The following is a 54406-nucleotide window of genomic DNA, read 5'->3' as shown; positions in this document are numbered from 1 at the left end:
GGGTACCGGGGCATTTCCCGAAGGACTCCTTCGCCCTGGCGCGTTTCGATGGCGAGGCGCTCTACGAGCACCCTGATCCCCGCCGGGGCGAGCACAAGGACTGGGGAACCTACATCTTCGATTACGGCCGCCGCGAGGTCCGCAACTTCCTGGTCGCCAATGCCCTGTACTGGATGGAGGAGTTCCACGTCGACGGGCTCCGGGTCGATGCCGTCGCGTCGATGCTCTACCTCGACTACTCGCGCGAGCCGGACGAGTGGGCACCGAACGTCCACGGCGGCCGCGAGAACCTGGAGGCGATCTCGTTCCTGCAGGAAGTGAACGCCACAGCCTACAAGCGCTATCCCGGCATCGTGATGATCGCGGAGGAATCCACCAGCTTCCCCGGCGTGACGGCGCCCACGGACCACGGCGGCCTCGGTTTCGGGTTCAAGTGGAACATGGGGTGGATGAACGACACCCTGCAGTACATCAAGCGTGACCCGATGTACCGGTCGCACCACGAGGGCGAGCTGTCGTTCTCCTTCGTGTACGCCTTCAGCGAGAACTTCGTCCTCCCGATCAGTCATGACGAGGTCGTGCACGGAAAGGGGAGCCTCTTCACGCGGATGCCGGGTGATCACTGGCAGAAGCTCGCCAACCTCCGGGTGTTCCTGGCGTACATGTGGGCCCACCCGGGTAAGCAGCTGCTGTTCATGGGGCAGGAGTTCGGGCAGATGTCCGAGTGGTCGGAAGGCCGCTCCCTGGACTGGTGGCTGCTCGATCAGCCCTCTCACTCTGCGCTGCAGCGCTTCGTCGGCAGCTTGAACCGCGTCTACAGGGATCAGTCCGCGCTGTGGTCGCGCGACAGCGACGGTGCGGCCTTCCAGCGCCTCGGCGCGCCCGGCTGGAACCCGAACGTCATCTCGTTCGCGCGCCGCGACTGGCACGGCAACTCCGTGGTGTCGATCTCGAACTTCTCCGGGGTCCCCGTCCACGGATTCGAACTGGACCTGCCGGAGTCGGGGGTGTGGGAGGAGATCCTCAACAGCGACGCCGAGGAGTTCGGCGGCTCGGGTGTGGGGAACTTCGGCATCGTCCACGCCGGAGACGGCGGACGGGCGCGCCTGACCTTGCCCCCACTCGGAGCAGTCTGGCTGCGTCACCGGCGCGAGGCACACGTCCCGACCCTCGCGGAGTGACCACGAAGGGGCGCCGCGGAGCTTCTCCGCGGCGCCCCTTCGGCGTGGATCGCGATCGCGGATCCGCGTCAGAACAGCAATGAGGCCAGTCGTCCGCGGGACCGGATCACGCGCGGATCCGCATCGCCGATCAGGCCGAAGTACTCCAGCAGTCTCTCGCGCACAGGTCCGCGCTCGGCATCCGGAAGAAGCGCCAGCAGGTCGAGAAGACGGTCGAAGGCATCGTCGACATGTCCGCCGGCGACGTCGAGGTCGGCTACCCGCAGCGCCGACGGGACGTCGGTGGGTTCCGCGGCGGCCGCGGCGCGCGCGGCGGCGAGGTCCGCTCCCTGGACGCGGTCGAGGAGACGCACCTGGGCGAGTCCCGCCTGCGCGTCGGTGTCGCGCGGATTCTCCGCCAACGCCTTCTGATACGCGGCGATGGCCCGAGCGTAGTCGCCCGTCTCGATGGCGGCGAACGCCTCCGCGTGCAAGGGCGGAAGAGGGGGCTCGGTCGTCTCGGCATCCGTCGGCTCCCCGTCGCCGCGGGGTACGACGCCGGTGACACCGTGCTGGGACGCCAGCTGAAGGAGCTGCGCGAGGACCTCGCGGACCTGCTGCTCGGCGACCGCGCCGGTGAACAGCGGCACCGGCTGACCGCCGACGAGCCCGACGACCATCGGGATCGACTGTGCACGGAAGGCCTGCGCCAGCTGCGGATTGGCATCGACGTCCACCTTCACGAGCACGACCCTGCCGTCGAGCTCGGTGACGACCTTCTCGATGACGGGGCTCAGCTGCTTGCACGGCCCGCACCATTCCGCCCACAGGTCGACGACGACCGGAACTGTGCGCGAGAGTTCGAGGACCTGTGCGAAGCTCTCGTCCGTCGCGTCGAAGACGAGCGACGGAGTCGGTGCGGACGGAGTGGAGGCGCCGGCCGGCGCCGGGGGCCGCGCCGCAGCGTGCCGCAGCGACGAGAGATCGACGGCACCGCGGAGGGCGGTGGGGGAAAGATCGGTCACGGGATCACCTTCGCTTCGAGGATGTCGGACGCGTAGCCGAGCAGTCGGATCCGTTCGCTGGATCCCTGGCCCGGGACGTAGAAGAAGATCTGGTCGCTGAACGTCGTCTCGAAGCCGGTCGCGGACTGGTCGACGCCGGCCAGGGTCTGCACGGTCGCGTTGTTGTCGAGCTTGATCACCGCGTCCTCGTTCGTGGGCCGGACCTCGTCGCTCTCACGCACGCTCACGGCGACGATGGCGCCGCTCTCCAGTGTCGCCAGCGCATATGGCGTGAACTCGCCCTCCGTCGAGGTGAACGTCAGGCTCCCCGTGGACGCGGCGGTCTGATTGAACTCATCCAGACGGCGGGCGCGGTCCGAGGCGATGCTGGCACGCAGCTGGTCGCCCTCCTCTTCGAACATCTCGAAGAACTCGCTCTCCTGACCGTTGTTGATGACGTCCGCGTAAGCGGCGGCCACGTCTTCGGGAGGCATGACGAGGAAGGGCGAGTCGGGCTGCACCTGCGGAGCCCCGACGTAGGTCGGTGCCAGGTCGGGCATCAACGTGGATGCCTCCAGGCTGCCGGCGTACGAGAGCACGAAGTCCGACCACGGATCCGTCTGCGTCAGGACCATGATGCTGGACGTGTTGGAGGATTCGTCGTCGGCCACGGCGAGGAAGGAGCGCGGCCAGCCGTCGAACGCCTGGGGCAGGATGATCTCGAGTTCGCCCGAGACGATGGGCGCCGGCGCCGGGTAGTCGGCGATGGCGCCGCGAAGGGCGTAGTTGGTCTCACGGGCGGCGAGCATGGCGCCGTCCAGGCGAGTGGCTGCGAGGTCGAGATCGAGCGCCTCGTCGGCCTCCTGCACGGTCTCCGCCACCCGTGCCACGATCGTCTCCGCCTGGTCCCGGGTCACGGCGGGCTGCTGCTGGCCCTCCGGCGCGATGACGGTCTGCGTCGGCGTCGGCGTCGGCGACGCGCCGAGCTGCGGCCACGCGTCGGCGGAACAGCCTGCGAGGAGGAGCGCCGACACGCCGAGGGCGGGAACGGCGAGCATCGAGCGACGGCCGCGGGACAGGGCGCGCCGGACGCCGCCGGCACTGACGACGCCCTTCCTCGAGGCGCTGACCGAGAGATCGATGGGCTCGGTGACCGGTACGGGCAGCCCTTTTCTGCGCGGTCCCTTGGAACGACGGACGTGTCGGATCGCCAGGAAGTACAGCCAGACCCCGATCGCCATCACCACGGCACCACCGACGATGAGCGGGCCGGCCCAGGGCGTCCTGTTCGTGATCGGCCAGGTCACCGAGATCCCTGAGGGAGCAGCGGAATCGCCATCGGTCGCGAGGAGGACCGACAGGTCCTCGGGGATCTGCAGGGGCAGCACCACGTCGTCGGACTGCTCGTACTCCGCCAACCACAGATCCGATCCCCGGGGATCTCGGGATGACGGAGCGGCGGGGGCTTCGGTCTCGCCGGCTCCTTCGTCAGTGGTCCCGGCGGTGCCCTCCGGTTCCGTCGCCTCGGACCCTGTGGTCTGCTCGACCACGGCGGGCTCGACCTCCGTCGTCACCAGCATGCCCTCATCGCCCACCGTGACGGCCGTATACGTCGTGTCGGACAACCACGCCTGCATGTCGGTCGTCCGGCCGTAGCCGGCGAAGACCTCGCCCTGACCGCTCGCCCGCAGTGTCTGCGCACCGGGGTACATGTTCATCACGGCCCCGTCGATGAGCACGTAGGGCGCGACGTCGTCGATCTCCGCGCCTGCGCTCTGCGTCGTCGGGCCCTGAAAGACCGTGCGCTGAGCGATCCCGGCACCGATCATCAGCGCCGCGAGGACGAAGGCCGCAACGGCCCAGACGAAACGCACGAAGAAATCCTTCCCGAGCCGGCCCACGGGTCATCGGGCGGCGGACTCGACGTTTCAGACTAGCGAAAACGACCTGAAAGCGCCCCGGGAGCACCCAATGACGGTCTGCGCGGCACGGCGTGCGTATCCTGACCACACGCGTCTGCGCGACGCCGTTCGACCACTGGAGTCTCCATGAAGGTTCACAACCCGTTCCGCGTCGCGTTCGTCGCGACTCTCGGCGTCGGACTGGGGCTGCTGTTCATCGGGAGCATCCAGACGCTGTCGACGATCCTGCTCTACGTCGGCACCGCGCTCTTCCTCTCCCTCGGGCTCGACCCGCTCGTGGGGTGGCTGGAGCGCCGGGGGCTGCCCCGGTGGGCAGCGGTCCTCGTGACCATCCTGGGCGTCCTCGCCGCTTTCGCCGGGGTCATCCTCATCGTCGTCCCGGTGATCGTCGGTCAGATCGCGCAGCTGATCGCGCAGGTGCAGTCGGTGGTCGAACGCGCCGACTGGGATCCGATCAGCGACGTGCGCGAATGGATGGCGGCGACATTCCCGGCGCTCGACGTCGATCGCGTGCTGGCCTACGTGCAGGAGTGGGTCGACTCCCTCGACCTCGGGGCGATCGGCAGCGAGATCGGCGGGGGCATCTTCGTCGTCGGCGGTGCCGTCATCGCCGGCCTCGCGGGCGCGTTCATCGTTCTGATCCTCACCATCTACTTCACCGCCTCCACCCCGAGCCTCAAGCGCGCCGTGTACCAGCTGGTCCCGGCATCCAAGCGCGCACGGGTGATCGATCTCGGCGAGCAGATCACGGACTCCGTCGGCTACTTCGTCATCGGTCAGGGAAGCCTCGGTGTCATCAACGGTGTGCTGAGCATGATCTTCCTCAGCATCATCCAGGCGCCCTTCCCCGCTGTGCTCGCGGTCATCGCCTTCTTCTTCTCGCTCATCCCGCTCGTCGGGACCCTCACCGGCTCCACGATCATCGTGCTGATCTGTCTCGGTCTCGGCTCACCGACGACGGCGATCGTGGCCGGGATCTACTACCTCGTCTACATGCAGCTCGAGGCGTACGTCATCGCACCCCGCATCATGGGGCGCGCGGTGTCGGTGCCCGGCGCGGTCGTGGTGATCGCCGCCCTCGCCGGGGGCTCGCTCCTGGGTTTGCTGGGCGCGCTCGTCGCGATCCCGATCGCGGCCAGCATCCTCATCATCTACCGGCAGGTGGTCATCCCTCGGCAGAACGAGCGCTGAGTCACAGGTCGTCGGTGCCGCCCTGCCACTCGGTCGCGAGAGGAAGCGCTGAGGGATTGACCGCGGCGACGATCTCCGTGAGCACCCGGCGGGTCTGGTTCTCCCCCACCCACAGATGCTTCCCTCCCTCCACCGCGATGAGCGTGGCGGCGGGCACCGAGGCGAACCGCTCCCGCGCCTCCGCGGGACGCAGGTAGTCGTCGAACTCGGGGACGAGGATGACCAGTGGGCGGGGGTCCACCGCCCACGCCGCGACGTCGTCGGCGGTGGCCCGGTGCAGGGGCGGTGACAGGAGGATCGCGCCCTCGGCCGGATGGTCTCGCCCGTACTTCAGCACCAGTTCCGTGCCGAACGACCACCCGACGAGCCAGGGGGCGGGCAGGCCGCGCGCGGCGACGAAATCCATGGCCGCGGCGACGTCGAACGCCTCGTTCCGGCCACCGTCGAACGATCCCTCGCTGGTGCCGCGGGGCGAGGCCGTTCCTCGGGTGTTGAAGCGGAGCACGGCGATGTCGGCGAGCTCGGGGAGGCGGCCCGCGGCCTTGCGGAAGATGTGGGAGTCCATGAACCCGCCCGCGGTGGGCAGGGGGTGACAGGTCACGAGCGTCGCGACCGGGTCGCGGTGGAGCGGCGTCGCCAGCTCTCCGACCAGGGTCAGTCCGTCGATCGTGTGCAGTTCGACGTCTTCGCGATGCGCCGGGAGCAGCATCGGTCCGCGGATCTCCATCTAGCTGATCCTCCAACAGTGGGTGTGCCAGTGACGGCGGCCCGCGAGATCAGCGGAGTCGCCCAGGATCCCGGATGCACGCCAGACGACGACGTGGGCGGTGCCGGGGGCGATGTCGTTCGGACATCCGGGACAGACATACGGTTTGAGAGCCTGCGCGGAGGCGATGGGCTGGACCGTCCACTCCACGCCGCGCTTCGTCTCCGTGCGCTTGAACCCCGCCAGGAGGCGGGCGAACGACTCGTCGTCGCCGGCAGGCTCGGGACGGCGACGGTGGGAACGGGGCATGGGGTCAGTACCACCCGACACTCTGCGAGTGGCCCCACGCTCCGCAGGGTGCACCGTAGCGGGCCCCGATGTAGCCGAGACCCCACGTGATCTGGGTCGCCGGATTCGTCTCCCAGTCGGCGCCCGCCGAGGCCATCTTGTCGCCGGGGAGCGACTGCGGGATGCCGTACGCCCCGCTGGAGGCGTTGTACGCGTTCACGCGCCAGCCCGACTCACGGTTCCACAGCGCCACGAGGCAGGCGAACTCGTCGTCGCTCCACCCGCGCGCGAGCACCATGTCGTAGGCGATCGCCTGCGCGGACCCCGGGTCGGGCGTCACGAACGGCGGCTGCCACGCGGTCGACTCCGCCGCCGGCGGAGAGGCGGGCTCGATCGGAGGTTCGGGTTCGGGCTCAGGAGTGGGTGTCGGCGTGACGTACACGGTGTAGTTGCCGCGGTCGAGGGTGCGTGGCTCCCCCGCGGGTGCGGGGCCGTCCGCAGGCGAGACCTGCGCATCCGCCAGAGAGCTCGCGTACAGAGTCACGGTCGATGTCTCCGCGACGGCGGGTGATTCGGCGGTCGCGATCCCCGCGGGGCCGATGTACGCCGCCGCGAACCCGGTGACGGCGACCACACCGAGAGCGGCGAGCAGATCGCGTCGTCGGGAACGTCGCACCGGTGTGTGGGGATTCCGACGCGTCCACGCCGGGGCCGCGGCATCCGCACGAGCCGCCTCGCGGAGCGCGCGGCGCGTGGTCAACTCGTCGGAGGGTGTCACAATGCGCCGAGTCTACCGATCCGTCCTGCTCACTGTCATCCCGGCGGGACGCGTCAGGAGACGGCGAGCATGACTTCGACCACCGCGTCCAGAACGGCGTCGACCTGCCCTTCGTCGTAGCCGCCGCGTTGCATCCGGAAGGCGACCGACCGAACCTGCTCGACGCTCACCGGAGACCCGTCCTCGAGATAGCGGGCGATCTTGTCCGCGACCAGATCGACCTCGTCGACGCGGTAGCCGTAGCGGAGCAGCCCGACGCGTCGGAAGCGATGACCGTCGGGACGGGCGAGCCGGTCGAGGACGACCTGCGCCGTCTCGCGGGTACGCCCGACCCACCCCTCGACCCCGTCGGAAGACAACGCGGCCTCCCGTTCCCGCAGCGCGAACGCGTCCTCGATCCGGCCGAGAGCGGCGTCGACCGCGGCGATCACGTAGCCCTCGCGGACCAGCGGGAAGGCGACCGCGCGCACGTCCGCGGCCGTCAGGCCCGCATCCGACTCCTCGAACGCCGCGCGTGCGCGTGCGAGGAACTCCTCCACGGCCGACTTGTCGTACCCCCGGTCACGACCACGCGTCTCGGGGAACATCGGAGACGAGGGGTTGCTCATGCGATCACCAACGGGGAGAAGAGGTAGTAGAGGGCCAGTGCCGCCATCGCCGACGGCAGGATCGAATCGAGCCGGTCGAGGACGCCGCCGTGCCCCGGAAGCCACGAGCTCATGTCCTTGATGCCGAGATCCCGCTTGATCATCGATTCGCCGAGATCCCCCGCCGTCGCCGTGCCGAGGATCACGAGACCGACCACCGCTCCCGCCCACCACGGCAGCGCCAACAGGAAGATCGCGAGCAGCACACCGGCGATCACCGCCGCCACCGCGGCTCCGGCGAAGCCCTCCCAGGTCTTCTTCGGACTGATCTTCGGCGCCATCGGATGCCGCCCCCACGCCAGACCGCTCGCGTACGCGCCCGTATCCGACGCGACCGCGATGATGACGAAAGCGAGGATCCACCATTGGCCGCCGTCCTGCCGGAGCAGGACCACGCACAGGCTCGCGAAGAAGGGGACGTAGAGCTGCACGAACGCGGAGACGAGGGCGTCCGACAGGATGGCCGCGCTCGGACGCCCATCGTCGGCGACCATCTGACGCAGGAGCCTCCACACGACCACGAACGCCACCGCGGCGAACACCGTGACCCAGTGCAGCCACGCGTCGACGACCGCGGGCAACAGCACCAGAACCGTGCCCGCCGCGAGCTGAGGACCGAGGTCTACCCGGCGCCCCGAGGCCGAGAGTGCGCGGGAGAACTCGAACACGCCCAGGAGCGCGGCCCCCAGGGCGAAGATGAGGAAGAACCACTTGACGAACAGGAGCGTGGACAGGACCACCGCACCGATGGCGAGCGCGATGATGATCGCGAGGATCAGGTTCCTGCCGGTGCGCTGCTTGATCCGCTCGTTGGCCTCCTCGAACTCGGCGCGCGCGTGGGCGACGTGCGTGTCGAATTCACTGCGCGCCGCACGCACATGGGCCTGGAAGGCCGCGGAGGGTTCCGCAGCCGCCTCGCGCGCGCGCGCGGCCTGGCGGCGGGACAGCGGCGGAGCGGGTTTCCCCGGCCCCTCCGTCGGGCCACCCGAGCTGTCGGACATGACGGCGGATCAGACTTCCAGCAGCTCTGCTTCTTTGCGCTTGAGCGCCTCGTCGATCGCGTCGACGTGGGCCCGCGTCAGCGCGTCGAGCTCCTTCTCCGCGCGGACGAGCTCGTCCTCGCCGACCTCGGACTTGAGGGCGTCGAGATCATCCTTCGCCTTGCGGCGGATGCCGCGCACGTGGACCTTCGCGTCCTCACCCTTGGTCCGGACGAGCTTGACGTACTCCTTGCGGCGCTCCTGCGTCAGCTCCGGCATGGTCACGCGGATGATGTTGCCGTCGTTCCCGGGATTGGCGCCCAGGTTCGGCGCGTCGCGGATGGCCTGCTCGATCGCCTTCAACGCAGACTTGTCGTAGGGCGTGACGACGATGGTGCGAGCCTCCGGCGTGTTCAGCGACGCCAGCTGCGCGAGGGGCGTGGGAGAGCCGTAGTAGTCCACCATCAGCTTCTGGAACAGCTGCGGGTTCGCTCGGCCCGTCCGCACGGTGGAGAAGTCCTCCTTCGCCGCCTCGACGGCGCGGTCCATGCGCTCTCCGGTTTCAGCCAGGACGTCCGCGATCACAGTGTCTCCTTCGCGTTGGGATTGGTTCAGTCTACTCAGCGCGGTGCGTCACGCCGTGACGAGCGTGCCGATGGAATCGCCCAGGAGTGCCCGGGTCACGTTGCCGGCGGGCTCCATCCCGAACACCCGCATGTCCATCTTGTTGTCCATGCAGAGGCTGAAAGCGGTCGAGTCGACGACCTTGAGGCCGCGCTGGAGCGCGTCGATGTACGTGATGCGGTCGATTCGCGTCGCCGAGGCATCCTTCTTGGGGTCCGCCGTGTAGACGCCGTCGACCCCGTTCTTCGCCACGAGCACCTCGGTGGCTCCGATCTCCAGGGCCCGCTGAGCGGCCACGGTGTCGGTGGAGAAGTAGGGCAGTCCGGCGCCGGCGCCGAAGATGACCACTCGGCCCTTCTCCATGTGCCGCTCGGCGCGCCGCGGGATGTAGGGCTCGGCGACCTGCGTCATCGAGATCGCGGACTGGACGCGGGTGGCAGCGCCGGCCTGCTCCAAGAAGTCCTGAAGCGCCAGCGCATTCATCACAGTGCCCAACATGCCCATGTAGTCGGCGCGCCCGCGGTCCATTCCGCGTTGGCTGAGCTCCGCCCCGCGGAAGAAGTTGCCTCCACCGACGACGATCGCCACCTCGACGCGGTCCACCGCCTCGGCGATCTCCCGCGCGATCTGGCCGACCACATCGGGGTTGACTCCTAGCTGACCTCCCCCGAACGCCTCGCCGGAAAGTTTCAGCAGGACGCGGCGGCGTCCGGTGGACTCAGTGATCACGGTCTTCCTCTCGTCTGACGACAACCTACGGCATGGCAAGGGCCCGCATCGACGAGCGATGCGGGCCCCCGGATGACTTACGCGCCGACCTTGAACCGGGCGAAGCCGGTGAGCGTCAGACCCGCGTCCTTGGCGACCTGCGCGACGGACAGCTTGTTGTCCTTCGCGTAATCCTGGTCGAGGAGCGACACCTGCTTGAAGAACGCGTTCACACGGCCTTCGACGATCTTCGGAAGCGCGGCCTCCGGCTTGCCCTCGTTGCGGGAGATCTCGGTGACGATCTCGCGCTCCTTCTCGACGTCGGCCTCGGGGACCTCGTCGCGCGAGAGGTAGCTCGGGTTGGCGAACGAGATGTGCTGGGCGAGGCTGCGCGCGGTCTCCGCGTCCTCACCCGAGTACGCCAGGACCACGCCGACCTGCGGGGGCAGGTCCTTGCTGGTCTTGTGGAGGTAGATCTCGAAGTTGTCGCCGGCGAGGGTCACCACCCGGCGCAGTTCGACCTTCTCGCCGATGATCGCGGCCTCGTCGGAGATCAGCTGAGCGACCGTGCCGGACCCGGCGGGCGCCGCGAGAGCCGCTTCGGCCGACTCCGCGTGCGCAGCGGCCGCGGCAGCGAGCACCTGGTCCGCCAGGGCGAGGAAGCGGTCGTTCTTCGCGACGAAGTCGGTCTCGGTGTTGAGCTCGATGATCGTGACCTGGCCATCGACCTCCTTTGCCGCGACGAGACCCTCGGACGTGGAGCGGTCGGCGCGCTTGGCGTTGCCCTTCGCGCCCTTGAGGCGGAGGATCTCGACGGCCTTCTCGAGGTCGCCGTCGGCCTCCTCGAGGGCCTTCTTGGTGTCGACCATGCCGGTGCCGAGCTGCTCGCGCAGCGTCTTGATGTCGGCGATCGTGAAGTTTGCCATGGGTGGCGGCTCCTTGTTTCGTGACGGTGTCATATGCCGCGGCGGGAGCGTCGTGAAGACGCACCCGCCGCGGCGAAGGGATGAAAGACCTTACTTGGCGGCTTCGGCTGCGTCCGCCGCGCCCTCGGCGTCCGCCGCCGACTCGGTCGCGGCCTCGCCCTCGGCGGCCTGCTCGTCGGCGACGACCTCGTCTGCGGCCTTCTCGGCCTCCGCCTCATCGGCGACGGCCTCGGTCGGAGCCGATGACTGCTCAGGGGTGCCCTGCTCGAGGAGCTCGCGCTCCCACTCGGCCAGCGGCTCAGCGGCCTGCTCCGCCTCGCCGGCGGGCTGGTGGCGCTGGATGAGTCCCTCGGCTGCCGCGTCGGCGATGATGCGGGTGAGCAGGCTCACCGAGCGGATCGCGTCGTCGTTGCCGGGGATCGGGTACTGGAACTCGTCGGGGTCGGCGTTGGTGTCGAGGATGCCGATGACGGGGATCCCGAGCTTGGTCGCCTCGTTCACGGCGAGGTGCTCGCGCTTGGCGTCGACGACCCAGATCGCCGAGGGCGTCTTGGACATGTTGCGGATGCCGCCGAGCGACTTGTGCAGCTTGTCGAGCTCGCGCTTCTTCAGCAGCAGCTCCTTCTTGGTGAAGCCGCTCTCCGCCGGGTTCTCGTAGTCGAGCTCCTCGAGCTCCTTCATACGGGCGAGACGCTTGGAGACGGTCTGGAAGTTGGTCAGCAGACCACCGAGCCATCGCTGGTTCACGTAGGGCTGGCCCACGCGCGTGGCCTGCTCGGCCAGGATCTCCTGCGCCTGCTTCTTGGTGCCGACGAACAGGATCGTCCCGCCGTGCGCGACGGTCTCCTTGACGAACTCGTAGGCCTTGTCGATGTAGCTCAGCGACTGCTGGAGGTCGATGATGTGGATGCCGCTGCGCTCGGTGAGGATGAAGCGCTTGACTTTCGGGTTCCACCGGCGGGTCTGGTGTCCGAAGTGAACGCCGCTGTCGAGCAGCTGGCGGATGGTGACGACGGCCATGGCCGTACTCCTTCTCTGGGCGATGACGCCCCTTGCGGTTGATTCGCACCGAGCCGGTGGCCGGTGTCCCTGGTGCCCGGCGCGCTCCCACCCAGGAAAGGGACCGTGGGGAGCAACGCCGCGTACGGACAGCCGTACGTTCGGGCACGCGTAGTCATCCCGACGAGCGGGATGCGACTGACAGTGTATCAGTCGGCCCTCCTCCCCCGCGGCCTATGGGGTCGAGCTGTCCACCGGTATCGATCGGCGGCCCCGCGCAGCGGCACCGGGGGCCCAGGCTAGTCGCATGACCGCGCGCGCCCTCCGACTCGTCCTCGTCGCCGCATCCGTCCTCGCCTTGCTCCTGTCCGCAGCCGGCGCGACGCACGACGCGGTGGATACGGCTCCTTCGGGCGTCGTCCGGGCGACATCGTGGGTGTGGCCCGTTGCGCCCTCCTCGCTCGTCCGCCCCTTCGATCCCCCGGCCGATCCGTACGGGCCCGGACACCGAGGCGTCGACCTCCAGTCCTCACCGGGGGCGTCCATTCGCGCTGTCGCGGCCGGAATGGTCGTCTTCGCCGGCTGGGTCGTCGATCGGCCGGTCATCTCCATCGACCACGGGGGCGGGGTCGTGAGCTCCGTCGAGCCCGTCGTCGCCCTCGTGGCCGTCGGCGAGACGGTCGCCCCGGGCTCCGCGATCGGCGTCATCGCGCCGGAGGGACACGGTGCCGCCGGCCGGATCCACTTCGGCGTCCGGGTTCACGGCGTGTACGTCGATCCCCTGTCCCTCCTGCCGGCACCGGCGCGAGCGGTGCTCCTTCCCTGCTGCTGACGGGACGGTCAGGCGCGAGGGTGGGCCTGACGGTAGCTCGTGCGGAGCCGCTCCGTGGACACATGGGTGTAGATCTGCGTCGTACCGAGGCTCGCGTGGCCCAGGATCTCCTGAACAGCGCGGAGGTCCGCGCCGCCGTCGAGCAGGTGCGTGGCCGCGGAATGGCGGAGCGCATGCGGACCGGCCGTCCGACCGATCGCTTCACCGAGAAGTCGTGACACCACGTCGTACGCGGAGCGTGTGTTCAGCCTGCCCCCCCGGGCCCCGAGGAAGAGGGCGCGCGCCGCCGGACTCGTGCTGCGCGCAGCCAACGCCGGCCGCCCCCGGACGAGATAGGCGTCCAGGGCCTCCGCGGCGGCGTTACCGTACGGAACCACGCGATCCTTGTCACCCTTGCCCGTCACCCGGACGGTCTGCTCGGTAGCGTCGACCGCGTCGAGATCCAGACCGCACACCTCGGCTACCCGGAGGGCGGACGCGTAGATCAGCTCGACGAGGGCGTGGTCGCGGAGGGCGATCGGATCGCCGTCGTCGGCGCGGGCGCGGAGCCCTTCCAGCGCTCGGGCCACGGTGTCTGCGGCGGCGACCCGAGGGAGCGTGCGGCCCCGACGGGGCGCGGTGAGGCGAAGGCTGGGATCGGCATCCAGCAGCTGCGTCTCGGCCGCCCAGTCGAAAAACCCCCGCACGGCCGCGATACGACGGGCGATGGTCGCGCGGGAGGCGCCTGCCTGAGTGGTCGACCAGAGCCACTCCCGCAATCGGTCGCGGGTGATCTCGTCGATCGGCACGTCTGCGAGGGACCGCCGCAGGTCGCCGAGGTCCGCGCCATAGGCCCGCAGGGTCGCGGGCGAGAGGCGTCGCACGGCGGCGAGGTGCACGAGGTAGTCCTCGATGGCGCCCTGCAGGTGCATGGCTCCACTATCCCCCACCGCGGTATGACTCCGTGTACGGCGCTCCGCGCGAGATCCCACGCTCAGCCGCCCCGCATCCACCCCTCAGCGCTCCGTCGGGCCCGGCCTTCCAGCTCCAGCACTCCCAGACGCCCGGAGACATCGCTTTCGCTGAGGCCGGTGCGGCGCGCGAGATCGGCGAGGCTCCGCGGTGATCGCGAGCTCAGCGCGTCGCGGACACGTCGCGCATCGGCCTCGGCCGGCGCCTCCGCCGCGCTGCCCCGCCCTGCGCGGGCATCGCCCGCACACGCGCCGATCATGTCGGCGAGATCGTCGACGGCGGTGATGCACTCGGCGTCGTACTCCCGGAGAAGGCGGTGACAGCCCGCCGAGGCGGCGCTGGTGACGGGGCCCGGCACCGCGCCGAGGGGGCGCCCGAGCGCTGCGGCATGGCCGGCGGTGTTCAATGATCCGCTCCGCCAGCCCGCTTCCACGACGACGGTCGCATCGGACAGGGCGGCGATGAGTCGGTTCCTCTGCAGGAAGCGCCATCGGGTGGGGGCCGTTCCGCAGGGCACCTCGCTGACGACGGCTCCCGTGGACGCGATGTCGGCGAGCATGCCTGTATGACCGGCGGGGTACGCCCGGTCGGCACCGCCCGCGAGGAGCGCGATCGTCAGCCCTCCCGCTCGCAGCACCGCCCGGTGAGCTGCGCCGTCGATGCCGTACGCGCCCCCGGACACCACGGTGACGTCGCGGGAGACCATGCCGGCAGCGAGCTCCACGGCGATGTGTTCTCCGTACGCGGTCGCCGCCCGCGCTCCCACGATCGCGACCGATGGGCGCACGGCGACGAGATGCTCGGGATCCCCCCGCACCCACACGCACAGCGGCGCATGCACACCGAGGTCATCCAGCGCCTCCGGCCACTCGCGGTCTCCGGGCAGGATCAGGCGGGTGGCGCTCGCCCGCGCGGTCCGCAGCGCGGCGGCGACGGCGCCGGGATCGATCCGCGGGCGCCACCGCTCCTGAGCGCGCGCCATCGTGCGCGCATCCGCGACACCCGTCAGCAGGCCGTCCCCCGTGATCATCCGCAACGCCTCCAGACGACCGAACGCTGCGACCAGGGCCCCCGCCACGCCGTCCCCCGGTTCGGCGATCACGCTCCACGCGGCCGCCGCATACCGGTCCACGGTCTCCTCGTCCTCGAGATCGTCCGCCCACGGCCCCAGGGCGCTGCGCGCCTCACGCACGCCCCACGTCGACGGGGTCATGCGGCCGTCCCCCGCTTCAGGAACAGGGCGCGGCCGATGTGGTCCGCGGACAGCCGCGCGTGTCCCTCCAGATCGGCCAGCGACCAGGCGACCCGCAGCACGCGATCGTACCCCCGGAGCGTCAGCGATCCGCGATGGAGCGCAGCGTCCAGAGGCCGACGCACGGCGGCATCGGGAGCGAAGGGACCGTCGCGCAGCCACGAACCGGGCACCCGGGCGTTCAGGTTCCAGCGCGTGCCGTCGAGCCGGCTCCGCATGCGCCGCCGCGCCTCCGCCACGCGCCCTCTCGCCTCGCTCGTCGTCATCGACGGGGGCAGCGCATCGCGCTGCGCCACGGCGACGCGCTGGACGGTCAGCTCGATGTCGATGCGGTCGAGCAGCGGACCCGACAGTCGACCGAGGTAACGTCGGATCGCCGCGGGTGGACACGTGCACGAACCCCCGCGGATTCCGTAGTCGCCGCACGGGCACGGGTTCGTCGCGAGGATGAGCTGGAAACGCGTGGGGAAGTCCGCGCGCCAGCCCGCGCGGTCGATGCTGATGACACCGTTCTCGAGCGGCTGGCGAAGAGCGTCCAAAGTCCCGGCGGCGAATTCCGCCGCCTCATCGAGGAAGAGGACGCCCTCGGATGCGAGAGCGATCGCTCCCGGCCTCATCGTGCGTGAACCCCCGCCGACCAGGGACGCCACGCTCGCGGAGTGATGAGGTGCGACGAACGGCGGCGTCCGATCGAGATCGACCACGCGATTCCCGCTCAATGATGCAAGACTCGCAACGGCCAGCGCAGCGTCGTCGTCCAGAGCGGGAAGGATGCCGGGCAGCCGGCGTGCCAGCATCGTCTTCCCCGCGCCGGGCGGTCCGCACATGAGGAGGTGGTGTCCGCCCGCAGCCGCCGTGACCAAGGCCTCGACAGCCTGGGGCTGCCCCAGGACGTCGGCGAGCTCCCCGGCATCCGCAGCCGCGCGCACACACGCGTCGCCCGCCACGGGCTCCTCGTCCGGCACCACCACGTCGGCTCCGTGCCATGCGGCGACCTGCGCCAGGTTGACCGCACCGAGGACCTCGGCCCCGGGCACGAGTTCGGCCTCCTCGAGGTTCGCGGCGGGCACCACGATCCGGGTCCGCCCGGATCGCACCGCAGCGATCACACTCGGCAGCACTCCCGGCACCGGTCGCAGCCGCCCGTCCAGACCGAGTTCCCCGAGATGTACCGTCTTCGCGAGGGACGCCGCGCTCATTCCCCCCTCCGTCGCGAGTGCGGCCACGGCGATCGCGACATCGAAACCGGCCCCCTGCTTCGGCAGGCCGGCAGGCGACAGATTCACCGTGATCCTCCGCCGCGGAAGGGGAAGATCGCTGTTGACACAGGCGTTGTGGACCCGTCGTGCCGCCTCGCTCAGGGACCGGTCGGGCAGTCCGATGATCTTGAATTCGGGGGTCTGCTCGCTCAGGTCCGCTTCGACCTCGACGCACTCCCCGCGAGCTCCCACGATCGCGATCGCCCACGTACGCGCGACGCCCATCAGATGTCCAGATCCCGGAGATGCTCGATCTCGGCCCGTTCGGGGTCGCGTCCGATCAACCCGACGGCGTCGATGCGGAGACGCCGCCCCGCCCCCACGTCAGGGTGCGCGCCGAGCCACGCCATACCGAGGCGCCAGAGCCGGGCACGCTTCCTGGCGTCGATCGCCTCGAAAGGGTGCCCGAAGCCCCGTCCGCTCCGTGTCTTGACCTCGACGACGATGACGGCGTCGTCTCCCAACACGACGAGGTCGATCTCGCCGCCGCGCGCCCGCCAGTTGCGGTCCGCGATCGCGTACCCGAGGCCCTCGAGGTAGTGGCCGGCGCGGACTTCCCCCGCCCGCCCGATGTCGTCTTTTCTCGCCATACCGGAATGGTGCGCCATGGACGGCGACGACGACGCTGCGAGGCAGCCCCCGGTGGACTCCCCGCAGCGAGAACCACGGATCGTCCTCCTGGGGAGGAGGGTCAGGAATCCAGCGACAACTCCTCGGGGAGCTGGAAGTCCCGACGCGACAGCTCCTCGACATTCACATCCTTGAACGTCAGCACGCGGACCGCCTTGACGAAGCGATCGGCGCGATAGATGTCCCATACCCAGACGTCGGTCATGGAGATCTCGAAGTAGAAGTCGTGCTCAGTGTCACGGCGGACGACGTTCACGTCGTTGGCGAGATAGAAGCGGCGCTCCGTCTCCACCACGTACTGGAACTGCACCACCACGTCCCGGTATTCGCGGTAGAGGGCGAGCTCGAGTTCGCGGTCGTAGTCTTCGAAGACATCGTCATCCATGGTGCTCCCATCCTAGGCGCGCACCTGCGGCGTGCGCGCGACCCGGACACGGTCAGAACAGCGTCGGGACCTCGCCGAGGCTCCATGTCCGGCGGTGGTGGACGCTGGCACCGTGGGCACGCAGCGCCGATCGGTGCGCGGCGCTCGCGTAGCCCTTGTTCTCGTCCCACGCGTAGACGGGCGCGTCGGGGTGCATCGCCACCATCAGGGTGTCCCGGGCGACCTTGGCGATGACGGACGCCGCAGCGGCCGAGGCGCAATCCCGGTCCGCTTTGACCTGCGTCCGTACCCGGGCCGCGCTCCCGGGGGTCAGTGAGACGTAGTCGTAGTTGCCGTCGAGGAGCACGATCGCCTCGTCGACCGCTGCGCCGTGCGTTCGCAGTTCCGCCAGGGCACGGGCCGTGGCGAGCGACATGGCCCGCATGATGCCCACCTCGTCGATCTCCGCGGCGCTCGCCCACCCGACCGCACTCGCCCGGACCCACTCGCCGGCGCGGCGCGCCACGAGCGCGCGGTGGGCGGGACGGACGAGCTTCGAATCGCGCAGACCGGTGGGGACACGTCGGCGCGCATCCTTGGCGTCGATCGCGACGGCGCCGACGGCGACCGGACCGGCGAGGGCGCCCCGCCCGACCTCATCACAGGCGATCAGCAGCGGGAACTCCTTGAGCAGACGTCGCTCGAGCGAGAGGCGGGGCTCGATCACGCTCACCTCTGCGCGGCGCCCTGCGACTCGACGGGCCCGGGGACGCCGGCGAAGACGTCGTGATGGAAGTCGAGCAGGCCGAACCGGTCGAGCGGCCAGGTGGCGAGGAACGCCCTGCCGACGAGATTGTCGACGGGAACGAACCCCTGGCCCGGCTGCTCGGTGTTGTAGCGGGAATCCTTCGACCGGTTCCGATTGTCGCCGAGCACCCACAGGCTGCCAGCCGGAACCGTGACGTCGAAATCGATCGCCGACGCCGGCTCGCTCGCGGCCAGCTTCGTGTACGCCGTCTCGTCCACCGGAACGCCGTTCACCTCGATCTGACCGAGCGCGTTACAGCACACGACCCGGTCCCCCGGCAGGCCGATGATGCGCTTGACGAGGTGGTCGTCGCTGTCGGACGCACTCAGGCCCACCAGCGACAGGATCCAGTCGACCGCTTCGACGAAAGGAGCACGCGCGGGGGTGTTCACCGGCGGCAACCACCCACCGGGGTCGCGGAACACGACGATGTCACCACGGTCGTACTCGTCGAATCGGGGGGTGATCTGGTCGACGAGGATGCGATCGCTGACCTGGAGGGTGTCCTCCATCGATCCCGAAGGGATGTAGAACGACCGGACGATGAAGGTCTTCACGAGGAAGGACACGAGGATCGCGATGAGGACGATGACCACGACGTCGCGAAGGAAACTCCACACTCCCCGCCGACGCGAGCGCGGGGAGGACGTCGTCGCGTGTTCGGCGGATACCCCGTCGGCGACGGTCTTGTCGGTGGTCATTCGGATCCTTCACCCGGCAGGCCGGCGGTCGGTTGCCGCATCCAGGGTCGCACATCGATCACCCGTCGACGACGGACGGATCGGGTTTCGCGGTGTGTTCACGGTGGGGAACGTCGAATGCCCCGGTGCGGACACCGGGGCATTCGATGAAGGCGACACTCAGCGGTCGCGCTTCTCCTTGATCTTGGCCTTCTTGCCGCGCAGTGCGCGAAGGTAGTAGAGCTTGGCGCGACGCACGTCGCCGCGGGTCACGACCTCGATGTGGTCGATCACCGGGGAGTGGACCGGGAAGGTGCGCTCCACGCCGACCTGGAAGCTGATCTTCCGCACGGTGAAGGTCTCGCGCACGCCATCACCGGACCGGCCGATGACGATGCCCTGGAAGACCTGGATACGGGAGCGGTTGCCCTCCGTGATGTTCACGTGCACCTTGACGGTGTCGCCGGGTGCGAAGACGGGGATGTCCGAACGCAGCGAAGCCGCGTCGACGGAGTCGAGGATCTGCATGATCGTCTCTCTCTGCGGCCGCCACAGGTCGACCGCGGATGAAGGGGAAAGGGATGTCGTGTGCCCGGGGCCGATGATCGGATCAACGGCGGGCTCCCCTGAGGCAGAACCGTTCAGGGCACAAAAGAGTATTCTGCCACGGATCCGACGCGGTTCAAAAGCGGTCCGCCGATGGGGGCCGCTCCTCCTCGGACACGACGATCACGTCGGGCGCGCCGCGGGGTGTCTTCTTCGCCGCCGCGGGAAGGAACACGACCCCGGTCCGCGTCGTCGACAGCCTCACGGACGGTCGCGCCTCGCGCCACAACTGCCACAGCGAGAGCCAGAAGACCGCGACACCCGTCACCACCGCGAAGACGAAGACGATCCCCCACCATTCAGGGCGGAAGAACCCGAGCGAGGCGATCAGCACCTGCCAGACCCCGACCCCCAGGACGTCCCACCAGGAGACCGCGCGGTGAGCGCGCACCGTTCCGCGGGCGCGGATCAGCGCCGTGAGGATCAGCTGCCACACGAGCACCCCGGGGATCGCGATCAGCAGCACCCACAGCAGGGCCCACCCACCCGCGCGGAAGACGCCCCAGCCGACCAGGAGCCACAGGGGCAGGATCAGCGCCGCGGGCAGGAGCCACGCGAAGAACGCACGCCGCAACACCATCCTTCGATGGTACGCCCGCGTGCGCGTGGGGTGTCCGGAGCGGCGGGACGCGTGGCGTCCTCACAGCGAGCGTCTTCCCCCTCGGGCAGAATGGACCGGACGAGAGGGAGCTCCACACATGATCGAACTGCGCACTCCGGCCGAGATCGAGGCCATGCGCCCCGCGGGACGCTTCGTTGCGGAGACCCTCGCGACCCTCCGCGACGAGACGGGGGTCGGGACAAATCTCCTGAGCATCGATCGCCGCGCACACGATCTGATCCGGCGCGCCGGCGCCGAGTCCTGCTACATCGACTACCACCCGTCCTTCGGGGCGAGCCCGTTCGGCAAGGTCATCTGCACCTCCGTGAACGACGCGGTCCTGCACGGACTCCCGCACGACTACGTCCTCGCCGACGGTGACCTGGTGACGCTCGACTTCGCCGTGTCGATCGACGGCTGGGTCGCCGACTCAGCGGTGTCCTTCGTCGTCGGCACCCCGCGGGACGAGGATCTCGCGCTGATCGACACCACCGAACGGGCCCTCCAAGCGGCCATCGCCGCCGCCGCCGTGGGCAACCGGGTCGGTGACATCTCCCATGCCGTCGCGTCGGTCGCCCGCGGCGACGGCTACAGCATCAACACCGATTTCGGAGGGCACGGCGTGGGCCGGGAGATGCACGGCGACCCGCATGTCCCGAACGACGGAAAGCCCGGGCGGGGGTACCCGCTGCGCCCCGGACTCGTCGTCGCGCTCGAGCCGTGGTTCCTGCAGACCACGGACAAGCTCGTCACGGACCCAGACGGCTGGACCCTGCGCAGCGCGGATGGGTCGCGGGGGGCGCACGCGGAGCACACCGTCGCGATCACGGCCGACGGGCCGATCATCCTGACCGACCGGAGCTGGCTCGGGGTCGATTGAGGAACGGACGCGGCGTCAGGGCAGAAGGTCGGGCCGGATCGTCCGCGTGCGCTCGATCGACTGTTCCGTGCGCCACCGGCTGATCGCGCCGTGGTGGCCGCTGAGCAGCACCGGCGGAACATCGAGACCGCGCCACTGCGCCGGCTTGGTGTAGGCGGGAGCCTCCAGCAACCCGTCCTCGTGGGACTCCTGAACGAGACTGTCCGGGTTCCCGACCATGCCGGGGATCAGACGCGACACCGCCTCGATCATCGCCATCGTCGCCACTTCCCCGCCGTTCAAGACATAGTCGCCGATGCTGATGGAGCGCACCCGATGGTCGCGCGCGAAGTGCTCGCCGACCCGCTGGTCGATCCCCTCGTATCGTCCGCACGCGAAGACCAGGTGCGATTCGGCGGCGAGGTCGCGGGCCAGGCCCTGCGTGAACAGCTCACCGGCAGGCGAAGGGATGATGAGCACGGACGCGGGCGCCAGCAGGCTGTCCAGTGCCTCGCCCCAGGGCTCCGGCTTCATGACCATCCCGGCACCGCCGCCGTACGGGGTGTCGTCGACGGTGCGGTGCCGGTCGTGCGTGTGATCCCTCAGATCGTGGACGCGGATGTCGAGCAGTCCGCGCTCTCGCGCCTTGCCCACGAGCGAGACGTCCAGCACATCGAAGAAGGCCGGAAAGATGGTGACGACATCCAGACGCATGGGGAATCTCAGTCGCGCGGCTCGGGAACGCCTTCGTCCCCCTCGGCGCCCTCATCCGCGAGCTCCTCGAACAGGCCCGCCGGAGGGGTGACGACCACCCGACCGGCGTCGATGTCCACCTCGGGGACGATCTGCGACACGAACGGGACGAGCACCTCGTCGTCCGTGCCGTTCGGGGTCACCACGAGCAGGTCGTGCGCGGGGAGATGATCCACTCGCGCGACTCGCCCGATCACGTCCCCGTCGCGCACGACGGCCAGACCGACCAGCTGATGGTCGTACCACGCGTCGTCATCGCCGGAGGGCGCGTCGATCGGCTGGTCGATCCACAGGATCGCGCGCACGAGCGCTTCAGCCGCGTCGCGGTCGTCGACGCCCTGGAAGAACGCCACGGGGTGGGAGTTCATCCACCGGAACTCCCGCACGGTGAGGGGCTTCCCGTGCCAGGGCGATGATTCCGGCACCTGGAGGGTGAAGGTCGACCCGGGCGCGAAACGACCCTCGGGATCGTCGGTGTACAGCTCCAGCTTGAGGGCGCCTTTGAGTCCGTGAGCCTTGACCAGGCGTCCGACCCTCAGCTGCGTCTTCTCGTCCGCCACGGTCAGTCGTCCGCGACGTCGACGCGCACGCGTCGGCCGTCCGCGAGAGCGCCGACGACCGTCCGCAGTGCCTTGGCGGTGCGGCCGCCGCGTCCGATCACGCGTCCCCGGTCGTCGGGGTGCACGTGGACCTCCAGCACGTCGCCCCGCGGCGAGGAGCTGGAATCGATGCGCACATCATCCGGGTGATCGACGATCCCCTTGACGACGTGCTCGAGCGCGGCGGCCAGCAACGTCCTTACTCCGCTTCGGTCGAGGCGTCGGCCTCGGCGGCGTCGGCGGCGGGTGCGTCCGCCTTCTTCTCCGCCTTCGGCTTGACGACGGACTTCTTGGACGCGTCGACGGAGAACTCCGGCTTGGGCTCGCGCGTCTTCACGGTGGAGACGGCGTCCTTGTCGCCCTTGAAGCGACCCCAGTCGCCGGTGAGCTTCAGGATGGCGGCGACCTGCTCGGTCGGCTGCGCGCCGACACCGAGCCAGTACTGCGCGCGGTCGGAGTCGACCTCGATGAACGAGGGCTCCTCGGTCGGGTGGTACTTGCCGATCTCCTCGATGACACGACCATCGCGCTTGGTGCGCGAGTCGGCGACGACGATGCGGTAGTAGGGCGCGCGGATCTTTCCGAGACGCTTGAGACGGATCTTGACAGCCACGATTCTCCTGAGTGTGGTGGAAGGAAGACGAACCGATCGCCCGAACGCGTGGGGTGCACGCTGGGCGGAAGCTCTGGGGTGGGCCGCGCACCGGATAGAGGGTCGAGTGGGCGGTCCGACCCTTTATTCTGCCAGATGCGAGCGGATGCCGCGAACCGGGCGGTCGTGCCGACCGGAGGGCGGCCGCGTGACAGACTGAGCGCGTGTCGATCACCTTCGCCCCCTCGGCGCGTTCCTCGGTGGGTCTCGAGTGGGAGCTCATGCTCGCGGACGGCGACACCGGCGACCTCGTCCCCCGCGCCCCCGGCATACTGCAGGCTCTCGCGGAGCCCACGCGCGACGAGCGCTTCACCATCACCGGTGAGCTGCTCACCAACACGATCGAGGTGACCAGCGGGGTCGGATCGACGGTCGCGGAGGCCGTCGACGACATCGCCGAGGCGATCGCGGCGGTCCGCGTGGTGACCGACCCGGACGGCACCGAGCTGCTGTGCGCCGGCAGCCATCCGTTCGCGCAGTGGTACGACCAGCAGGTCACCGACAAGACGCGGTACCACAAGCTCATCCGTCGCACGCAGTGGTGGGGACGGAACATGATGATCTGGGGGGTGCACGTCCACGTCGGCGTGGAGGATCCCGCCAAGGTCCTGCCGATCATCGCCTCGCTCACGCGGTATCTCCCGCACCTGCAGGCACTGTCGGCGTCCAGTCCGTTCTGGGCGGGTGAGCGCACCGGCTACGCCTCCAATCGCGCTCTGGTGTTCCAGCAGCTGCCCACCGCCGGCCTTCCCTGGCCGATGACGGAATGGGCGGAGTTCGAGAAGTACCTGGCGGACATGATCCGCACCGGGGTCATGGAGGATGTCAGCGAAGTGCGCTGGGACATCCGGCCGGCGCCGCGCTGGGGGACCATCGAGGTGCGCGCGTGCGACGGGATGTCCACGCTTCCCGAGCTCGCCGCGATCGGCGCGCTCGTGCAGTGCCTCGTCGAATGGCTGTCGCAGGCGCTCGATCGCGGCGAGGAGCTTCCGATGCTCCCCCCCTGGTTCGCGCGGGAGAACAAGTGGCGCGCCGCGCGCTACGGGTTGGACGCGCCGATCATCGTCGACGCGGAGGGCACGCAACGGCCTGTCAGAGAGCACGTGGCGGAGACGTTGGCGGATCTGAGCGAGGTGGCCGCACACCTCGGCTGCTCCCGTGAACTGCGCGGGGTCACCACGATCCTCGATGCCGGCGCGAGTTACGAACGGCAGGTGCGCGTGGCGGAGACGGACGGCGGGGACCTCCGGCGCGTGGTCCAGCACCTGATCGCCGAGTTCCGCGCGGGTCCCACGCTGCGGGACCACCTCGCCCGGCAGCCAGCCGACTGAGGACGGGCTCAGCCCTTCCCGAGCATCCGCTGGAGCTCTGCGAGGTCCTCGGCGCTGGGCTGAGCCGAGGCTCCCAGACCGAAGCCGGACCCGGTCGGGGCAGCCGTGGCGGCGATCCCGGCGTTCTCGGCGGCCCGTTTGGCGGGGTTCCCCGAGCGCGACCCCTTCGCCTTCGGCTGCTTCCCCCGCTTGCTCGACGCCCCCGGCCGCCCGGAGCCGGGCACCGGCCCCATGCCCGGGATCGAAGGGACACCGCCGCGCGCGACGGTCTTCATCATCTTCGCGGCCTGATCGAAGCGCTGGACGAGCTGATTGACATCGGTGACGGTCATGCCCGAGCCCCGCGCGATGCGCAGACGGCGCGATCCGTTGAGCACCTTGGGGTTGCGACGCTCCCCCGGGGTCATCGACCGGATGATCGCTTCCGTGCGGTCGATCTCGCGTTCGTCGAAATCGTCCAGCTGCTGCTTCATCGAGCCCATGCCGGGGAGCATCCCCAGCATCTTCTTCATCGACCCCATCTTCTTGAGCTGCTGCATCTGCTCGAGGAAGTCCTCGAGCGTGAACTGCTCGGTCGCGAGCTTCTCGGCGACCTTCATCGCTTCGGCTTCGTCGAAAGCCTGCTGCGCCTGCTCGATGAGCGTGAGGATGTCGCCGAGGTCGAGGATCCGGCTCGCCATCCGGTCCGGGTGGAAGGCCTCGACGTCCTCGAGTCCTTCCCCTGTGGACGCGAAGATGATCGGGCGCCCCGTCACGCTCGCGACGGACAGTGCCGCACCGCCGCGGGCGTCGCCGTCGAGCTTGGACAGGACGACACCGGTGAAGTCGACGCCCTCCTGGAAGGCCTTCGCCGTGTTCACGGCATCCTGACCGATCATCGCGTCGATGACGAAGAGGACCTCGTCCGGGTCCGTCGCCCGCCGGATGTCGGATGCCTGCTTCATCAGGTCGGCGTCGACGCCCAGGCGTCCCGCCGTGTCGATGATGACGACATCGTGCTGTTGACGGCGCGCCACCTCGACGCCGTCCCGGGCGACCCGCACCGGGTCGCCCACGCCGTTGCCGGGCTCGGGCGCGTACACGGCCGCGCCCGCACGTTCCGCGACGACCTGGAGCTGGTTCACGGCGTTCGGGCGCTGGAGGTCGCAGGCGACGAGGAGCGGTGTGTGGCCCTCCTTCTCGAGCATCTTGGCGAGCTTCCCGGCGAAGGTCGTCTTGCCCGAACCCTGGAGACCGGCGAGCATGATGACGGTCGGCGCGGTCTTCGCCATCTGCAGGCGTCGCTGCTCACCGCCCAAGATGCCGACGAGTTCGTCGTTGACGATCTGGACCACCTGCTGCGCGGGGTTGAGCGCCCGATTGACCTCGTCGCCGAGTGCGCGTTCGCGGACCCTGGCCGTGAACTCCTTGACGACCGGCAGGGCGACGTCGGCGTCGAGGAGGGCCCGGCGGATCTCACGCACCGTGCCGTCGACATCGGCCGCCGTGAGCTTGCCCTTCGTGCGCAGATTGCGCAGGGTCTCGGTGAGCCGGTCGGAGAGTGTGCCGAAAGTCGCCATGATCCCCCGATTCTACGCCGCCGGCCCGGCAGCTCCGATGCGCGCCCGTCCCGCCTGCGCGAGCGCGCGCGCCAGGAGCGGTTCCAGGCGGATCCGTCCGGCGCCGGCCCTGGTCCACGCGGTGATGGACGCGATCACCGCACCGGCGTCCGCCGCGCCCGCGACATCGGCGACCAGGGGATCGTGACCTGCGCGGCGGAGCGCCGCGGACACCGACCGGGCGATGCGGGCGGCGCGCACCGCGCCACCGTGGACGAGCTCCTCCTCCGCACGCATCGCCTCGGCGTGGGCCAGGGCGAGGGCGAGAGTCCCGGGCGCGAATCCGCGACCCAGCGCCTGCAGCGCGTCGTCGATGCCGGGCAGGGTCGTCGACGCACCGATCCGATCCTCGAGGTCGTCGATCCGCGCGTCGAGGTCGGCCCACAGGATCGCGCTCTTGGAGGTGAAGTAGTTGAAGAAGCTCGACCTGCTCACCCCCGCACGCGCGGCGATGTCGGCGACCGAGGTGTCGGCGTAGCCGCGCTCGAGGAAGAGCTCGCACGCGGCCTCCGCGATCACCTCCCGCGACGAGGCGCGTGGCCTTCCCCCGAGCGGTCCTGTCATGCCCGAAGCCTAGCGACGCGCATCCGACGTCGAGGACGCGTATTGTTGGACCGCATCCAACAACCGTCGAGGAGCAGCATGCTGTTGATCGAGAGGGTCGGGCTCTCCCCCGATCTCGTGCCCTATCAGGAAGGCTGGGACCTGCAGCGTCGCCTGCACGCGGCGGTCGTCGACGGGACCCGTCCCGACACCCTCCTGCTCCTCGAGCACGAAGCGGTGTACACGGCGGGTCGACGCACGCTCGCCGAGGAGCGTCCCCTCGACGGCACGCCGGTCATCGACGTGGACCGCGGCGGCAAGATCACCTGGCACGGCCCGGGACAGCTTGTGGGCTATCCGATCGTGCGTCTTCCGGAGCCTGTGGATGTGGTCGCCCACGTCCGCAGGCTCGAGCGTCTTCTGATCGCCGCTCTCGATGAACTCGGTGTCGACGGCCGGCAGGTCGAGGGTCGCAGCGGCGTCTGGGTCCGTCGCCCCATGGGCGAGGACAAGGTCGCCGCGATCGGTGTCCGTGTGGAACGCGGCGTCACCATGCACGGCTTCGCGGTCAACTGCGACAACTCGCTCGCTCCGTTCCGCTCGATCATCCCCTGCGGGATCGCGGATGCCGGCGTCACGACTGTCAGCGAGGTCGCGGGGCGCATCGTGACCACCGCGGAGGTCGCTTCGGTCGTCGATCGGGTGTTCGCGGCATCCTTCGCGGAGGTGTTCGCGTGAGCGCGTGCGGCGCGGGTGCGAACGGCGGCTCGTCCGCTGCTCCCGGCGGGCGGAAGCTCCTCCGACTCGAAGTGCGCAACGCCGAGACCCCCATCGAGCGGAAGCCTGAGTGGATCAAGACCCGCGCCAAGATGGGACCCGAGTATCAGGCCCTGCACTCGCTGGTGAAGACCGAGGGTCTGCACACCGTCTGCCAGGAGGCGGGATGCCCCAACATCTACGAGTGCTGGGAGGACCGCGAAGCGACGTTCCTCATCGGCGGCGCGCAGTGCACGCGGCGGTGCGACTTCTGCCAGATCGACACGGGCAAGCCCGCGGACTACGACACCGATGAGCCGCGACGTGTCGCCGAGAGCGTGTCGCGGATGCGACTGCGGTATGCCACCGTCACCGGTGTCGCTCGGGACGACCTCCCCGACGGAGGCGCCTGGCTGCACGCCGAGACGGTGCGCATGATCCACGAGCACAACCCCGGGACCGGCGTCGAGATCCTCGCGACGGACTTCAACGGCGATCCCGCCCTCCTCGGCGAGGTCTTCGAGTCGAGGCCGGAAGTGTTCGCCCACAACGTCGAGACGGTCCCGCGCATCTTCAAGCGCATCCGGCCCGCGTTCCGGTACGAGCGATCCCTCGACGTCCTGACGCAGGCGCGGAACGCCGGGCTGATCACCAAGTCCAACCTGATCCTGGGCATGGGCGAGGAGCCGGAGGAGGTCGTGCAGGCACTGCAGGACCTGCACGACGCGGGCACGGACATCATCACCATCACCCAGTACCTGCGGCCGTCTCCGCGCCACCTCCCGGTGGCGCGATGGGTGAAGCCCGACGAGTTCGTCGCCTTCAAGGAGGCTGCGGAGCGGATCGGCTTCCTCGGGGTACTGGCGGGGCCGCTCGTGCGCTCGTCGTACCGCGCGGGTCGACTGTGGGCGCAATCCATGACGTCGAAGGGTCGCCCGATCCCGGCGCACCTCGCCCACATCGCCGGAGATGCGGCGGCCGACTTCGCCCAGGCCGTCTGAGCGGCCGGCGGATCGAGCCGCCGGCCCCCGGGTTCCGTGACGAGGAGCGCTACTCGGCGCTGGTGACGGAGATCACGGCCCCGTCGGTGCCGATGTTGACCAGCAGCACATCGTCGGTGGCGTCGGGATCGAGCGCGTACTCGAGCACGGCGAAGGGGTCGGTACCGCCGTGCTCGTCCGCGAGGATGGTCATGCTCATCAGCTGCAGGGAGCGGATCACGTCGATCTGCACGTCGCCGGACACGTCCACCAGGAGGGCATCGAGCTCGTCGTCGAGGGCCTCCTGCTGCTGCAGGATGTATTCGGTCACCTCGCTCGTGCGGTCGCTGAGCTCATTGACCATCGCGTTCCGCGCCGACATGTCGAGGTCCTCGAGAGCGGAGATGAGAGCGGCGGCGACATCCAGGGCATCGACGGAGACGTCGTCCTGATCGGGCGCGGTGAGGTCCACCGTCACCGACTGGTCGCCGAGCTCCACGTGCTCCGACCAGAAGATCGAACCGTCGGGCCCGGACTCGAGCAGGCCGAAGTAGTCGTGTTCGATCGCCATGTTCCCATGAAACCAGCGCGGGCCCCGCGGGGGAAGATCGGGCGGGCGTGTCGCCGGGCTCAGTCCACCAGCGCGGCGGCGAAGACGTGGGGGGTGAAGCCCGTGAGGTCTCCGATCCCCTCTCCCTGGCCGAGAAGCTTGACCGGTATGCCCGTCTTCTCCTGGACCGCGAGCACGAACCCGCCCTTCGCGGATCCGTCGAGCTTGGTGAGCACGAGACCCGTGACTCCCGCGTGCTCGAGGAACGCCTGCGCCTGCAGGACGCCGTTCTGACCGGTCGTGGCGTCCAGGACCAGCAGTACCTCGCTGATCGGCGCACGCTTCTCGATGACGCGACGGATCTTGGTGAGTTCGTCCATCAGCCCACCCTTGGTATGCAGGCGGCCGGCGGTGTCGACCAGGACGATCTCCGTGCCGGTGCGCTGGGCGTACTCGATCGTCTGGAACGCCACGGATGCCGGATCCTGGCCCTCTCGTTCGGGCCGGACGATCATCGCTCCGCCGCGCTCCGCCCATGTCGCGAGCTGGTCCACGGCGGCCGCACGGAATGTGTCCGCCGCGCCGACGACGACGGACCGCCCGTAGCGCTGCAGGAACTTCGCGAACTTGCCGATCGTCGTGGTCTTCCCCACGCCGTTGACCCCTACGACGAGGACCACCGCGGGTCGCTCGGTGAGCTTCAGCGTGGTGTCGAAGCGCGCGAAATGCTCCTCGAGCGTCTCCTTGAGCATGCGCTGGAGGTCGCGTGGATCCGTGGTGCGGTAGCGATCGACCTTGTCGCGCAGCTCGTCGAGGATCCGCTCGGTGATGTCCGGGCCGAAATCGGCCGTGAGCAGCGCCGTTTCGAGGTCGTCCCATGTCGTCTCGTCGATCGTCGGCTTGACGAACATGCCGCGGAGGGCCCGTCCGAGGGACCAGGAGCTTTCAGCCATGGCCCCAGCCTACGGTTTCGCGGAGCGACGTTCAGGCCGACGCCGACTCGCGCACGCGCTGCCCCACCACCGCCGAGACGCCGTCTTGTCGCATCGAGACTCCGTACAGGGCGTCGGCGATCTCCATCGTCCGCTTCTGATGCGTGATCACGATCAGCTGACTCGACGACCGGAGCTGCTCGAACACCCCGAGCAGGCGCCCGAGGTTCGCGTCGTCGAGCGCGGCCTCCACCTCGTCCAGGATGTAGAACGGACTCGGACGTGCCTTGAAGATGGCGGTGAGCAATGCCACAGCGGCCAGCGAGCGTTCACCACCGGAGAGCAGAGAGAGACGCTCGATCTTCTTCCCGACCGGCCGCACGGAGACCTCGATGCCCGTGGTCAAGGGCGAATCGGGGTCCGTGAGGGCGATGGATCCCGTACCTCCGGGGAAGAGGATGGGGAACACCTCGCCGAAGGCGACGCGGGTGTCCTCGAAGGCGGCGAGGAAGATCACCTGCATCCGCTCGTCGAGCTCCTCGATGATGGTGAGGAGGTCCTTGCGCGTCTGGGTCAGATCGGCGAGCTGTTCGGTGAGGAAGGCGTGTCGCTGCTCGAGAGCTGCGAACTCCTCGAGTGCGAGCGGGTTGACGCGGCCGAGCTGAGCGAGCTTCCGCTCCGCCGCCTGGAGCCGCTTCTGCTCCGCCGTCCGATCGAACGGCACAGCCGCGCCGTCGGCATCCTCGGTGTCCTCCGCCGCCGCGGCGGGCCCGTATTCCTCCAGAAGAATATTCTCTTCGAGCCCCAGCTCGGAGGCGGCTCGCTCCCGGAGGGCCGTGGCGTGGAGGCGATTCTCGTGAATGCGGAGCTCCAGTGCGTGGACGTTCTCCGTCAGCCGCGACAGCCGCTCGCGGATATCGCTCTCGTTCTGCCTCAGGGTGGAGAGCTCTGCGGTGACGGCTGCGCGTTCCGCCTGAGCCGCGACGAGTGCAGCCCGCGCCTCGGCCAGCGACCGGTCGATCGCGTCGATGACGGGGGGCAGCCTCTCTGCCACCGCAGATGCCGTCGCCCTCTGCTCGCGCCGGATCACCGCGCGGCGTGCCGACTCCTCGGCGGCCGCGCGCTCCCGCTCGCGCTGCCGCTCGAGACCCGACACCCGAACCTCGGCCGCGCGGATGCGCTCCCGAAGAGTCTCCACCTCGAGCCTGGCGCGCATCTCGATGTCCCGTGCGCTTTCCAGGGCTCCGAGCACGTCGTCCCGAGCCGAGGCGTCCAGGATCGGCCGGGGCGCCTCCTGGGCGACCGTGTACTGGTCCCGCGCCACACGGGCGGCATCCTCCGCTTCGACCACCGCGGCCGAGGCCTGCGCGAGGCCGGCGGCCAGCCGGTCGCATTCCGCAACGGCGGCTTCGTGTCGGACGGTGGCGCGATTGGACTTCTCGGCCCGCGCGGCCGCCGCGGCATCCTGCTCCCGCAGCGCCGTGAGCGCCGCGGCTGCGCGCGACTTGGCCCCGCGAAGAGCGTCCTGGGCGTCTCGGAGGCCTTCGCGGAGGGAGTCGGCGACCACGACGATCTCATCGCGGCGAACCGCGGCGGCATCGCGCTCCGCCATCAGCTCCAGGCGAGAACGAGACCCGCCGGATCCGGACCGGAGAGAGAACGCGGTGAGCACCTCGCCCCCGCGCGTGACGATGCGTCCGGATGCGCGCGGCAGCGCCGGCGCGGCCGCCCGTGCGTCGTCCAGATCCTCCGCCAGGAACACCGACGCCAACAGCGCCCGGACTCCGGCCGGTCCCTCGACGACGTCGACGGCGTGGCGCAGCCCTTCCGGCGCCGCCGGACGTTCCGCCGTGTCCGTGTCGGCGAAGACGATGTCGACGCGACCGAGATCCTCGTCTCGAGCCGCCTCGGCCAGCGCGAACGCGTGGTCGGAGTCCGCGACCACCCCCTCCGCGTACGAACCGAGCGCGGCGGCGATCGCCGCCTCCCAGCCGGTCTCCACCTGCACCGCGTCACTGACGAGGCCGTGCACGCCGGCACGATCTCCCGCCAGGAGACCGGCCGCGGCGCTCTTGCCCTCGAGCGCGCGCCCGAGTGCAGTGACCTGGGCGATCAGGGCGTCCCGCTCCCGCTCGGCGGTATGGAGGCGCTCACGCAGTTCGGCGACATCGGATTCAGCCGCTGTCGCGTCGCGTTGCGCGCGCTCGTACACCGCCTGCGCCTCGGCCGCGTCGGCCTCCGGGTCGGGCGCGGTGCCGAGGTCGTCCAGAGCCTTCTCCGCCTCCGCGCGGCGGGCGTGCGCGGCATCGAGCGCGTTCTGCTGCCGCTCGACCGCGGTGCGCACCGCGGCGAGGGTCGACTCCGCGGCCTCCGCGGTTCCGCGTAGCGCCGTCAGGCGCATGTCGTGGGAGGAGACGAGAGCGCTCTGCGCGGCGATGTCGGCGTCGAGGGCGTCGAGCTCGGCGCGGGCGCGTGTCACATCCCGCCCCGCAGCGGTAGCGGCATCCTGCGCTCCCTGCAGACCGTCCGTGACCTCGGCGATCTCTGCCCGTGCGGCGTCGATCATCTGGGGCGATACGGTCGCGATCTCGACGCGCTCGTCGTCCTCCGCGGAGCCGAGGAGCGCGAGTCTCTGCCCCACGAGCGCATACAGGCCGCGCGTGCGCTCCTGAACGCGCTCGAGTCCCGAGGTCACCCCTCGCGCCTCGTCGACGGCTTCCGAGCGCTGGTCCGACTCCAGCCGCTCGATCCGCGCGCGGATGTCGTCGAGGCGTGACTGCAGCCCTGCCCGCTCGGCATGCGTCTCCTGCTCGCCGCGTGCCGCATCCGCGAGTACTGCGCGCACGCGGAGCAGATCGTCCGCCATGAGCCGCGCCTTCGCGTCCCTGACTTCCGCCGCGATCCCCGCGGCCTCCCGGGCTACCTCGGCCTGCCGCCCCAGCGGCTTCAGCTGCCGCCGGAGCTCCCCGGCGAGATCGTTCACGCGCGTGAGGTTCGCCTCCATGGCCTCGAGCTTGCGGAGCGTCTTCTCCTTCCGTCGCCGATGCTTGAGGATGCCGGCGGCCTCCTCGATGAATCCGCGTCGGTCCTCGGGGGTTGCCTGGAGCACGCTGTCGAGGCGCCCCTGTCCCACGATCACGTGCATCTCGCGTCCGAGCCCGGAATCGCTCAAGAGTTCCTGCACGTCGAGCAGGCGGCAGCTCTGACCGTTGATCGCGTACTCGCTGCTGCCGTTGCGGAACAGCGTTCGGCTGATCGTGACCTCGGAATACTCGATGGGCAGCGCGCCGTCGCCGTTGTCGATGGTGAGCTGCACCTCCGCGCGACCGAGCGGCCCTCGCGTGGACGTCCCGGCGAAGATGACGTCCTCCATCTTCCCGCCACGGAGGGTCTTCGCTCCCTGCTCGCCCATCACCCAGGCCAGGGCGTCGACGACGTTCGACTTGCCCGAGCCGTTCGGACCGACGATGCAGGTGACACCGGGCTCCAGCGCGAACGTGGTCGGCTGCGCGAAGGACTTGAAGCCCTTGAGCGTGAGGCTCTTCAGGTGCATGGGAGGACCCTCGGGTCGCGGCGCCGGATCACACGCCCACGGTAGTCGATGGTGTCGTCGGACCGTCGGCGGCGGGCCGCGGGGCGTGGAGCGCACGCGCGACACGCCCGGGGGTGTTGCGAAGCTGGGTGTTCCTGCGCTAACGTTCCAGATCGCACCGGCACACGAAAGGAGGTCGTCATGATGATCCTCACCCGCATCGGCTTCGTCGCCTCGACGACCCCTCGTCGTCGCCCGACCGCGTCCGCCTGATCTCGGCGACGCCTCGCCCCCGGCAGACCCCGGTCTGCACCGCGCCCGCGCTGTCCTCGCGCCTCCCGTCCCGGCACCTCTCTGCGCGCCCGGCAACCCACATCCTCCTCCTCAACGGAAAGCTCCGTCATGTACCTCACGCTCGACGAGCGCCGCGACCACGCGCGCCCGCACTCCCCCGACGAACTCCGCTCGCATCGCGAGCACCGAGCTCTGCGCCTGCTCCTTCTCGCGCCCCGCCTCTGATCCGTGCCACACCCGATCGAAGGAAAGACCATGAACACCGCCCATCCCGCCGGCCTCGAGCTGCGGGAGCTCTCCGTCCCCGACGACCTCACCGCTCCCGAGGCCCTCGACTTCCGGACGATGGTCGAGGTCCGCAACCGCGTCTACCGCGAGATCAACGGACACGACGACGAATCGATGACTCCGGAGGAGCTCCTGCCGCACTACGCGCCGAGCCCGTTCGAGATCCGTCGCGTGTGGTCGGCCGTCTGGAACGGGACCGTCGTCGGCCGCGTCGGGCTCGATCTGCCGCTCGAAGACGGATCCGCCTCCGCCCTCTGGCTCATCGAACTCCTCCGGGCAGCCTGGGGACGCGGAATCGGCTCGGCAGCCCTGGCGATGATCGAAGGGGAAGCGCGCGCGCACGGCCGACATGTCCTGCAGTCGTGGGCCGCGCATCCCGCGTCACCGGGAGAGCAGCTGGACGCGCCCACCGGATTCGGCCGCGTACCGCTGGATCACGCCGCGCGGTTCTACCTTGCTCACGGCTACCGCCTCGAGCAGGTCGAACGCAACAGCGCACTCGCCCTCGACGGGGATCTCCCACGCGTGCGGGAGCTGCTCGCGGACGCGGAGCGTGCATCCACGGCGTATCGCGTCGTCCAGTGGACCCTCCCCACACCCCCGGCGTTCGTCGAGGAGTACGCCTGGATGAAATCGAGGATGTCGACGGATGCTCCTTCCGCCGATCTGGAGATGGACGAGGAGCACTGGGATGCCGCCCGCATCTCCGAGCACGACGCGCGTTACCTGAGCGGCGGACAGCACATGCTGGTGACCGCAGCTCAACACCGGGAGTCGGGACGGCTGTGCGCGTTCAACGAACTGGTCATCGGCCGGGACCGGACCGGAGCGACCCACCAGGAGGACACTCTCGTCCTCCGTGAGCACCGCGGGCACCGTCTCGGACTCCTCGTTAAGTGCGCCGGGCTGCTCGCCTGGCGTGAGCACGCCCCGTCGTCACCGCGCGTCCTGACCTACAACGCCGAGGAGAATCGTCCGATGCTCGACATCAACGAGGCGATGGGTTTCGTTCCCCTCGCCTACGGAGGTGCGTGGAAGAAGGTGCTCCCCCCACGCGACTGAGCCCCGGTGTCAGCGGCCTCGCGGGAGCCGTTGACACCGGGGGCAGTAGTGGCTCGAGCGATTCATGAACGACACCCGCAGGATGGGGCGCGCGCACCGATGACAGGGGGCGCCGGTCCGCCCGTAGGCGTGCAGCGAGTGGGCGAAGTAACCGGCCTGGCCGTTGACGTTGACGTACTGCGCGTCGAAGCTCGTGCCGCCCTCGGCCAGCGCCCTGTGCAGGACGGTGCGGATCTCGTCGAGGAGCCGTGTCACGCGTCGCGCGGACAGGGTGTCGGCCGGTGTCTCCGGGTGGATGCGCGCCGCCCACAGCGCCTCGTCGGCGTAGATGTTGCCGATACCGCTGAGGACGGTCTGATCGAGCAGTACACGTTTGATGCCCGATGCCTTGCGTCCCAGCAGCCGCCGAAGGCGGGTCTCGTCGAGGGCGGGATCGAGGGGATCACGGGCGATGTGCGCGACCTGCGCGGGGACGAGCGCATCACCGGAGCCGAAGCCCCCGGGCGCGGCATCCGCCGTCGGGAGAAGGGGATCCAGCGCGAGAGATCCGAAGGTGCGCTGGTCCGCGAAGACGACGGCCAGGGCGCCGTGCACGGGATGCTCGATGTCTATGCGGATCCGCTCGTGTCGCTCCGCGGGGGCGTCCGATGCGCGAAGAAGCATCTGGCCGCTCATGCCGAGATGGGCCACGAGTGCGCGGGATGCATCGGAGCCGATCGCGGCTTCGACCGGCATCCAGAGGAACTTCCCGCGTCGGCAGACCGCGCCCACCCGCGCGCCGGTCAGCGCGCGTTCGAAATCGTCGGGCGTGGTCGGATGCCGAGTGAGTGCGCGCGGATCGTGGACCGTGACGGCGGATACCCTCGCGCCCACCACAGCGGGCGCGAGTCCCGAGCGCACCACCTCCACCTCCGGAAGCTCAGGCACGACCCGACAGCTCCCTCCACGCGGTCAGGGCCGCGGCCATCTCGGCGTGCTTTTTGCTGCGACCGATTCCCTCCGAGCGGATGCCGGCGACCTCGACCACCGCGGTGAAGGTGCGATCGTGGTCCGGCCCCTGGGCGGTGACGCTGTACATCGGCGCCGCCGCGGCCAGGCGCGCTGCCGCCTCCTGGAGTGCGGTCTTCGGATCGACGGCCGCGCCGTAGCGCTCCGGGTCGGCGAGGAGGGGCTCGAGCAGGCGGAGGACGAGCGCGGTGGCCGCCTCCGGCCCGGCGGAGAGATAGGTCGCGCCGATGAGCGCCTCCGTGGTGTCCGCGAGGATCGAGTCCTTGTCGCGTCCGCCGGTCTGATTCTCACCCCGCCCGAGCTTCACGTGAGCGCCCAGATCGATGCCGCGCGCCACCTCCGCTAGGGCGAGCGTGGACACGACCGCAGCACGTCTCTTCGCCAGCGACCCCTCGTCCAGCTCGGGATGCCGGGTGTAGAGGAAGACGGTGACCGCCTGGCCGAGGACGGAGTCCCCCAGGAACTCGAGCCGTTCGTTGTGGGGCCCCTGCCCGTTCTCATACGCCCACGAGCGGTGGGTCAGAGCCAGCGACAGAAGCTCGGGGTCGATATCGACCCCGAGCTTGTCGGTGAGACTGTTCATCGCCGCGTCGGAGATAGCCTCCGCGCGGACGCGATCAGACGTCGGCGACCTTCCGGCCCTTGTACTCGAGGAACAGCTCCGTGCCCTGCGAGTCGGTGACGACCTTCGCCTGGTGCGGGCGGCTGTAGACGACCTTGCCGTTCTCGATGGTCTTCACCAGCGTGGGGGCCTCGGCCTTCCACTGCGCGCGGCGCGAGCGGGTGTTGGAACGGGAGACTTTCCGCTTCGGGGGGTTACCTGCCATGGCTGACTCTCTTCTGTCGGGGGCGCCGCGACCTCACGGTCGGGCGTCGGTGTCGTGGTCTGGGGTGTAGTCCTGGAGCGCGGCCCAGCGCGAATCGATGGGCTCACCCTGCGGTGCGCCGGTGCTCACGGTCAACCTCTCGCCCGTGGCCGGATCAAGACCGGGGCAGTCCGGCTGACACACCGGCTGAAACGGAAGCGACAGGACGATCGCATCCCTGACCGGAGTTTCAAGATCCACGTGGTCGTCTTGAACCTCGAAGTCAGTTTCTTCCGACCCAGAATACGCGAAAAGCTCCTGGATCTCGACTTCGACGGGCTCGGCGATGTCGATGAGGCACCGACCGCACACCCCGGTGTACCGCGTGTCGAGCTCAGCCGTCACCAGGATGCCCTCGTGGACGGACTCCAGACGGACGTGCGCATCCAGTTCCTCGCCTTCGGCGACGGAGACCAGACCCTCACCCCACTTCTCCGGAATGGGGAGGGTGAGGTCGTGCTCGCGCATCTCGCCGGATCGGTACATGATGTCGCGCACCGGGACCACGAGCGGACCGTTCACATGCTTCTTAGCCACGGTCGTCCATGCTAGCGGCGTCGGTCTGTGCATCGGCCGCACGCGCGTCCGCGCCCCGGTCGAGGAAGCGCGCGACCGCACCGGGGACGAAAGGCGACACGTCGCCGCCCAACGCCGCGACCTGCCGGACGAGAGAGCTCGACACGAGCGCATGTGCCGGATCCGGGAGGAGGAAGACCGTCTCGACATGAGCCAGGTGCCGATTGACGATCGCCATCGGCGTCTCGTACGCGACGTCCACCTGCGAACGGATGCCCTTCACCAGGACGCCGGCGCCGACATCCGTGGCGTAGTCCACCAGAAGACCGACGCTCCATGAGGCCACCACGACGTCTCCGCCGATCTGCTCGTCGGCGATGGCCTGCTCGAGAAGCGCCAGCCGCTGGGCGATGGGCAGCATCGCCTCCTTCTCCGGATTGTGCACCACCAGCACGTGCAGCTGTTCGTACAGCGCCGCCGCACGGCGGATCACGTCCAGATGACCGAGGGTGGGCGGGTCGAAGGACCCGGGAACGACGGCGATCCGGCTGTTCATGCGGCTCAGCCTACCGGCGGCCGCCGTCAGGAACGTCCGAGCGCCGCGCGCTGCTCCGCGCTCATGCGCCGGTCCACCGCCTCGGCGAGTCCCGGGTGCCGGACGAGTGCGGGATCCTCGTTCAGCAGCTCCTCCGCGGCCTGCCGGGCGACGAGGATGAGCTCCGCGTCCGTGACGACCCGCAGGAGACGCAGGGAGGATCGGGCGCCGGACTGGAGGTCGCCCAGGACGTCGCCCTCTCCCCGGAGCTCGAGGTCGACCTCGGCGAGATGGAACCCGTCCAGTGTCGAAGCGACGGCCTCGACGCGGGAGCGGGATGACGAGCCGACCGTCGCCTCGGTCACGAGAAGACAGAGTCCGGGCACGCCGCCTCGGCCGACCCGACCGCGCAGCTGATGCAGCTGCGACACCCCGAAGCGATCGGCCTCCAGGATGACCATCGTCGAGGCGTTGGGGACGTCCACGCCGACCTCTATGACGGTCGTGGCCACCAGGACGTCGATGTCGCCGCGCGCGAACGCCTGCATGACGGCGTCCTTCTCGTCCGCCGGCATCTTGCCGTGCAGCGGCTCGACTCGCAGTGTCGCGTACGACGGATGCCGCGACAGGAGGTCGATGACCTGCGCGACCCCCCAGCGCGTCTTGGCCGGTGGAGCCTCCGCGCCGGTCGCCGCGTCCCCAACGATGGCCGATGGATCCGCGGGGGCATCGGGTTCGTCCTCGTCGGTGACCTCGTCGGCGCCCGACAGCGCGTCCGCATCGATCGCGGCGCAGACGACGAACGCCTGTCGACCGGCCGCGACCTCCTCCACGACGCGATCCCAGACCCGGGCGAACCAGCTGGGATGCTCGGCGAGGGGGGCGACATGAGTGCTGATGCCGGCGCGGCCGGCGGGCATCGTCCGGATGGTGGACACGTCGAGGTCGCCGAAGACGGTCATCGCCACCGTCCGCGGAATCGGCGTGGCGGTGAGCACCAGGGTGTGCGGAGCCTGCCCCTTCGCGCGGAGCGCTTCGCGCTGCGCGACACCGAAACGGTGCTGCTCGTCGACGACGACGAGGGCGAGGTCGGCGAACGTCGTGGAGGCGCTCAGGAGCGCGTGCGTGCCGACGACGATGCGGGCCTGGCCGGACGCCACGCGCAACGCCGCCTTCCGACGCTCCGTCGTCGTCATCTGGCCGGTCAGCAGGGTCGGCATGAGCTCGGGCGCCAGCGTCGGACCGAGCATGCGGGTGATGGAGCGCAGATGCTGCCCGGCGAGCACCTCCGTCGGGGCGATGAGCGCCGCCTGCCCGCCGGACTCGGCCACCTGGAGCATGGCGCGCAGCGCGACAAGGGTCTTCCCCGACCCGACCTCGCCCTGCACGAGCCGATTCATGGGGTGCGCGCGGCGCAGGTCGCCGTCGATCTCGGCTCCGACCTCGATCTGGTCGGCGGTGAGGTCGAAAGGCAGCGCCGCGTCGAACGCCTCGCGCAGTGCTCCTGGCTCGCGCGGCGTCGCTCCCCACGATCGGACGAAAGCCCGCTGCTGCAACAGGGCGGACTGCAGCACGAACGCCTCGTGCATGCGGAGGGTCTGGCGGGCGGCGTCGATCTCGTCGAAATTCTGCGGACGATGGATGCGCTCCAGCGCGGTACGCGCGTCGAGCAGGAGGAGGCGTTCCCGGAACTCCGCCGGCAGGGGCTCGGACACCGGACCCAGCCGGTCGAGAACCAGCTCGACGACCGTGGCGATCTTCCAGCTGGAGACGGCGGCGGTCGCGGGGTAGATCGCGATCGGCAGGTTCGCATTGGCCTGCGCCGTCTGGATCGCCAATGCGGCATCGTCGAACAGCTGGTAGTCGGGGTGCGCCAGCTGAAGGGTGTCGCGGTACTGTCCGACCTTCCCGGCGAAGATCCCTCGTCGCCCGGGCACGAGGTCCTTCGCTCGCCAGGCCTGATTGAAGAACGTGAGGGTGATCTCGCCGACGCCGTCGCTGATCACGACCTCGAGGATCTGTCCGCTGCGCTGGCGCATGCGCCGCTCCCGCACCTGTCGGACCTCGGCCACGATCGTGACGGACTCCCCCACCGGCAGGGCCATGATGGGCGTCAGCTCACCTCGACGGGCGTAGCGCCGCGGATAGTGCTGGAGGAGGTCGGCGACCGTCTTCATGCCGAAGGCACGATCGAGCGTCTTCGCCGTCTTCTCGCCCACCGCTGCGCTCAGTCGCGAATCCAGGGTGAGCGGCGTCATGCCTCGAGTCTAGATTCCGGGTCGGACACCGCCCCGCGAGTCAGGAGGGGAAGATGTCGGCGACGATCTCGGAGAGGAAGGCCCGCGCGTTCCGGTTCACGGACGACAGGTAGATCCACACGTCCTCACGGGCGACGATGACCTCTTCGGTCTCCGTCGTGCCGCCGGCCGCCTGGCAGAACTGCGCGCCGAAGTCCTCCGCCGGCCGGCACTTCCACCCGTCCGCCGTCAAGGCCTCCAACCCTGCCGTCACCGCCGCGTCATCCGCGGTCCTGATCAGGAGCAGGACGCCGCTGGCCTCCCCGACGATCCAGTCGCAGCCGAGCGCGAGCGAAGAACCCTCCGGGGCGGGGCGGACGAAGTCGGCACCGTCGCTCTGGAGCGTCATGTCGCCGACCGTCTCCGCGCGGGTCGGCTCGCTCGCGAGCAACCCGCACTCGGTCGGGAGGACCGCCGAGGATGCCGGAGGATCGGGCTCCGCGGTCGGCTCGGGGTCGGAGGGCGGGGTGGCGGACGGGGAAGCCGCCGCCGTCGGGGTGGTCTCACCGCCCTCGGCGGCGCATCCTCCGAGGAGGACGGCGCCTGCGCACATCGTCGCGAGCAGGGTCAGACGTAGACGACCGTTCATATCGAACCTCCGCGTTCGTTCGCTCCGCCCCCGGGGCGATCATAGCGATCGCTATCGTGGACGGGTGACCCGCATCATCTCCGGACGCGCCGGCTCCGTCCGCCTGGATGTGCCGGCGTCCGGCACGCGACCGACGAGTGATCGTGTGCGCGAGTCGATCTTCTCCGCACTCGAGGCCGCGGATCTCGTCTCGGGGGCGCGGGTGCTCGATCTGTACGCCGGCTCCGGGGCGCTGGGGCTCGAAGCGATCAGCCGCGACGCGGCGAGCGTCGATCTTGTCGAGAGGGCTCCCCAGGCGGCCGCGATCATCTCCGCGAACGCGGCGCGGGTTCGCAAGGCGTTGGGATCGGCCGCGGAGATCAGGGTGCACCGACGCGCGGTGGATGCCTATCTCGCCGCCGCGCGCGGCGCGTGGGACCTGGTGTTCATCGATCCGCCCTACGATCTGTCGGCAACCGACCTCGCGACGTGCCTCGATCGGGTCGGCGGTCTGCTCTCCGACGGTGGTCGCGTCGTCGTCGAGCGGGCGTCACGGTCGGATCCACCGCGCTGGCCGCACTCGCTCGCGCCCCTTCGGGAGAAACGGTACGGAGACACCACGGTCTGGCACGCCGCCGTCGACGGATCCGAGGATCAGCCCCGCCCGCGATCCCAGTCCTGATAGGGATCCCAGCCCCCGCGGCCGCGGGGCTCCTCGCCGTCGACGAGCACGCCGGGAGCCGCGCCTTCGCGGGCGCGGCCGATGGCCGCGAACGACCCCGGGAGCCTGACGCCCGCCGGAAAGGTCGCGAGGAGCGCGTGGTCCTCGCCGCCGGTGAGGGCGGTCGACACGTCTCTTCCGAGCGCGGCGGAATCGATATCGAGCGTCACCGCGGACGCGCGGGCCATCCGGGCGGCATCCAGCAGCAGACCGTCCGAGACGTCCATCATGGCCGTCGCGCCCGCCTCCGCCGCGCGCCGTCCGTCGGCGATCGGCGGTCGGGGACGGAGCTGGGCGTCGAGATCCCCGGCCTCGTCAGCCGTGAGATCCGCGGTACGCGGAGGGACAGGTCGCCCTTCGCCGTCGCGGAAGCGTTCGAAGAGAAGGGACAGGCCCCGCGCGGCGGGACCGAGACGGCCGCTCACGGCGAGCACATCTCCGACGCGAGCGCCCGACCGTGTGACGGGTTCGCTCCCCTCGAGCACACCCAGGGCGGTCACCGCGACGGTCAGCGTGTCGGACACGGCGAGGTCTCCACCGTCCACCGCGCAACCCGGTGCGAGCACGTCGCACGCCGCCCGCAGTCCGTCGGCGATCGCGCCGACGTCCGCCAGTCTCGTCTCCGGCGGCATCGCGAGCGCGACCAGCAGCGAGGTCGGGCGTGCCCCCATCGCCGCGATGTCCGCGAGGTTCACCGCCGCCGCCTTCCACCCCAGGGAGAAGCCGTCCGTCCATGCGGTGCGGAAGTCGGGGCCGTGGACGAGGGTGTCCACGCTCGCGACGATCCGACCCCCCGGCACGGACAGGACCGCAGCATCATCACCGGGCCCGAGGAGGGCGGTCGTCGGGCCGACCCGATCGAGGATGTGCGCGAGCACCGTTCGCTCGTCGAGATCGCCCACGCGGGCATCGGATCGGGTCATCCGGACCAGGTTAGCCTGGGATGGTGCGTTCTCCCCTCCGTCTGCCGGCGGCATCCGTCCTCGCTGCGGCCCTCGTGATGCTCGCCGGGTGCGCTCCGACGATCGCCATGGAGGCCGCCCCGCAGTCGAACGACCCGGCGTGCGCGGACGTCATGGTGCGGCTGCCCGACCAGGTCGACGGCGAGCCGCGCCGATGGACGGATGCTCAGGCGACCGCGGCGTGGGGCGATCCGAGTGCGTCGATCCTCTTCACCTGCGGTCTCGAGCCGATCGGACCGACCACCCTCCCCTGCCGGACCGTCGCGGGTGTCGATTGGGTCATCGACGAGTCGGAGGCGCCGCGGTATCGGGTCACGACGTTCGGGCGCGTACCGGCTGTGGAGCTCTATCTCGACAATGAGCGTGTCTCGAGCGCCGAGGTTCTGGACCGCCTGTCAGCCCTGGTCTCGGTTCTCCCGCCCGACGGGTCGCGGTGCCTCGAGCGCGGCGACGCCGTCGATGCCGAGGGGTGATCAGGACGCGCGGTCGAGCGCGGTCTCGATCAGCTCGGAGATGAGCTCCGGATAGCTCATCCCCGAGGCGATCCAGCACTTCGGGAACATCGAGATCGGCGTGAATCCTGGCATGGTGTTCAGCTCGTTGACCACGAGCTTCCCGTCCGGCGTCGCGAAGAAGTCGACCCGGGCCAGTCCCCGCCCGTCGACGGCTTCGAACGCGCGGATGCCGAGCGCGCGGATCGCGTCGACGTCGGCGGGACCGAGGTCGGCCGGGCAGACGACCTCGGCCCCGTCGCCGCCGAGGTACTTCCCCTCGAAGTCGTAGAACTCACGGGTCGTGAGGACGATCTCGCCGGGCAGGGAGGCTCGCGGTGACCCGCCATCGCGCCCCTCGAGGATGGCGACCTCGATCTCCCGGCCGACGATGGCGGTTTCGATCAGCACCTTGTCGTCCTCGGCGAACGCGATCTCCAGCGCGGCGTGGAGCTCACCGGGCTCGTGCACCTTCGACACGCCGACGCTCGACCCGGCGCGCGCGGGCTTGACGAACGACGTCTCCCCCAGTCGGGCGGCTTCGGCGCGCACGACATCCGGCTCCCGGGACCATCGTGCGCGGGTGACCGTGACCCAGGGCGCGACGGGCACGCCCGCCGCCGCGAGCACGATCTTCATGAAGTGCTTGTCCATGCACAGTGCCGAGTCGAGGACTCCGCCGCCCGCGTACGGAAGACGAAGGGTGTCCAGGAACCCCTGCACCGTCCCGTCCTCGCCGTGCACCCCGTGGAGGATCGGGAGGACCACGTCGACGCGACCGATCGGGTCCGTCGTCCCGTCCGCCCGTCGTACCCGGAGGGTCTGGTCTCCCCCGCCCTCCGGCCACAGCACCCGTGTGCCGTTGTCGACGACCTCGGGCAGACGTCCCGCGTCCATCGTGAAGCGGTCCGGGTCGTCGGATTCGAGGACGAAGACACCGTCGCGGGTGATGCCGACCGGGATCACCCGGTAGCGGTCACGATCGATCGCCCGTAGAACCCCGCCCGCCGTGGCGGAACTGATCGAGTGCTCGCTGGAGCGACCTCCGAAGAGCACCACCACCGCCGGCCTGTCCATGCTGTGTCCTCTCCCCCTGCGGGGTGTCGTCGTCGGTGGTGAGGTGCGGCGCGATGTCGCGCGGATCCATCGTTCCATCCAGAACCATCTTCACCTGCTCCACGATCGGCATCTGCACGCCGACTTCGCGAGCGAGCTGCAGGACCGGCGCGACGGACGCGAGCCCCTCCGCAGTCTGCTGCATCTGCTTCACCACGTCCTGGAAGGAGTAGCCCTGACCGAGAAGCCGCCCGGCGGTGTTGTTCCGGCTGAGCGGCGACTGGCACGTGGCGATCAGGTCTCCGAGCCCGGCGAGACCTTGGAGGGTGCCGGGCTGAGCGCCGTAGGCCACCGCGAAATCCGTCATCTCCACCAAGCCTCGCGTGATGATGGAGGCTTTGGTGTTCTCCCCGTAGCCGACACCGTCGACGATCCCGATCGCCACCGCGATGAGGTTCTTCAGCACACCGCCGAACTCGGTGCCGATGACGTCGGTGTTCACGAACGTGCGGAAGTACCGATTGCGGCAGCGGCGCGCGACGGCGTCGGCGGTCTCCTGATCGGTCGAGGAGATCACAGCGGCGGTCGGCTGCTCCCGTGCGATCTCAAGTGCGAGATTCGGTCCCGAGGCCACCGCGATCCGCGCGGGGTCGCAGTGCAGCTCCTGTTCGATCACCTGGCTCATGCGCAGGCCGGTCCGCTTCTCGACGCCCTTCATCAGCGACACCACCGGCGCATCGGTGCGCAGGAGGAGGGGTCGCAGCGCCTTGAGGTTCTGCCGGACGGCCTGGCTCGGGATCGAGAGATACACCTGCTCGGCGCCGTCCAGGGCCTCCGAGAGGTGGTGCGTGGCGGACATCTCCCGCGGCAGGTTCACGCCGGGGAGGTATCCGGTGTTGCGTTTGGCTTCCTGGATCTCCGCGGCGAGCTCGGGCCGGCGCGCCCACATCGTCACGTGCGCGCCGCCGTCCGCGAGGATCTTCCCGAACGTCGTGCCCCAGCTCCCCGCACCGATGACCGCGACGCGAGGGCGAGCCGAATCCTGTCTACGGGTCAAGGCGACCGGTCTCCTTCTGCCCATGCTGGCTCGGATCCCAGCGAGCCGGTGGCGCCGGCGCGTCGCGCAGGCGCGAGAGGAGCGCGGAGATCTCGCCCATCACCTCGTCGGTGGCGGCGATGAGCGTGCCCGGCTGCGTCAGCGTCGCCCCTCGAGCAGCGAGATCGATCGGATCACCCACGACAACGCGCACACGTCGACGCAGCGGCCACATCCGGAACTTCCCGTAGCGCGGCATGACCTGCTGCACTCCCCAATGCGCCATCGGCACCACGGGGATACCGCCGGCGAGTGCGAGGCGGGCGGCGCCGGTCTTGCCGCGCATCGGCCACAGGTCGGGTTCGCGCGTCAGCGTCCCCTCGGGGTAGACGATGACCCCGCGCCCGTGGCGGACGAGCGTCTCCGCCGCATCCAGCGTCTGTCGAGCAGCCGACGCGGACGAGGACCGCGCGACGGGAACCATACCCGTGCTGCGCAGGATCCAGCCCAGAACCGGCACGCGGAAGAGGCTCTCCTTGGCCATGAATCGCGGCGCGCGGCCCATTCGCCACACCGCGAGGGCCACGGCGAGCGGATCGACCTCGGAGTAGTGGTTCGGGGCGAGGACGTACGCACCCTCGCGGGGGAGCTTCTCCGCCCCCTCGATCTCGATCTTCATGAGCGCGCTGATCAACGGCACGGCGACCGCCGCGAGGGGCCAGAATGCGCTCGGACGCGACTTCTCCGGTGATGCGCGACGCGCGGGGCCCGACATCATCAGCCGACGACGTCGTAGTCCGCGCCGAGCGCGTCCAGCTTGTCCAGGAGCTTCTCGTATCCGCGGCGCAGGATGCCGACGTTGCGGACGATCGACTCCCCCTCGGCTGCCAGCGCGGCGATGAGGTAGCTGTACCCGCCGCGGAGATCGGGGACGACGACGTCCGCGCCGTGCAGCGGAGTCGGGCCCGTGATCACCGCCGCCTGCTCGAGCGCGCGGCGCGGGACACGGCGCTCCGGGCTGGCCAGACCCTGCGGGTGCACGACGATGTCGGCCCCCATCTGGACGAGAGCCTCGGTGAATCCGAGCCTGTTCTCGTAGACGGTCTCGTGGACGACCGATGTACCGGCGGCCTGCGTGAGCGCGACGATCAGCGGCTGCTGCCAATCGGTCATGAAACCGGGATGCACATCGGTCTCGACCATCACGGGCTTCAGCGCGTCGTCACGACGGAAACGGATGCCGTCCTCGTGCACGTCGAACCAGCCGCCCGCCTTCCGGAAGACGTTCAGGAACGTCAGCATCTCCTGCTGACGTGCGCCGCCGACGAAGATGTCGCCGTCTGTCGCGAGGGCCGCGCAGGCCCAGGATGCCGCCTCGTTGCGGTCGAAGATGCAACGGTGATCGTAGCCACGCAGCTTCTCGACGCCCTCGATCAGGATGACGCGGTTCGGCTCGTACGAGATGATCGCGCCCATCTTTTGGAGGACGGCGATGAGGTCCATGATCTCGGGCTCGATCGCGGCGTTCCGCAGCTCCGTGACGCCGCGCGCGCGGACGGCGGTCAGCAGCACCTGCTCGGTCGCTCCGACGCTCGGGTAGGGCAGCTCGATGTCGGCTCCGTGGAGGCCGTTCGGCGCCGTGATCCGGATGCCCTCGTAGCTCTTGTCCACGACGGCTCCGAAGGCGCGGAGAGCATCCATGTGGAAGTTGATCGGTCGGTCGCCGATGCGGCATCCGCCGAGGTCCGGGATGAGCGCCTCACCGAGGAGATGGAGCAGCGGGCCGCAGAAGAGGATGGGGATGCGGGAGGCGCCGGCGTGCGCGTCGATCTCCTCGAAGTGCGCCGAGACCGCACCGCTCGGATCGAGGCGCAGCGACCCGGCCTCATCCCCGTCCCTCACCGTGACACCGTGCACCTCGAGCAGCGAACGGACGACCTGCACGTCGCTGATGTCGGGTACGTCGCGCAGGACGCTCGCAGTCTCCCCCAGCAGGGCTGCCACCATGGCCTTGGTCGCCAGGTTCTTCGCGCCCTTGACCTCGACCCGACCGGTCAGGGGACGTCCGCCGCGGATGGCCAGGACCTCCCCGGCGGTCTCGCGGGAGAGGGCGGTCGACTCGGCATCGACGCCGACGAGTGACTTCATGCAGGGGACCTCACTTGTGTCTCGAGGATGGCTGGCGGCAGAACGCGCTTGTGGCGCGGTCTGCCCTATGACGTGCTCTCGGAGGGAACCGGGAGCGTGCGGGGCCGCCATGCCTCGCGCCGGGCCTCGAAGTCCGCGATCCGGTCTGCGTTGCGCAGGGTGAGCCCGATGTCGTCGAGGCCTTCGAGAAGCCGCCACCTAGTGTAATCGTCGATGTCGAACGCCACCTGGAGAGGGGCGACGCCGCGCGCCGGGTCGCCGTCGACGACCGCGGAGCGGGCTCGGAGGTCCACCGTCATCGTGACACCCGGGCGTGCGTCGATCGCCGCCCAGATCGCCTCGAGGTCGATCTCGGACACCACCCCGGTGACGAGCCCCTGCTTGCCCGCGTTCCCGCGGAAGATGTCGGCGAACTTCGTGCTCAGGACCACCCGGAATCCGTAGTCCCGCAGCGCCCACACGGCGTGCTCGCGGCTCGATCCGGTGCCGAAGTCCGGCCCCGCGACCAGGACGGATGCCGCAGCGAACTCCGGTCGATTCAAGACGAAGTCCGGATCCTGGCGCCAGTTGGCGAAGAGGGCGTCGTCGAAGCCGGTCTTGGTGACCCGCTTGAGGTACACCGCGGGGATGATCTGGTCGGTGTCCACCGCGGAACGGCGCAAGGGCGCCGCGATGCCGGTGTGCGTCTCGAACGCTTCCATGTCAGGCCTCGACCTTCTCGCGTGCGGGCAGATCGGACGGACTGGCGAGGCGCCCGAGGACCGCGGTCGCGGCGGCGACCAGCGGCGACACGAGGTGCGTGCGCCCGCCCTTGCCCTGACGTCCCTCGAAGTTGCGATTGCTGGTCGAGGCGCAACGCTCCCCCGGGGACAGCTGATCCGGGTTCATGCCGAGACACATGGAGCACCCGGCGAAGCGCCACTCGGCTCCGAAATCGAGGAACACCTTGTCCAGTCCCTCCGCCTCGGCCTCGAGCCGGACGCGTGCAGACCCCGGGACCACCATGACGCGCACGCCCTCCGCCTTCGTGCGCCCCTCGATCAGAGAGGCGAAGGCCCGGAGGTCCTCGATGCGGCTGTTCGTGCACGACCCCATGAACACCGCGTCGACGGGGACGTCCTTGAGCGGCGTGCCGGGAACGAGATCCATGTACTCCAGCGCACGTTCGGCGGCGGCGCGCTCGTTGGGGTCCGCGAAGTCATCGGGCGCCGGGACGACGTCACTCAGCGAGACGCCCTGACCGGGGTTGGTCCCCCACGTGACGAACGGCTCGAGCGCGTCCGCGTCGAGGAAGACCTCGGCGTCGTAGACGGCGCCCTCGTCGCTGGGGAGGGTGCGCCAGTAGGCCACCGCATCCTCCCAGTCCTGGCCCTGCGGTGCGTGCGGCTTGCCCTTGACGTAGGCGAAGGTCGTCTCGTCGGGCGCGACCATCCCGGCACGCGCGCCCGCCTCGATGGACATGTTGCAGATCGTCATCCGCCCCTCCATGGAGAGCGAGCGGATCGCGGACCCACGGAACTCCAGCACGTAGCCCTGGCCGCCGTTGGTGCCGATCTTCGCGATCACGGCGAGGATGATGTCCTTCGCGGTCACGCCGGGCTTCAGCTCGCCTTCGACGGTGATGGCCATGGTCTTGAAGGGCTTGAGCGGCAGCGTCTGGGTCGCCAGGACGTGCTCGACCTCGCTCGTGCCGATGCCGAACGCCATCGCCCCGAAGGCGCCGTGGGTCGAGGTGTGGCTGTCGCCGCAGACGACCGTGATGCCCGGCATAGTCAAGCCCAGCTGGGGTCCCACCACGTGGACGATGCCCTGCTCCTTGTCTCCGAGGGAGTGCAGTCTGACGCCGAACTCCGCGGCGTTGCGACGCAGGGTGTCGATCTGCGTGCGACTGGTCAGGTCGGCGATGGGCTTGTCGATGTCCCACGTGGGTGTGTTGTGGTCCTCGGTCGCGATCGTGAGGTCCCGTCGCCGCACCGGGCGCCCCTCGGCCCGCAGGCCGTCGAACGCCTGGGGGCTCGTCACCTCGTGGACGAGGTGCAGGTCGATGTAGATGAGGTCGGGCTGGCCGTCCTCGCCCTTGACGACGAGGTGGTCGTCCCACACCTTCTCGGCGAGGGTGCGCGGGCGGACGGGGATGCCGTCGGGATCGATCGTGCTCATGTCTGTGTGGTTCTCCTCGAGAGGGGGCGACGCCCCGAAGGGTCGGCCCGTGACGGACTCCGCGACGAGAGGGGCCTAGGACAAGGTCTCGTCGCGGCTGCGAAGGAGAAGACCCACGGCGCGCACCGGCCCAGGCTACCACCGCCGCCCCGCCGACACCGTGCGCGACGTCGTGAGACGATTCGTGCGTCGCGGACACTCTGGTTACGAGAGACGACGACCATCGACGTGGAAGGACACCGAGGGGTGGGAACGGCACGGATCGACAGGCGGGATGACGCTGCCCTGGTCGCCGCGGCCTCCGAGGGCAGCGAGCGGGCGTTCGGCGAGCTGTTCCGCGCCTACGCCAAGCCCGTGTTCTGGGTGGCGCACGGAATCCTGGGGGATGCGGCGGATGCCGAGGATGTGACGCAGGAGACCTTCGTGGTCGCCTGGCGGAAGCTCCCGGGGCTGGAGCTCGCGGGAGCATCCCTCCTCCCCTGGCTCGTGACGATCTGCCGCTTGCAGAGCGCGAATCGCGTCCGTGTCCAGCAGCGTGACCGCCGGCATCGCTCCGCGCTGATCGACGAGACCCTGCCGTCCACGGTCGACGTGGAGCAGCAGGTGATCACCGACCGGCTCGCCGCGCGGATCGCGGACGAGGTGGCGGGGCTCAGCGACCTGGACCGGGAGATCTTCCGGCTGTGCGCGGCCGAAGGCTACGCCTACCAGGCGGCCGCCGCGGAGCTGGGGGTCGCGCACGGCGTGGTCCGGAACCGTCTCTCTCGCATCCGCACGAGATTGCGGACCGTGGTGAAGGAGAGCACGTGAACAGGTCGGAGAAGGACGATGAGGTGGTCCTCACCCCCATCGACGATGAGCGTCTCGCGCGCATCGAGGACGGGGTGTTCACCCGGATCGGCGCGGATCGGCGGGAGGACGCACGTCGTCGCGCCCGGCGCGGGCGCGTGTGGATGGCCGGGGGCGCCGCCGCGGCGGTCATCGCGGTGGCCGCCGTCATCGCGCCGAGCGTGGGAGATGTCGTCACCGGAGGGAGTGACGCCGCCGTGGCGCCGGCCACCGGTGACGTGTTCGATTCCGGGGCCGTCACGCTCGACGCGATGCCGGAGACGGGCGCTGAGTCGGGCACGGCTGCGGACCTGCGGGGCGGCGCGGCGGCGGTCGATGGCACGCAGGTCATCTCCTCGGCCTCGGCGACGGTGAAGGTCGACGATCCGGGTGCGGCGCTCGAGGCCGTCGGCGCCGCTGCGACGGCTCGCGGCGGATACGTCGAGTCATCGCGGATCGGCGCGTGGGAGCCTGTCCAGCCCATCGACGTCATGCCCGCCGAGTCCGCCCCCGCCGTCTTCCCGGAAGCGTCGGGCGGATGGGTAAGCGTCCGCGTCCCCGCCGAGGAGCTGCCTGCGCTGCTCGAGGACCTCGCCGAGATCGGCGAGGTGGTCACGTCGTCTCTCGACCGCACCGATGTCACGACCCAGGTCGTCGATCTGCAGGCGCGGGTCGACGCGGCACGGACGTCGGTCGAAAGGCTGACCGAACTGCTCGCGCAGGCCGCCGACGTCAGCGACCTGATCGCCGCCGAGTCGGCCCTCGCGGAGCGCCAGGCGACGCTGGAGTCGTATCAGCAGCAGCTCGACATGCTCGACGAACAGGTCGCGATGGCCTCCCTGTGGGTGACCGTCGAGCCGCGGACGACGTCGGTGTCCGCCGACCCCGCCGGCTTCACCGACGGGGTCGCCGCGGGGTGGAACGGGCTGGTGGCGACGCTGAACGCGATCGTCATCGCCCTGGGGTTCCTGGTTCCGTGGCTCCTCGTCGTCGGCGTGGCCGGCGTGGTCGTCTGGATCGTCGTGCGGACGATCCGTCGCCGTCGACGCGGCCGTCGTGCGACGCCCCCCGAGTCGAAGACGGAGTGACAGGACGCGCGAACGAAGAAGCCCGGACCTTCTGGTCCGGGCTTCTTCGTGTTGGTGACCCCAGCGGGATTCGAACCCGCGTTACCGCCGTGAGAGGGCGGCGTACTAGGCCGCTATACGATGGGGCCGTTTTCGCAACCGTTCGAGTATGCCATGGCATTCGCGCCGGAGACAAATCGAGGCCGGAATCGATCGCGGGCTTGTCGCGCACGAGCCCGCCCAGTTGACTCGGGGCATGCGAGTGACAAAGTTCGAACACGCCACCCTGGTGCTCCGCGAGGCCGGCAAGACCCTCGTGATCGATCCCGGGTCGTTCACCTCTCCCCTGGACGACCTCGGCGATCTCGTCGGCGTCGTCATCACCCACGAACACGCGGACCACTGGTCTGCGGAGCATCTGTCGCGGCTGCGCGACCAGCATCCGGGCGTGCCGATCTACGGCCCGCCCGGCGTGGTCGCGGCCGCTGCGGGGTTCGATGTCGTACCCGTGCATCCGGACGACCGCCTCGATCTCGCCCCGTTCGATCTCCGCTTCTTCGGCGGTCGTCACGCGGTGATCCACTCCTCCATCCCCGTGGTGGACAACGTGGGGGTCCTCGTGAACGAACGCTTCTACTACCCCGGCGACTCGTACGCCGTCCCGCACGGCGTGAAGGTGGAGCTCCTCGCCGCACCCGTGGGTGCGCCGTGGCTGAAGATCGGCGAGGCCATCGACTTCGTGCTCGCCGTCGCGCCGCGACAGGCGTTCGCCACCCACGACATGACCCTCTCGGCCGCGGGGCGGGAGATGGGTCGGGCGCGGCTGCGCTGGGCCGTCGAGCAGGATGGGGGCTCGTTCACGGCGCTCGATCCCGGGGACTCCGTGGACCTCTGATCACGGCTGGACGAAGGACGGGGACGGATGCCGCTCGGCATCCGTCCCCGTCTTTCGTGCGTGCGACTACTCCGCGTCGAGATCGGTCTCCAGGAGCGCGACCAGCTCATCGAGCGCCTGCTCGGCGCCCTCGCCCTCCGCCTTCAGGGTGACGACGGTTCCCTGCGCGGCTCCGAGACCCATCAGCGACAGGATGCTCCCGGCATTGAGGTCGGCGCCGCCGTCGACCGCGATCGTGACGGGGACGGGCTTGTCCTGCACGGCCTGGACGAAGAGCTTCGCCGGTCGGGCGTGCAGCCCGGAGCTACTGGCGATGGTGGCTTGGCGTTCTGCCATGATTTCTCCTTCGAGGGGATGGACGGTGTTCAGACGGCGACCGCGGCCTGCATCGGCGCCTCGGCCTGCTCGAGCTCCTTGCGGCCCACCCACTTCTTGAGGGCGACGACGACGAGGGCGGACACGACCGTACCGGCGATCAGGGCGATCAGGAAGCCCCAGATCGGGTTGATCGCGAAGAACACGAAGATGCCGCCGTGCGGGGCGAGGGACTGGACGCCGAAGACCATCGTCAGCGCACCGGTCACGGCGCCGCCGACCATGGACGCCGGGATGACGCGGAGCGGGTCGGCTGCGGCGAACGGGATGGCACCCTCGCTGATGAACGACGCACCCAGCAGCCAGGCGGCCTTGCCGTTCTCGCGTTCGACAGGAGTGAAGAGGTCGCGCGCCAGCACGGTCGATGCGAGCGCCATCGCGAGCGGGGGCACCATGCCGGCGGCCATCACCGCCGCCATGATGAGGTACGGCGTGGGGTTCTCCGCCGACCCCGCCGCAAGACCCGCGACGGCGAAGGCGTACGCGACCTTGTTGATCGGACCGCCGAGGTCGAAGCACATCATGAGGCCGAGGATGACACCCACCAGGACGATGCCGGAGGTGCCGGCCAGGTCGGTCAGCCAGACGTTCAGCGCCTCCATGAGGGTCGCGATGGGACGCCCGAGGAAGAGGATCATGAGACCCGACGCGACGATCGAGGCCACGAGCGGGATGATCACCACCGGCATGAGACCCCGCAGCCAGCGCGGCACGTCGAGACGACCGATGGCGGCGGCCACGAAGCCGGCGAGCAGGCCGCCGATGATGCCGCCGATGAAGCCTGCGTCCATCAGCACCGCGACGGCGCCCGCGACGAAGCCCGGTGCGATACCCGGTCGATCCGCGATGGCGAACGCGATGTAGCCCGCCAGCGCCGAGACGAGGAATCCCATCGAGGTCGCACCGATCATGAACATGACCGACCCGAGGTACTGGCCCAGCGGCCCGAACTGCGAGGTGATGTCCTCGGTGGGCAGGTCCCACAGCGAGTTCTGGGTGATGACGTTGCCGGCGTTCGCGGTGACCTCGTACCCGCCGAGCGCGAAGCCGAGGGCGATCAGCAGACCACCGCCCGCGACGAAGGGGATCATGTAGCTCACGCCGGTGAGGAGGATGCGCTGGATGCGGGCTCCCCAGCCGATGTTCGCGTCGGATGTCGACGCGGACGCCGTCGCGGCCGCCGCAGCGTTGACGCGCGGTGCCGACGGGTTCTTCGCCGCCGCGACCGCCTCGGCGATGAGCGCCGCGGGCTGTTCGATGCCGCGCTTCACCCCCGAGCGGACGACGGGCTTCCCGGCGAAGCGCTGGAGTTCGCGGACGTCGACGTCGGTGGCGAAGATCACGGCGTCCGCGTCGTCGATGACGGTCTGCGGGAGCGCCTGGTAGCCGCTGGACCCCTGGGGCTCGACGGTCAGCGCCACGCCGGAGGATTTCCCCGACGCGGTCAGGGCGTCGGCGGCCATGAAGGTGTGGGCGATGCCGGTTGCGCAGGAGGTGACCGCCACGATGCGGGCGGGACGGCCCTCGATCAGGAGGGTGTCGTCCGCGGCGGGAGCGGATGCCGGCGTCGACGCGGCCGCGGCGGCGACCGGTCCGGCGACGTCGGCGGTGCCTGCCTCCTCGCCGATCGCACGACGCACGATCGCGACGACGTCCTCGTCGGTCTCCGCAGCCCGCAGTCCCGCGGTGAAATCGTCCTGCATGAGGCTGCGGGCGAGCTTGGACAGAACGGCGAGGTGCGCCTCGGCAGCGCCGGCGGGTGCGGCGATGAGGAAGACGAGGTCGGCCGGACCGTCGGCGGCGCCGAAATCGACGCCCGGCCTCAGCCGCGCGAAGGCCAGCGACGCTTCGGAGACCGCTGCGCTCTTGGCGTGCGGGATCGCGATCCCGCCGGGCAGCCCGGTCTCGTCCTTCTGCTCGCGGGCCCATGCGTCGGCGAAGAGGCCGTCCGCGTCGCCGGCGCGGCCCTGCGCGACGACGCGTTCGGCGAGAGCGCGGATGACGGCGGCTTTGTCGCCGCCGAGGTCGACGTCCAGGCTGACGAGGCCTGGAGTGATGGTCTGGGACACGGTGACCTCCAATGGTCGGGGTGATGCGGGATGGTGATCAGGAGAGAGGGGTGACGGGCACATCGTCGTGGGGAAGGTCGGAGGGGCGGGGAGCCTGGGTCCCCGGCAGGGACGCGGCGGCGGCCCCGTAGAGGATCGACGATCGGAGCCGATCCGCGGGCGC

59 protein-coding genes and 1 tRNA gene (2 of these 60 only partly in view) are annotated in these 54406 nt (G+C 69.9%); 13 read left to right on the top strand and 47 right to left on the bottom strand.

What is annotated here, in order from left to right; all coding sequences use genetic code 11:
• Window positions 1-1181, top strand: the 3' portion of a protein-coding gene (glgB, locus tag ABXJ56_RS13045) for a 1,4-alpha-glucan branching protein GlgB (protein ID WP_354000176.1). It extends 979 nt beyond the left edge of the window; 1181 of the gene's 2160 nt are visible here — the last part of the coding sequence; its start codon lies beyond the left edge, outside the window; its stop codon occupies window positions 1179-1181.
• A 68-nt stretch (window positions 1182-1249) separates the two neighbouring features.
• Here the strand turns inward: glgB and ABXJ56_RS13040 are convergent, their stop codons facing one another.
• Together ABXJ56_RS13040 and ABXJ56_RS13035 are read right to left on the bottom strand one after the other, a co-directional pair.
• The gene (locus ABXJ56_RS13040; protein ID WP_354000175.1) at window positions 1250-2185 is read right to left on the bottom strand and encodes a tetratricopeptide repeat protein; all 936 of its coding nucleotides are present in this window, start codon (window positions 2183-2185) and stop codon (window positions 1250-1252) included.
• A complete protein-coding gene (locus tag ABXJ56_RS13035) occupies window positions 2182-4038 on the bottom strand; it encodes a glycosyl transferase (protein ID WP_354000174.1) in 1857 nt (618 codons plus the stop codon). Before ABXJ56_RS13035 ends, ABXJ56_RS13040 begins: the two co-directional genes overlap by 4 nt.
• Before the next feature lie 174 nt (window positions 4039-4212).
• On the opposite strand from ABXJ56_RS13035, the gene ABXJ56_RS13030 reads away from it, so the two are divergent.
• Window positions 4213-5277 (top strand): AI-2E family transporter, encoded by a 1065-nt coding sequence (locus ABXJ56_RS13030; protein WP_354000173.1) that lies wholly within the window; start codon window positions 4213-4215, stop codon window positions 5275-5277.
• A gap of 1 nt (window position 5278) precedes the next feature.
• Here ABXJ56_RS13030 and ABXJ56_RS13025 read toward each other — a convergent pair whose 3' ends face one another.
• The 9 genes from ABXJ56_RS13025 to rpsB all read right to left on the bottom strand — a co-directional run bounded on the left by ABXJ56_RS13025 (window position 5279) and on the right by rpsB (window position 11954).
• Window positions 5279-6004, bottom strand: coding sequence for an alpha/beta hydrolase (locus ABXJ56_RS13025; protein ID WP_354000172.1), 726 nt, complete (start codon window positions 6002-6004; stop codon window positions 5279-5281).
• Window positions 6005-6292 carry a hypothetical protein gene (locus ABXJ56_RS13020; protein ID WP_354000171.1) on the bottom strand — a complete coding sequence of 96 codons (288 nt, stop codon included), beginning with the start codon at window positions 6290-6292 and terminating at the stop codon, window positions 6005-6007. It lies immediately after the preceding gene.
• Between the two features lie 4 nt (window positions 6293-6296).
• Complete coding sequence (locus ABXJ56_RS13015; protein ID WP_354000170.1) at window positions 6297-7049, bottom strand: lytic transglycosylase domain-containing protein; 753 nt, start codon at window positions 7047-7049, stop codon at window positions 6297-6299.
• Between the two features lie 53 nt (window positions 7050-7102).
• Entirely contained in the window at window positions 7103-7657 is a 555-nt protein-coding gene (locus ABXJ56_RS13010; protein WP_354000169.1) for a DivIVA domain-containing protein, read from the bottom strand.
• The gene (locus ABXJ56_RS13005) at window positions 7654-8697 is read right to left on the bottom strand and encodes a phosphatidate cytidylyltransferase (protein ID WP_354000168.1); all 1044 of its coding nucleotides are present in this window, start codon (window positions 8695-8697) and stop codon (window positions 7654-7656) included. The genes ABXJ56_RS13010 and ABXJ56_RS13005 overlap by 4 nt, the downstream gene beginning before the upstream one ends.
• A gap of 9 nt (window positions 8698-8706) precedes the next feature.
• Entirely contained in the window at window positions 8707-9261 is a 555-nt protein-coding gene (frr, locus tag ABXJ56_RS13000; protein WP_053548316.1) for a ribosome recycling factor, read from the bottom strand.
• 48 nt (window positions 9262-9309) lie between these two features.
• A complete protein-coding gene (gene pyrH / locus ABXJ56_RS12995; protein WP_354000167.1) occupies window positions 9310-10029 on the bottom strand; it encodes a UMP kinase in 720 nt (239 codons plus the stop codon).
• A gap of 77 nt (window positions 10030-10106) precedes the next feature.
• The gene (gene tsf, locus ABXJ56_RS12990; protein ID WP_354000166.1) at window positions 10107-10934 is read right to left on the bottom strand and encodes a translation elongation factor Ts; all 828 of its coding nucleotides are present in this window, start codon (window positions 10932-10934) and stop codon (window positions 10107-10109) included.
• A gap of 90 nt (window positions 10935-11024) precedes the next feature.
• Window positions 11025-11954 (bottom strand): 30S ribosomal protein S2, encoded by a 930-nt coding sequence (gene rpsB, locus ABXJ56_RS12985; RefSeq protein ID WP_354000165.1) that lies wholly within the window; start codon window positions 11952-11954, stop codon window positions 11025-11027.
• A gap of 286 nt (window positions 11955-12240) precedes the next feature.
• Here rpsB and ABXJ56_RS12980 point away from each other — a divergent pair, with 286 nt between their 5' ends.
• Window positions 12241-12765, top strand: coding sequence for a murein hydrolase activator EnvC family protein (locus ABXJ56_RS12980; RefSeq protein WP_354000164.1), 525 nt, complete (start codon window positions 12241-12243; stop codon window positions 12763-12765).
• Window positions 12766-12773: 8 nt separating this feature from the next.
• Here the strand turns inward: ABXJ56_RS12980 and ABXJ56_RS12975 are convergent, their stop codons facing one another.
• From ABXJ56_RS12975 to ABXJ56_RS12935, 9 genes are all read right to left on the bottom strand, one after another.
• Window positions 12774-13676, bottom strand: coding sequence for a tyrosine recombinase XerC (locus tag ABXJ56_RS12975; protein ID WP_354000163.1), 903 nt, complete (start codon window positions 13674-13676; stop codon window positions 12774-12776).
• A gap of 62 nt (window positions 13677-13738) precedes the next feature.
• Entirely contained in the window at window positions 13739-14929 is a 1191-nt protein-coding gene (dprA, locus tag ABXJ56_RS12970; protein WP_354000162.1) for a DNA-processing protein DprA, read from the bottom strand.
• Entirely contained in the window at window positions 14926-16452 is a 1527-nt protein-coding gene (locus tag ABXJ56_RS12965; protein ID WP_354000161.1) for a YifB family Mg chelatase-like AAA ATPase, read from the bottom strand. Before ABXJ56_RS12965 ends, dprA begins: the two co-directional genes overlap by 4 nt.
• The gene (locus ABXJ56_RS12960; protein ID WP_354000160.1) at window positions 16452-16817 is read right to left on the bottom strand and encodes a YraN family protein; all 366 of its coding nucleotides are present in this window, start codon (window positions 16815-16817) and stop codon (window positions 16452-16454) included. The genes ABXJ56_RS12965 and ABXJ56_RS12960 overlap by 1 nt, the downstream gene beginning before the upstream one ends.
• Before the next feature lie 101 nt (window positions 16818-16918).
• A complete protein-coding gene (locus tag ABXJ56_RS12955; protein ID WP_354000159.1) occupies window positions 16919-17242 on the bottom strand; it encodes a DUF2469 family protein in 324 nt (107 codons plus the stop codon).
• A gap of 52 nt (window positions 17243-17294) precedes the next feature.
• Window positions 17295-17954, bottom strand: coding sequence for a ribonuclease HII (locus ABXJ56_RS12950; protein ID WP_354000158.1), 660 nt, complete (start codon window positions 17952-17954; stop codon window positions 17295-17297).
• Window positions 17951-18730, bottom strand: coding sequence for a signal peptidase I (lepB, locus tag ABXJ56_RS12945; protein ID WP_354000157.1), 780 nt, complete (start codon window positions 18728-18730; stop codon window positions 17951-17953). Before lepB ends, ABXJ56_RS12950 begins: the two co-directional genes overlap by 4 nt.
• A gap of 159 nt (window positions 18731-18889) precedes the next feature.
• Window positions 18890-19237 carry a 50S ribosomal protein L19 gene (rplS, locus tag ABXJ56_RS12940; protein WP_053548326.1) on the bottom strand — a complete coding sequence of 116 codons (348 nt, stop codon included), beginning with the start codon at window positions 19235-19237 and terminating at the stop codon, window positions 18890-18892.
• 154 nt (window positions 19238-19391) lie between these two features.
• Entirely contained in the window at window positions 19392-19895 is a 504-nt protein-coding gene (locus tag ABXJ56_RS12935) for an MFS transporter permease (protein ID WP_354000156.1), read from the bottom strand.
• Between the two features lie 118 nt (window positions 19896-20013).
• Between ABXJ56_RS12935 and map the strand changes: the two genes are divergently transcribed.
• Window positions 20014-20796, top strand: coding sequence for a type I methionyl aminopeptidase (map, locus tag ABXJ56_RS12930; RefSeq protein WP_354000155.1), 783 nt, complete (start codon window positions 20014-20016; stop codon window positions 20794-20796).
• A gap of 15 nt (window positions 20797-20811) precedes the next feature.
• On the opposite strand, the gene trmD is transcribed toward map, so the two are convergent.
• The 4 genes from trmD to rpsP are packed head-to-tail and all read right to left on the bottom strand — an operon-like array spanning window position 20812 to window position 22740.
• Window positions 20812-21489 (bottom strand): tRNA (guanosine(37)-N1)-methyltransferase TrmD, encoded by a 678-nt coding sequence (trmD, locus tag ABXJ56_RS12925; protein ID WP_354000154.1) that lies wholly within the window; start codon window positions 21487-21489, stop codon window positions 20812-20814.
• A gap of 8 nt (window positions 21490-21497) precedes the next feature.
• A complete protein-coding gene (gene rimM / locus ABXJ56_RS12920) occupies window positions 21498-22094 on the bottom strand; it encodes a ribosome maturation factor RimM (protein ID WP_435405012.1) in 597 nt (198 codons plus the stop codon).
• Window positions 22091-22321 (bottom strand): RNA-binding protein, encoded by a 231-nt coding sequence (locus ABXJ56_RS12915; protein WP_354000152.1) that lies wholly within the window; start codon window positions 22319-22321, stop codon window positions 22091-22093. Before ABXJ56_RS12915 ends, rimM begins: the two co-directional genes overlap by 4 nt.
• 5 nt (window positions 22322-22326) lie before the next feature.
• Window positions 22327-22740, bottom strand: coding sequence for a 30S ribosomal protein S16 (gene rpsP, locus ABXJ56_RS12910; RefSeq protein ID WP_354000151.1), 414 nt, complete (start codon window positions 22738-22740; stop codon window positions 22327-22329).
• Between the two features lie 203 nt (window positions 22741-22943).
• On the opposite strand from rpsP, the gene ABXJ56_RS12905 reads away from it, so the two are divergent.
• Window positions 22944-24110, top strand: a complete 1167-nt coding sequence (locus tag ABXJ56_RS12905; protein ID WP_354000150.1) for a glutamate--cysteine ligase — start codon at window positions 22944-22946, stop codon at window positions 24108-24110.
• An 8-nt stretch (window positions 24111-24118) separates the two neighbouring features.
• Here the strand turns inward: ABXJ56_RS12905 and ffh are convergent, their stop codons facing one another.
• Window positions 24119-25669 (bottom strand): signal recognition particle protein, encoded by a 1551-nt coding sequence (gene ffh / locus ABXJ56_RS12900; RefSeq protein WP_354000149.1) that lies wholly within the window; start codon window positions 25667-25669, stop codon window positions 24119-24121.
• Between the two features lie 12 nt (window positions 25670-25681).
• Window positions 25682-26272 carry a TetR/AcrR family transcriptional regulator gene (locus ABXJ56_RS12895; RefSeq protein WP_354000148.1) on the bottom strand — a complete coding sequence of 197 codons (591 nt, stop codon included), beginning with the start codon at window positions 26270-26272 and terminating at the stop codon, window positions 25682-25684.
• Between the two features lie 78 nt (window positions 26273-26350).
• Here ABXJ56_RS12895 and lipB point away from each other — a divergent pair, with 78 nt between their 5' ends.
• Window positions 26351-26989: a lipoyl(octanoyl) transferase LipB gene (lipB, locus tag ABXJ56_RS12890; protein ID WP_354000147.1), complete on the top strand. Its 639-nt coding sequence runs from the start codon at window positions 26351-26353 to the stop codon at window positions 26987-26989.
• A complete protein-coding gene (lipA, locus tag ABXJ56_RS12885) occupies window positions 26986-28008 on the top strand; it encodes a lipoyl synthase (protein WP_354000146.1) in 1023 nt (340 codons plus the stop codon). The genes lipB and lipA overlap by 4 nt, the downstream gene beginning before the upstream one ends.
• 49 nt (window positions 28009-28057) lie before the next feature.
• On the opposite strand, the gene ABXJ56_RS12880 is transcribed toward lipA, so the two are convergent.
• Genes ABXJ56_RS12880 through smc form a run of 3 tightly spaced genes read right to left on the bottom strand, consistent with a single transcriptional unit; the run spans window position 28058 to window position 33022 of the window.
• Window positions 28058-28558 (bottom strand): DUF2004 domain-containing protein, encoded by a 501-nt coding sequence (locus tag ABXJ56_RS12880; protein ID WP_354000145.1) that lies wholly within the window; start codon window positions 28556-28558, stop codon window positions 28058-28060.
• A gap of 59 nt (window positions 28559-28617) precedes the next feature.
• Window positions 28618-29490 (bottom strand): signal recognition particle-docking protein FtsY, encoded by an 873-nt coding sequence (gene ftsY / locus ABXJ56_RS12875; RefSeq protein ID WP_354000144.1) that lies wholly within the window; start codon window positions 29488-29490, stop codon window positions 28618-28620.
• Window positions 29491-29521: 31 nt separating this feature from the next.
• Window positions 29522-33022, bottom strand: coding sequence for a chromosome segregation protein SMC (gene smc, locus ABXJ56_RS12870; RefSeq protein ID WP_354000143.1), 3501 nt, complete (start codon window positions 33020-33022; stop codon window positions 29522-29524).
• 528 nt (window positions 33023-33550) lie between these two features.
• Here smc and ABXJ56_RS12865 point away from each other — a divergent pair.
• A complete protein-coding gene (locus tag ABXJ56_RS12865; protein ID WP_354000142.1) occupies window positions 33551-34645 on the top strand; it encodes a GNAT family N-acetyltransferase in 1095 nt (364 codons plus the stop codon).
• 9 nt (window positions 34646-34654) lie between these two features.
• Here ABXJ56_RS12865 and mutM read toward each other — a convergent pair whose 3' ends face one another.
• The 7 genes from mutM to ABXJ56_RS12830 all read right to left on the bottom strand — a co-directional run bounded on the left by mutM (window position 34655) and on the right by ABXJ56_RS12830 (window position 40456).
• Entirely contained in the window at window positions 34655-35572 is a 918-nt protein-coding gene (gene mutM / locus ABXJ56_RS12860) for a bifunctional DNA-formamidopyrimidine glycosylase/DNA-(apurinic or apyrimidinic site) lyase (RefSeq protein ID WP_354000141.1), read from the bottom strand.
• Window positions 35565-36236, bottom strand: a complete 672-nt coding sequence (rnc, locus tag ABXJ56_RS12855) for a ribonuclease III (protein WP_354000140.1) — start codon at window positions 36234-36236, stop codon at window positions 35565-35567. Before rnc ends, mutM begins: the two co-directional genes overlap by 8 nt.
• A 34-nt stretch (window positions 36237-36270) precedes the next feature.
• Complete coding sequence (gene rpmF, locus ABXJ56_RS12850; protein WP_019179169.1) at window positions 36271-36480, bottom strand: 50S ribosomal protein L32; 210 nt, start codon at window positions 36478-36480, stop codon at window positions 36271-36273.
• 33 nt (window positions 36481-36513) lie between these two features.
• Window positions 36514-36987: a YceD family protein gene (locus ABXJ56_RS12845; protein WP_435405011.1), complete on the bottom strand. Its 474-nt coding sequence runs from the start codon at window positions 36985-36987 to the stop codon at window positions 36514-36516.
• Between the two features lie 61 nt (window positions 36988-37048).
• Window positions 37049-37591, bottom strand: coding sequence for a pantetheine-phosphate adenylyltransferase (gene coaD / locus ABXJ56_RS12840; protein ID WP_354000139.1), 543 nt, complete (start codon window positions 37589-37591; stop codon window positions 37049-37051).
• Window positions 37592-37617: 26 nt separating this feature from the next.
• Window positions 37618-39828 carry an ATP-dependent DNA helicase RecG gene (locus tag ABXJ56_RS12835; protein WP_354000138.1) on the bottom strand — a complete coding sequence of 737 codons (2211 nt, stop codon included), beginning with the start codon at window positions 39826-39828 and terminating at the stop codon, window positions 37618-37620.
• Window positions 39829-39868: 40 nt separating this feature from the next.
• Entirely contained in the window at window positions 39869-40456 is a 588-nt protein-coding gene (locus tag ABXJ56_RS12830) for a hypothetical protein (RefSeq protein WP_354000137.1), read from the bottom strand.
• 64 nt (window positions 40457-40520) lie between these two features.
• Between ABXJ56_RS12830 and rsmD the strand changes: the two genes are divergently transcribed.
• Complete coding sequence (rsmD, locus tag ABXJ56_RS12825) at window positions 40521-41117, top strand: 16S rRNA (guanine(966)-N(2))-methyltransferase RsmD (RefSeq protein WP_354000136.1); 597 nt, start codon at window positions 40521-40523, stop codon at window positions 41115-41117.
• Here the strand turns inward: rsmD and thiL are convergent.
• Entirely contained in the window at window positions 41090-42079 is a 990-nt protein-coding gene (gene thiL / locus ABXJ56_RS12820; protein ID WP_354000135.1) for a thiamine-phosphate kinase, read from the bottom strand. The two genes, rsmD and thiL, sit on opposite strands and share 28 nt — an antisense overlap.
• A gap of 23 nt (window positions 42080-42102) precedes the next feature.
• On the opposite strand from thiL, the gene ABXJ56_RS12815 reads away from it, so the two are divergent.
• A complete protein-coding gene (locus ABXJ56_RS12815; protein WP_435404998.1) occupies window positions 42103-42591 on the top strand; it encodes a DUF3515 family protein in 489 nt (162 codons plus the stop codon).
• Here ABXJ56_RS12815 and ABXJ56_RS12810 read toward each other — a convergent pair whose 3' ends face one another.
• The 6 genes from ABXJ56_RS12810 to leuC all read right to left on the bottom strand — a co-directional run bounded on the left by ABXJ56_RS12810 (window position 42592) and on the right by leuC (window position 49009).
• Window positions 42592-43686 (bottom strand): D-alanine--D-alanine ligase family protein, encoded by a 1095-nt coding sequence (locus ABXJ56_RS12810; RefSeq protein WP_354000133.1) that lies wholly within the window; start codon window positions 43684-43686, stop codon window positions 42592-42594.
• Entirely contained in the window at window positions 43586-44746 is a 1161-nt protein-coding gene (locus ABXJ56_RS12805; RefSeq protein WP_354000132.1) for an NAD(P)H-dependent glycerol-3-phosphate dehydrogenase, read from the bottom strand. Before ABXJ56_RS12805 ends, ABXJ56_RS12810 begins: the two co-directional genes overlap by 101 nt.
• A complete protein-coding gene (locus ABXJ56_RS12800) occupies window positions 44712-45479 on the bottom strand; it encodes a lysophospholipid acyltransferase family protein (RefSeq protein WP_435404997.1) in 768 nt (255 codons plus the stop codon). The genes ABXJ56_RS12805 and ABXJ56_RS12800 overlap by 35 nt, the downstream gene beginning before the upstream one ends.
• On the bottom strand, window positions 45479-46849 hold the full coding sequence (murA, locus tag ABXJ56_RS12795; RefSeq protein WP_354000130.1) for a UDP-N-acetylglucosamine 1-carboxyvinyltransferase: 1371 nt from the start codon (window positions 46847-46849) through the stop codon (window positions 45479-45481). The genes ABXJ56_RS12800 and murA overlap by 1 nt, the downstream gene beginning before the upstream one ends.
• A gap of 65 nt (window positions 46850-46914) precedes the next feature.
• Window positions 46915-47550 (bottom strand): 3-isopropylmalate dehydratase small subunit, encoded by a 636-nt coding sequence (leuD, locus tag ABXJ56_RS12790; RefSeq protein WP_354000129.1) that lies wholly within the window; start codon window positions 47548-47550, stop codon window positions 46915-46917.
• A 1-nt stretch (window position 47551) separates the two neighbouring features.
• Entirely contained in the window at window positions 47552-49009 is a 1458-nt protein-coding gene (leuC, locus tag ABXJ56_RS12785; protein ID WP_354000128.1) for a 3-isopropylmalate dehydratase large subunit, read from the bottom strand.
• Window positions 49010-49237: 228 nt separating this feature from the next.
• On the opposite strand from leuC, the gene ABXJ56_RS12780 reads away from it, so the two are divergent.
• Together ABXJ56_RS12780 and ABXJ56_RS12775 are read left to right on the top strand one after the other, a co-directional pair.
• Window positions 49238-49819: an RNA polymerase sigma factor gene (locus tag ABXJ56_RS12780; RefSeq protein ID WP_354000127.1), complete on the top strand. Its 582-nt coding sequence runs from the start codon at window positions 49238-49240 to the stop codon at window positions 49817-49819.
• Window positions 49816-50925: a DUF4349 domain-containing protein gene (locus ABXJ56_RS12775; protein ID WP_354000126.1), complete on the top strand. Its 1110-nt coding sequence runs from the start codon at window positions 49816-49818 to the stop codon at window positions 50923-50925. The genes ABXJ56_RS12780 and ABXJ56_RS12775 overlap by 4 nt, the downstream gene beginning before the upstream one ends.
• Before the next feature lie 52 nt (window positions 50926-50977).
• On the opposite strand, the gene ABXJ56_RS12770 is transcribed toward ABXJ56_RS12775, so the two are convergent.
• A tRNA-Glu gene (locus tag ABXJ56_RS12770) sits at window positions 50978-51053 on the bottom strand.
• Between the two features lie 107 nt (window positions 51054-51160).
• Between ABXJ56_RS12770 and ABXJ56_RS12765 the strand changes: the two genes are divergently transcribed.
• A complete protein-coding gene (locus tag ABXJ56_RS12765; protein WP_354000125.1) occupies window positions 51161-51799 on the top strand; it encodes an MBL fold metallo-hydrolase in 639 nt (212 codons plus the stop codon).
• Between the two features lie 66 nt (window positions 51800-51865).
• Here the strand turns inward: ABXJ56_RS12765 and ABXJ56_RS12760 are convergent, their stop codons facing one another.
• The 3 genes in view from ABXJ56_RS12760 to ABXJ56_RS12750 are tightly spaced (at most 37 nt apart) and all read right to left on the bottom strand, a layout consistent with a single transcriptional unit that may run on beyond the window.
• Window positions 51866-52135, bottom strand: a complete 270-nt coding sequence (locus ABXJ56_RS12760; RefSeq protein ID WP_354000124.1) for an HPr family phosphocarrier protein — start codon at window positions 52133-52135, stop codon at window positions 51866-51868.
• 29 nt (window positions 52136-52164) lie between these two features.
• Window positions 52165-54243, bottom strand: coding sequence for a PTS fructose transporter subunit IIABC (locus ABXJ56_RS12755; RefSeq protein ID WP_354000123.1), 2079 nt, complete (start codon window positions 54241-54243; stop codon window positions 52165-52167).
• A 37-nt stretch (window positions 54244-54280) separates the two neighbouring features.
• A protein-coding gene (locus ABXJ56_RS12750) for a 1-phosphofructokinase family hexose kinase (protein ID WP_354000122.1) crosses the window boundary here: on the bottom strand, window positions 54281-54406 show its 3' end. The gene runs 822 nt beyond the window's last position; only the last 126 of its 948 coding nucleotides appear in the window; the start codon falls outside the window, past its right edge; it ends in the stop codon at window positions 54281-54283.

The organism is Microbacterium aurantiacum (assembly GCF_040532595.1).
Classification (GTDB): Bacteria; Actinomycetota; Actinomycetes; order Actinomycetales; family Microbacteriaceae; genus Microbacterium; species Microbacterium chocolatum_B.
Note: the sequence above shows the minus strand (reverse complement) of the source record. Positions and strands in the feature narration are given on the sequence as shown.

What these genes read in the sequence shown, in the direction of transcription:
- ABXJ56_RS13030 (WP_354000173.1), top strand. Translation starts at nt 4,213, where the DNA reads ATGAAGGTTCACAACCCGTTCCGCGTCGCGTTCGTCGCGACTCTCGGC.
- ABXJ56_RS13025 (WP_354000172.1), bottom strand. Translation starts at nt 6,004, where the DNA reads ATGGAGATCCGCGGACCGATGCTGCTCCCGGCGCATCGCGAAGACGTC.
- ABXJ56_RS13020 (WP_354000171.1), bottom strand. Translation starts at nt 6,292, where the DNA reads ATGCCCCGTTCCCACCGTCGCCGTCCCGAGCCTGCCGGCGACGACGAG.
- ABXJ56_RS13010 (WP_354000169.1), bottom strand. Translation starts at nt 7,657, where the DNA reads ATGAGCAACCCCTCGTCTCCGATGTTCCCCGAGACGCGTGGTCGTGAC.
- ABXJ56_RS13005 (WP_354000168.1), bottom strand. Translation starts at nt 8,697, where the DNA reads ATGTCCGACAGCTCGGGTGGCCCGACGGAGGGGCCGGGGAAACCCGCT.
- tsf (WP_354000166.1), bottom strand. Translation starts at nt 10,934, where the DNA reads ATGGCAAACTTCACGATCGCCGACATCAAGACGCTGCGCGAGCAGCTC.
- rpsB (WP_354000165.1), bottom strand. Translation starts at nt 11,954, where the DNA reads ATGGCCGTCGTCACCATCCGCCAGCTGCTCGACAGCGGCGTTCACTTC.
- ABXJ56_RS12980 (WP_354000164.1), top strand. Translation starts at nt 12,241, where the DNA reads ATGACCGCGCGCGCCCTCCGACTCGTCCTCGTCGCCGCATCCGTCCTC.
- ABXJ56_RS12975 (WP_354000163.1), bottom strand. Translation starts at nt 13,676, where the DNA reads ATGCACCTGCAGGGCGCCATCGAGGACTACCTCGTGCACCTCGCCGCC.
- dprA (WP_354000162.1), bottom strand. Translation starts at nt 14,929, where the DNA reads ATGACCCCGTCGACGTGGGGCGTGCGTGAGGCGCGCAGCGCCCTGGGG.
- ABXJ56_RS12965 (WP_354000161.1), bottom strand. Translation starts at nt 16,452, where the DNA reads ATGGGCGTCGCGCGTACGTGGGCGATCGCGATCGTGGGAGCTCGCGGG.
- ABXJ56_RS12960 (WP_354000160.1), bottom strand. Translation starts at nt 16,817, where the DNA reads ATGGCGAGAAAAGACGACATCGGGCGGGCGGGGGAAGTCCGCGCCGGC.
- ABXJ56_RS12955 (WP_354000159.1), bottom strand. Translation starts at nt 17,242, where the DNA reads ATGGATGACGATGTCTTCGAAGACTACGACCGCGAACTCGAGCTCGCC.
- lepB (WP_354000157.1), bottom strand. Translation starts at nt 18,730, where the DNA reads ATGACCACCGACAAGACCGTCGCCGACGGGGTATCCGCCGAACACGCG.
- rplS (WP_053548326.1), bottom strand. Translation starts at nt 19,237, where the DNA reads ATGCAGATCCTCGACTCCGTCGACGCGGCTTCGCTGCGTTCGGACATC.
- ABXJ56_RS12935 (WP_354000156.1), bottom strand. Translation starts at nt 19,895, where the DNA reads ATGGTGTTGCGGCGTGCGTTCTTCGCGTGGCTCCTGCCCGCGGCGCTG.
- map (WP_354000155.1), top strand. Translation starts at nt 20,014, where the DNA reads ATGATCGAACTGCGCACTCCGGCCGAGATCGAGGCCATGCGCCCCGCG.
- trmD (WP_354000154.1), bottom strand. Translation starts at nt 21,489, where the DNA reads ATGCGTCTGGATGTCGTCACCATCTTTCCGGCCTTCTTCGATGTGCTG.
- ffh (WP_354000149.1), bottom strand. Translation starts at nt 25,669, where the DNA reads ATGGCGACTTTCGGCACACTCTCCGACCGGCTCACCGAGACCCTGCGC.
- ABXJ56_RS12895 (WP_354000148.1), bottom strand. Translation starts at nt 26,272, where the DNA reads ATGACAGGACCGCTCGGGGGAAGGCCACGCGCCTCGTCGCGGGAGGTG.
- lipB (WP_354000147.1), top strand. Translation starts at nt 26,351, where the DNA reads ATGCTGTTGATCGAGAGGGTCGGGCTCTCCCCCGATCTCGTGCCCTAT.
- ABXJ56_RS12880 (WP_354000145.1), bottom strand. Translation starts at nt 28,558, where the DNA reads ATGGCGATCGAACACGACTACTTCGGCCTGCTCGAGTCCGGGCCCGAC.
- ftsY (WP_354000144.1), bottom strand. Translation starts at nt 29,490, where the DNA reads ATGGCTGAAAGCTCCTGGTCCCTCGGACGGGCCCTCCGCGGCATGTTC.
- smc (WP_354000143.1), bottom strand. Translation starts at nt 33,022, where the DNA reads ATGCACCTGAAGAGCCTCACGCTCAAGGGCTTCAAGTCCTTCGCGCAG.
- ABXJ56_RS12865 (WP_354000142.1), top strand. Translation starts at nt 33,551, where the DNA reads ATGAACACCGCCCATCCCGCCGGCCTCGAGCTGCGGGAGCTCTCCGTC.
- rnc (WP_354000140.1), bottom strand. Translation starts at nt 36,236, where the DNA reads ATGAACAGTCTCACCGACAAGCTCGGGGTCGATATCGACCCCGAGCTT.
- rpmF (WP_019179169.1), bottom strand. Translation starts at nt 36,480, where the DNA reads ATGGCAGGTAACCCCCCGAAGCGGAAAGTCTCCCGTTCCAACACCCGC.
- ABXJ56_RS12845 (WP_435405011.1), bottom strand. Translation starts at nt 36,987, where the DNA reads ATGCGCGAGCACGACCTCACCCTCCCCATTCCGGAGAAGTGGGGTGAG.
- coaD (WP_354000139.1), bottom strand. Translation starts at nt 37,591, where the DNA reads ATGAACAGCCGGATCGCCGTCGTTCCCGGGTCCTTCGACCCGCCCACC.
- ABXJ56_RS12835 (WP_354000138.1), bottom strand. Translation starts at nt 39,828, where the DNA reads ATGACGCCGCTCACCCTGGATTCGCGACTGAGCGCAGCGGTGGGCGAG.
- ABXJ56_RS12830 (WP_354000137.1), bottom strand. Translation starts at nt 40,456, where the DNA reads ATGAACGGTCGTCTACGTCTGACCCTGCTCGCGACGATGTGCGCAGGC.
- thiL (WP_354000135.1), bottom strand. Translation starts at nt 42,079, where the DNA reads ATGACCCGATCCGATGCCCGCGTGGGCGATCTCGACGAGCGAACGGTG.
- ABXJ56_RS12810 (WP_354000133.1), bottom strand. Translation starts at nt 43,686, where the DNA reads ATGGACAGGCCGGCGGTGGTGGTGCTCTTCGGAGGTCGCTCCAGCGAG.
- ABXJ56_RS12805 (WP_354000132.1), bottom strand. Translation starts at nt 44,746, where the DNA reads ATGGGCAGAAGGAGACCGGTCGCCTTGACCCGTAGACAGGATTCGGCT.
- ABXJ56_RS12800 (WP_435404997.1), bottom strand. Translation starts at nt 45,479, where the DNA reads ATGATGTCGGGCCCCGCGCGTCGCGCATCACCGGAGAAGTCGCGTCCG.
- murA (WP_354000130.1), bottom strand. Translation starts at nt 46,849, where the DNA reads ATGAAGTCACTCGTCGGCGTCGATGCCGAGTCGACCGCCCTCTCCCGC.
- leuD (WP_354000129.1), bottom strand. Translation starts at nt 47,550, where the DNA reads ATGGAAGCGTTCGAGACGCACACCGGCATCGCGGCGCCCTTGCGCCGT.
- leuC (WP_354000128.1), bottom strand. Translation starts at nt 49,009, where the DNA reads ATGAGCACGATCGATCCCGACGGCATCCCCGTCCGCCCGCGCACCCTC.
- ABXJ56_RS12765 (WP_354000125.1), top strand. Translation starts at nt 51,161, where the DNA reads ATGCGAGTGACAAAGTTCGAACACGCCACCCTGGTGCTCCGCGAGGCC.
- ABXJ56_RS12760 (WP_354000124.1), bottom strand. Translation starts at nt 52,135, where the DNA reads ATGGCAGAACGCCAAGCCACCATCGCCAGTAGCTCCGGGCTGCACGCC.